This window comes from Coprobacillus sp. (genome assembly GCF_984815275.1).
Genome location: NZ_CFJNYH010000031.1, coordinates 1 through 43,635, shown reverse-complemented (window position 1 = coordinate 43,635; position 43,635 = coordinate 1). Strand labels below are relative to the sequence as shown.

45 protein-coding genes, 1 pseudogene and 1 other annotated feature are annotated in these 43,635 nt (G+C 31.5%); of the genes and pseudogenes, 39 read left to right on the top strand and 7 right to left on the bottom strand.

Annotated elements, in window-relative coordinates:
* The 6 genes and pseudogenes from AC5M21_RS11600 to AC5M21_RS11575 form a co-directional block, all read left to right on the top strand.
* Positions 1-180, top strand: a pseudogene (locus AC5M21_RS11600) (hypothetical protein); the annotation flags it as partial.
* A gap of 195 nt (positions 181-375) precedes the next feature.
* The gene (locus AC5M21_RS11595) at positions 376-1,923 is read left to right on the top strand and encodes an alpha-glucoside-specific PTS transporter subunit IIBC (protein ID WP_008788095.1); all 1,548 of its coding nucleotides are present in this window, start codon (positions 376-378) and stop codon (positions 1,921-1,923) included.
* 18 nt (positions 1,924-1,941) lie between these two features.
* Positions 1,942-2,436: a hypothetical protein gene (locus tag AC5M21_RS11590; protein ID WP_008788096.1), complete on the top strand. Its 495-nt coding sequence runs from the start codon at positions 1,942-1,944 to the stop codon at positions 2,434-2,436.
* Positions 2,437-2,456: 20 nt separating this feature from the next.
* Entirely contained in the window at positions 2,457-3,791 is a 1,335-nt protein-coding gene (locus AC5M21_RS11585; protein WP_008788097.1) for a 6-phospho-alpha-glucosidase, read from the top strand.
* Between the two features lies 1 nt (position 3,792).
* Positions 3,793-4,269 (top strand): PTS sugar transporter subunit IIA, encoded by a 477-nt coding sequence (locus tag AC5M21_RS11580; protein ID WP_008788098.1) that lies wholly within the window; start codon positions 3,793-3,795, stop codon positions 4,267-4,269.
* A gap of 111 nt (positions 4,270-4,380) precedes the next feature.
* Positions 4,381-5,115 (top strand): GDSL-type esterase/lipase family protein, encoded by a 735-nt coding sequence (locus tag AC5M21_RS11575; RefSeq protein ID WP_017144126.1) that lies wholly within the window; start codon positions 4,381-4,383, stop codon positions 5,113-5,115.
* A 5-nt stretch (positions 5,116-5,120) separates the two neighbouring features.
* Here AC5M21_RS11575 and AC5M21_RS11570 read toward each other — a convergent pair whose 3' ends face one another.
* A complete protein-coding gene (locus AC5M21_RS11570) occupies positions 5,121-6,284 on the bottom strand; it encodes a helix-turn-helix domain-containing protein (RefSeq protein WP_008788100.1) in 1,164 nt (387 codons plus the stop codon).
* A gap of 212 nt (positions 6,285-6,496) precedes the next feature.
* On the opposite strand from AC5M21_RS11570, the gene AC5M21_RS11565 reads away from it, so the two are divergent.
* From AC5M21_RS11565 to AC5M21_RS11555, 3 genes are all read left to right on the top strand, one after another.
* Positions 6,497-7,990, top strand: coding sequence for a hypothetical protein (locus AC5M21_RS11565; RefSeq protein ID WP_008788101.1), 1,494 nt, complete (start codon positions 6,497-6,499; stop codon positions 7,988-7,990).
* A 350-nt stretch (positions 7,991-8,340) separates the two neighbouring features.
* Entirely contained in the window at positions 8,341-9,432 is a 1,092-nt protein-coding gene (locus AC5M21_RS11560) for a DUF871 domain-containing protein (protein WP_008788102.1), read from the top strand.
* Positions 9,429-10,328, top strand: coding sequence for an ROK family protein (locus tag AC5M21_RS11555; RefSeq protein WP_008788103.1), 900 nt, complete (start codon positions 9,429-9,431; stop codon positions 10,326-10,328). The genes AC5M21_RS11560 and AC5M21_RS11555 overlap by 4 nt, the downstream gene beginning before the upstream one ends.
* A 205-nt stretch (positions 10,329-10,533) precedes the next feature.
* Here AC5M21_RS11555 and AC5M21_RS11550 read toward each other — a convergent pair whose 3' ends face one another.
* A complete protein-coding gene (locus AC5M21_RS11550; protein ID WP_008788104.1) occupies positions 10,534-11,685 on the bottom strand; it encodes a helix-turn-helix domain-containing protein in 1,152 nt (383 codons plus the stop codon).
* Positions 11,686-11,835: 150 nt separating this feature from the next.
* Between AC5M21_RS11550 and AC5M21_RS11545 the strand changes: the two genes are divergently transcribed.
* The 9 genes from AC5M21_RS11545 (at position 11,836) to AC5M21_RS11505 (ending at position 20,030) form a co-directional block, all read left to right on the top strand.
* Complete coding sequence (locus tag AC5M21_RS11545) at positions 11,836-13,149, top strand: PTS sugar transporter subunit IIC (protein WP_008788105.1); 1,314 nt, start codon at positions 11,836-11,838, stop codon at positions 13,147-13,149.
* Between the two features lie 43 nt (positions 13,150-13,192).
* A complete protein-coding gene (locus AC5M21_RS11540; protein ID WP_236916379.1) occupies positions 13,193-14,254 on the top strand; it encodes a GDSL-type esterase/lipase family protein in 1,062 nt (353 codons plus the stop codon).
* Entirely contained in the window at positions 14,245-15,225 is a 981-nt protein-coding gene (locus AC5M21_RS11535; protein WP_008788107.1) for an alpha/beta hydrolase, read from the top strand. The genes AC5M21_RS11540 and AC5M21_RS11535 overlap by 10 nt, the downstream gene beginning before the upstream one ends.
* On the top strand, positions 15,219-16,616 hold the full coding sequence (locus tag AC5M21_RS11530) for a 6-phospho-beta-glucosidase (protein ID WP_008788108.1): 1,398 nt from the start codon (positions 15,219-15,221) through the stop codon (positions 16,614-16,616). The genes AC5M21_RS11535 and AC5M21_RS11530 overlap by 7 nt, the downstream gene beginning before the upstream one ends.
* On the top strand, positions 16,613-17,512 hold the full coding sequence (locus AC5M21_RS11525) for an ROK family protein (protein WP_008788109.1): 900 nt from the start codon (positions 16,613-16,615) through the stop codon (positions 17,510-17,512). The genes AC5M21_RS11530 and AC5M21_RS11525 overlap by 4 nt, the downstream gene beginning before the upstream one ends.
* A gap of 225 nt (positions 17,513-17,737) precedes the next feature.
* The gene (locus AC5M21_RS11520; RefSeq protein WP_008788110.1) at positions 17,738-18,505 is read left to right on the top strand and encodes a MurR/RpiR family transcriptional regulator; all 768 of its coding nucleotides are present in this window, start codon (positions 17,738-17,740) and stop codon (positions 18,503-18,505) included.
* Positions 18,495-19,253, top strand: a complete 759-nt coding sequence (locus AC5M21_RS11515) for a MurR/RpiR family transcriptional regulator (protein ID WP_008788111.1) — start codon at positions 18,495-18,497, stop codon at positions 19,251-19,253. Before AC5M21_RS11520 ends, AC5M21_RS11515 begins: the two co-directional genes overlap by 11 nt.
* Before the next feature lie 80 nt (positions 19,254-19,333).
* Entirely contained in the window at positions 19,334-19,711 is a 378-nt protein-coding gene (locus AC5M21_RS11510; RefSeq protein ID WP_008788112.1) for a RidA family protein, read from the top strand.
* Positions 19,680-20,030: a hypothetical protein gene (locus tag AC5M21_RS11505; protein ID WP_017144127.1), complete on the top strand. Its 351-nt coding sequence runs from the start codon at positions 19,680-19,682 to the stop codon at positions 20,028-20,030. Before AC5M21_RS11510 ends, AC5M21_RS11505 begins: the two co-directional genes overlap by 32 nt.
* A 102-nt stretch (positions 20,031-20,132) precedes the next feature.
* On the opposite strand, the gene AC5M21_RS11500 is transcribed toward AC5M21_RS11505, so the two are convergent.
* The gene (locus tag AC5M21_RS11500) at positions 20,133-20,972 is read right to left on the bottom strand and encodes an undecaprenyl-diphosphate phosphatase (RefSeq protein ID WP_008788114.1); all 840 of its coding nucleotides are present in this window, start codon (positions 20,970-20,972) and stop codon (positions 20,133-20,135) included.
* Positions 20,973-21,194: 222 nt separating this feature from the next.
* On the opposite strand from AC5M21_RS11500, the gene AC5M21_RS11495 reads away from it, so the two are divergent.
* The 5 genes from AC5M21_RS11495 (at position 21,195) to AC5M21_RS11475 (ending at position 24,086) form a co-directional block, all read left to right on the top strand.
* Positions 21,195-21,761: a hypothetical protein gene (locus tag AC5M21_RS11495; protein WP_017144128.1), complete on the top strand. Its 567-nt coding sequence runs from the start codon at positions 21,195-21,197 to the stop codon at positions 21,759-21,761.
* Between the two features lie 89 nt (positions 21,762-21,850).
* Positions 21,851-22,315 carry a helix-turn-helix transcriptional regulator gene (locus tag AC5M21_RS11490; RefSeq protein WP_008788116.1) on the top strand — a complete coding sequence of 155 codons (465 nt, stop codon included), beginning with the start codon at positions 21,851-21,853 and terminating at the stop codon, positions 22,313-22,315.
* The gene (locus AC5M21_RS11485) at positions 22,312-22,632 is read left to right on the top strand and encodes a hypothetical protein (protein WP_008788117.1); all 321 of its coding nucleotides are present in this window, start codon (positions 22,312-22,314) and stop codon (positions 22,630-22,632) included. Before AC5M21_RS11490 ends, AC5M21_RS11485 begins: the two co-directional genes overlap by 4 nt.
* A gap of 149 nt (positions 22,633-22,781) precedes the next feature.
* Positions 22,782-23,528 carry an alpha/beta fold hydrolase gene (locus AC5M21_RS11480; protein ID WP_008788118.1) on the top strand — a complete coding sequence of 249 codons (747 nt, stop codon included), beginning with the start codon at positions 22,782-22,784 and terminating at the stop codon, positions 23,526-23,528.
* 21 nt (positions 23,529-23,549) lie between these two features.
* Positions 23,550-24,086 (top strand): CDP-alcohol phosphatidyltransferase family protein, encoded by a 537-nt coding sequence (locus tag AC5M21_RS11475; RefSeq protein ID WP_008788119.1) that lies wholly within the window; start codon positions 23,550-23,552, stop codon positions 24,084-24,086.
* 46 nt (positions 24,087-24,132) lie between these two features.
* On the opposite strand, the gene trpS is transcribed toward AC5M21_RS11475, so the two are convergent.
* Positions 24,133-25,122: a tryptophan--tRNA ligase gene (trpS, locus tag AC5M21_RS11470; RefSeq protein ID WP_008788120.1), complete on the bottom strand. Its 990-nt coding sequence runs from the start codon at positions 25,120-25,122 to the stop codon at positions 24,133-24,135.
* A 37-nt stretch (positions 25,123-25,159) separates the two neighbouring features.
* Positions 25,160-25,360 (bottom strand) — a binding site (T-box leader).
* A 103-nt stretch (positions 25,361-25,463) separates the two neighbouring features.
* Here trpS and spx point away from each other — a divergent pair.
* From spx to AC5M21_RS11430, 8 genes are all read left to right on the top strand, one after another.
* Positions 25,464-25,925, top strand: coding sequence for a transcriptional regulator Spx (gene spx / locus AC5M21_RS11465; RefSeq protein ID WP_008788121.1), 462 nt, complete (start codon positions 25,464-25,466; stop codon positions 25,923-25,925).
* A gap of 143 nt (positions 25,926-26,068) precedes the next feature.
* Positions 26,069-27,985, top strand: a complete 1,917-nt coding sequence (locus AC5M21_RS11460) for a BglG family transcription antiterminator (protein WP_008788122.1) — start codon at positions 26,069-26,071, stop codon at positions 27,983-27,985.
* Entirely contained in the window at positions 27,985-28,587 is a 603-nt protein-coding gene (locus tag AC5M21_RS11455) for an RDD family protein (RefSeq protein ID WP_008788123.1), read from the top strand. The genes AC5M21_RS11460 and AC5M21_RS11455 overlap by 1 nt, the downstream gene beginning before the upstream one ends.
* 89 nt (positions 28,588-28,676) lie before the next feature.
* Positions 28,677-30,041: a PTS sugar transporter subunit IIC gene (locus AC5M21_RS11450; RefSeq protein WP_008788124.1), complete on the top strand. Its 1,365-nt coding sequence runs from the start codon at positions 28,677-28,679 to the stop codon at positions 30,039-30,041.
* Positions 30,042-30,293: 252 nt separating this feature from the next.
* A complete protein-coding gene (locus tag AC5M21_RS11445; RefSeq protein ID WP_008788125.1) occupies positions 30,294-30,647 on the top strand; it encodes a PTS sugar transporter subunit IIB in 354 nt (117 codons plus the stop codon).
* A complete protein-coding gene (locus AC5M21_RS11440; RefSeq protein ID WP_008788126.1) occupies positions 30,625-31,146 on the top strand; it encodes a GrdB-related putative oxidoreductase in 522 nt (173 codons plus the stop codon). The genes AC5M21_RS11445 and AC5M21_RS11440 overlap by 23 nt, the downstream gene beginning before the upstream one ends.
* Positions 31,147-31,238: 92 nt before the next feature.
* Entirely contained in the window at positions 31,239-32,291 is a 1,053-nt protein-coding gene (locus tag AC5M21_RS11435) for a M42 family metallopeptidase (RefSeq protein WP_008788127.1), read from the top strand.
* 10 nt (positions 32,292-32,301) lie between these two features.
* Positions 32,302-33,393 (top strand): M42 family metallopeptidase, encoded by a 1,092-nt coding sequence (locus AC5M21_RS11430; protein WP_008788128.1) that lies wholly within the window; start codon positions 32,302-32,304, stop codon positions 33,391-33,393.
* Positions 33,394-34,075: 682 nt separating this feature from the next.
* Here the strand turns inward: AC5M21_RS11430 and AC5M21_RS11425 are convergent.
* A complete protein-coding gene (locus AC5M21_RS11425; protein WP_008788129.1) occupies positions 34,076-34,984 on the bottom strand; it encodes a dipeptidase in 909 nt (302 codons plus the stop codon).
* A complete protein-coding gene (locus tag AC5M21_RS11420; RefSeq protein WP_008788130.1) occupies positions 34,981-36,723 on the bottom strand; it encodes a M3 family oligoendopeptidase in 1,743 nt (580 codons plus the stop codon). Before AC5M21_RS11420 ends, AC5M21_RS11425 begins: the two co-directional genes overlap by 4 nt.
* Before the next feature lie 181 nt (positions 36,724-36,904).
* Between AC5M21_RS11420 and AC5M21_RS11415 the strand changes: the two genes are divergently transcribed.
* From AC5M21_RS11415 to AC5M21_RS11390, 6 genes are read left to right on the top strand one after another with little or no spacing between them, the layout of a single operon-like run.
* Positions 36,905-37,234, top strand: coding sequence for a PTS sugar transporter subunit IIA (locus tag AC5M21_RS11415; RefSeq protein WP_008788131.1), 330 nt, complete (start codon positions 36,905-36,907; stop codon positions 37,232-37,234).
* 13 nt (positions 37,235-37,247) lie between these two features.
* Positions 37,248-37,571 (top strand): PTS sugar transporter subunit IIB, encoded by a 324-nt coding sequence (locus AC5M21_RS11410; RefSeq protein ID WP_008788132.1) that lies wholly within the window; start codon positions 37,248-37,250, stop codon positions 37,569-37,571.
* 44 nt (positions 37,572-37,615) lie between these two features.
* The gene (locus AC5M21_RS11405; protein WP_008788133.1) at positions 37,616-38,572 is read left to right on the top strand and encodes a glycosylasparaginase; all 957 of its coding nucleotides are present in this window, start codon (positions 37,616-37,618) and stop codon (positions 38,570-38,572) included.
* Position 38,573: 1 nt separating this feature from the next.
* On the top strand, positions 38,574-39,680 hold the full coding sequence (locus AC5M21_RS11400; protein WP_008788134.1) for a Sapep family Mn(2+)-dependent dipeptidase: 1,107 nt from the start codon (positions 38,574-38,576) through the stop codon (positions 39,678-39,680).
* 11 nt (positions 39,681-39,691) lie between these two features.
* Positions 39,692-40,432 carry a copper homeostasis protein CutC gene (locus tag AC5M21_RS11395; RefSeq protein ID WP_008788135.1) on the top strand — a complete coding sequence of 247 codons (741 nt, stop codon included), beginning with the start codon at positions 39,692-39,694 and terminating at the stop codon, positions 40,430-40,432.
* Positions 40,429-41,304: a YitT family protein gene (locus AC5M21_RS11390; RefSeq protein ID WP_008788136.1), complete on the top strand. Its 876-nt coding sequence runs from the start codon at positions 40,429-40,431 to the stop codon at positions 41,302-41,304. Before AC5M21_RS11395 ends, AC5M21_RS11390 begins: the two co-directional genes overlap by 4 nt.
* Before the next feature lie 13 nt (positions 41,305-41,317).
* Here the strand turns inward: AC5M21_RS11390 and AC5M21_RS11385 are convergent, their stop codons facing one another.
* The gene (locus tag AC5M21_RS11385; RefSeq protein WP_008788137.1) at positions 41,318-41,890 is read right to left on the bottom strand and encodes a CYTH domain-containing protein; all 573 of its coding nucleotides are present in this window, start codon (positions 41,888-41,890) and stop codon (positions 41,318-41,320) included.
* Positions 41,891-41,968: 78 nt separating this feature from the next.
* Here AC5M21_RS11385 and AC5M21_RS11380 point away from each other — a divergent pair, with 78 nt between their 5' ends.
* Both AC5M21_RS11380 and AC5M21_RS11375 read left to right on the top strand, forming a co-directional pair.
* Positions 41,969-42,745: an NAD kinase gene (locus AC5M21_RS11380; RefSeq protein WP_008788138.1), complete on the top strand. Its 777-nt coding sequence runs from the start codon at positions 41,969-41,971 to the stop codon at positions 42,743-42,745.
* Positions 42,746-42,758: 13 nt separating this feature from the next.
* Complete coding sequence (locus AC5M21_RS11375; protein ID WP_237713663.1) at positions 42,759-43,571, top strand: RluA family pseudouridine synthase; 813 nt, start codon at positions 42,759-42,761, stop codon at positions 43,569-43,571.
* Positions 43,572-43,635: the final 64 nt, after the last annotated feature.

Below are 43,635 nucleotides of genomic sequence, written 5' to 3'. Positions count from 1 at the left end.
GGTAAAAGAGAAGAAAACTTGAAAAGAGCATGTCAGTTAGTTAAGAAGAAATACAAAGTAGACAACTTAGAATGGTTAAAAACATGCACATCTCAACAATTAGATTATTTATTTGATATGATTATTGATGATATAAATTATGATGAATTTAAAAAAATGATTTGTCATTATAATCAATAAATAATATTTCTATTATTTGTATATAACGAAAAGTGTTGATAAAATCAACGCTTTTTTTGTGTGTGAAATTTCACGGATAATGTGATAAATCATTAAGAATGCGCCTTGTCCCTAAGTCGTTGTAAAGTATTGAAACTTATTTTGTAAGGGGTTACTATAAACGTGCAAGAGATATCACAAGGGAGGAAAAACGATATGATGCAGAAAATTCAAAGGTTCGGTGGAGCGATGTTTACACCAGTCTTACTCTTTGCCTTTGCAGGGATAATGATTGGTGTTGGAACATTGTTTACAACTGAAGCTATTATGGGTAGTCTTGCAAGTACAGAGAGTTTATGGTATCAGTGCTGGAACATCATCTTGCAAGGTGGATGGACAGTTTTTAATCAATTACCATTAATATTCGTTGTCGGATTACCAATTGGGTTAGCTAAAAAACAACAAGCTAGATGTTGTATGGAAGCTTTAGTGCTTTACTTAACTTTCCAATATTTCTTAAGTACAATCTTAAGCCAATGGGGAACAACATTCGGAGTTGATTTTGCAGCTGAAGCTGGAGGAACAAGTGGTTTAACAATGGTAGCCAATATTAAAACTCTAGATATGGGAATGATTGGAGCATTAATGATTTCAGGAATTGTTATTTTCTTACACAATCGTTACTTTGATACAGAGTTACCAGAGTGGATGGGAACATTCAGTGGTTCATCATTTGTTGTGATTGTGGGATTCTTTGCTTTATTGCCAGTTGCTTTCTTATCAGCAAGTTTATGGCCTATGGTTCAATCTGGAATGAGGGCATTCCAAGGATTTATCACTGGAGCTGGAGCTATGGGTGTATGGATATTTATATTTATGGAACGTATTCTCATTCCATTTGGATTACATCACTTACTTTATTTCCCATTCTTTTATGATTCAGCTGTTGTTAATGGAGGAGTCTTCTCAACATGGGCTACACAATTACCAGAATTAGCAGCAAGCACTGAATCATTAAAAACATTAGCACCATATGCTTGGCCAACATTAACAGGATTGTCAAAAATATTTGGATGTCCTGGTATCGCTTTAGCATTCTATTTTACAGCTAAAGATAGTAAGAAAAAGAAAATTGCTGGATTGCTCGTTCCTATCACTTTAACAGCAATATTCTGTGGAGTTACAGAACCTATTGAGTTCACATTCTTATTTATTGCACCAGTCTTATTTGTTGTTCATGCAGTCCTTGCAGCAACTCTCGCAACTGTTGCATATATGTTTGGAGTTGTTGGGGCGATGTCAGGTGGATTAATTGAAATATCAGCATTAAACTTTATTCCATTAATGGCAGCACATTGGCCAACATACTTAACATTACTAGTGGTAGGTTTGGTATTTACAGGTATTTATTTCGTAGTCTTCAGATTCTTAATCTTAAAATTCAATTTTGCGACACCAGGTCGAGAAGAAGATGAAGAAATTACATTCCATAATAAAGCTGACTTTAAAGAAAAACAAGCGGCTCCTAAAGGAAGTTTGGCTTTTATGATTTTAGATGCTTTAGGTGGAAAAGACAACATTGTTGATGTCACTAATTGTGCAACTCGTCTACGTGTTAATGTAAAAGATGAAAGTTTAGTCAAAACAGATTCATATTTTAAAGGCATTGGGACACATGGTATCAAAGCAACCAAAACAAATATTCAGGTTATTGTGGGATTAAAAGTTCCAAGCGTTAGAGAAGAATTTGAAGGGTTCTTATAAAGAAAGAGGGTAGTTAAAATGGCTCGAAAGAAAAAAATAGATCTAAAACTTAAGAAATTAAATCGTTATTTCATGATTACAAAAGTGTTCTTAGCATTGACTCCTTTAATATGTTATTTATATATTTCGCTGAAAGCCTCAATGAATGCGATGAGTTTTCAAGAAGTTCTTAGTCAAGATCCAAGTATCACAGTGATTTTCTTAATTGCTATGTTAAATCCTTATATTGCTTACCTAGTTCAATTAATTCAAAAGAATTTAATCAAAGGAAATATAAAATTTGCAATTATAAATATGGCATTACTGTTGATAGCACAAGCCTTAACAATGAATTTATTCTATTTCACTATGTTGTTATATGTTTTCTATCGAGCTATTCAATACTATGATATTCCAGTTTTGAAATCAATAAAATCATCAACAATCAAGCAAGCTCTCTATAATGGTGGAGGAAGTTTACTTGTTATGTTGATAAGCTGTATTAGCTTATTTGCAACTATAAGATTAATGTAAAAAAATGGAGGAGAAAGAAAATGGAAGAAAAAAAATATTCAATTACAATTGCTGGTGGAGGAAGTACATTTACACCAGGGATTTGCTTATTATTATTAGAACACATGGATCGTTTCCCAATTAGAAAGATTCAATTCTATGATAACTTTAAAGAAAGACAAGAAACAATCGCAAAAGCTTGTGAAATTTATTTAAAAGAAAATGCACCTGAAGTAGAATTTGGTTACACAACAGATCCAGAAACTGCATTTACTGATGTAGACTTTGTGATGTGTCATATCCGTGTTGGGTTATATGCAATGCGTGAAAAAGATGAGAAAATCCCATTAAAATATGGTGTTGTTGGACAAGAAACTTGTGGGCCAGGAGGTCTTGCTTATGGTATGCGTTCAATTGGTGGAGTTATTGAAATTCTAGATTATATGGAAAAATATTCTCCTAATGCTTGGATGTTAAATTATTCAAATCCTGCTGCTATTGTTGCAGAAGCAACGAGAAGATTACGTCCTGATTCTAAAATCTTAAATATTTGTGATATGCCAATTGATTTAGAAGAGAAAATGGCTTCAATGATTGGTTTAAGTTCAAGAAAAGAATTAGATGTTGGATACTATGGTTTAAATCACTTTGGTTGGTGGCATTCAATTAAAGATCAAAATGGAAATGATTTGATGCCAGAAATTAAAAAACATGTGGCTGCCAATGGATTTGCTGATGCATTATCTAAAACAAATCAACATGTTGAACAAAGTTGGATAGAAACATTTTCTAAAGCAAAAGATGTTTATGCATTAGATCCAGATACAATTCCAAACACTTATTTAAAATATTACTTATATCCTGATTATGTTGTTGAACATTCAGATCCAAATCATACACGTGCTAATGAAGTTATGGAACATCGTGAAAAGAATATCTTTACGATTTGCCAAAATATTATTGATAAAGGAACAGCAAAAGATGGTGGATTTGAACCAGATGCTCATGCTGAATATATTGTTGATTTAGCTTGTGCACTTGCTACAAATACAAAAGAAAAATTCTTATTGATTGTTCCTAATGAAGGAGCAGTTGAAAACTTTGATAGAACTGCAATGGTTGAAATTCCTTGTTATGTTGGTATTAATGGATATGAAAGAGTTGTTCAAGGTGCTATTCCTCAATTCCAAAAAGGTTTAATGGAACAACAGGTTTCTGTAGAAAAATTAGTTGTTGAAGCATGGATTGAAGGTTCTTATCAAAAGATGTGGCAAGCAATGACTTTATCAAAAATTGTTCCAAGTGCTAAAGTTGCTAAACAAATTTTAGATGAAATGATAGAAGCAAATAAAGATTTCTGGCCTGAGTTAAAATAATATGGGATTCTTTAAGAAAAAAACAAAAGCACTTTATGCAATGGCCAATGGTCAAAGTATTGCTATAGAAGATGTACCTGATGAAGTTTTTGCAACAAAGATGATGGGTGATGGTATTGCTATTCAGCCTAAAGAGGGGAAAATCTACGCACCATGTAATGGAAAAGTCACAATGGTTATGGATAATACAAAGCATGCTGTTGGAATTGAAAATGAGGATGGAATGGAAATTCTTATTCATGTTGGTTTAGATACTGTCAATCTCGAAGGCGAGGGGTTCGACACCTTTATTCAAGTAGGCGATGAAGTTAAAATTGGGGATTTATTGATTTCATATGATAAAGCTGGATTTGAGCAAAAAGGGATTAATGATATTACAATGCTTGTGATTGTAGATCCTAAAGATTATAAAATAACTGAATATTGTAGTCATCAAGATGTTACTATTCAGACATCAGCTATTATAAAATATAAATGAGCAAACATATGTTTTGCTCATTTTATCTTAAAATTCTGTTATTTATCTTAAAATCAAGGTATAAAAAAATATTTTCTTTCTTTAGAATCATTATAGATGGAGGGAGAAAAAATGAATAAGAAAAAAACTTGGATAGTAGGAATTGTGTGTATGTTGATTCCAATTCTTCTTATAACTATAGTTTTTATTTTTGTATTTCAAGGAGTCGCAACTATGGGAGAGAATGAAATCATACACAAAACAAAGAACTATGAAGAGATATCTGTAACTTCAATGAAAGAAACAACTGTCTTTTTTGGTGATTCTATCACAGAATTATGTCCTGTTGAAGATTTATATTCCATATACACTAAACAGACTGGTATACCTGTTATTAATCGTGGAATCAGTGCTGAAACAACTTCAACGATGCTGACAAGAATTGATAAGACTGTACTTGTTATGGAACCTAAAAATCTTGTTATGTTAATGGGAATTAATGATATTTCTCAAAAAGTCGATAATCAACAGATAGTTAATAATATTCACAAGATGATCACTTTGACAAAACAAAAAAGTCCTCATACACATATCATTTTACAGGCTGTTTATCCTGTTAATAAAAGTGAAAGAGAATCTTTATATGATCAATTTCAATTAAAGGATAGAGATAATGAAACAATTAACTCATTAAATAAAATGCTTGAGGAACTTGCTACAAAAGAAAATATTACTTTTGTCAATGTCAATTCTTATTTGATGAATGAGAATGGAGAATTAAAGAATGAATTTACATTTGATGGGTTGCATCCTAATATGCAGGGATATCTTGCTATCAGAGATGCTATTATGCAAACTTTGAGATAGTGAGATCAATGATCTTTGAGATGTGATTGCTGATATTGTTTAGGAGTCATAAGTTTATATTTTTTAAAGATTTGAATAAAATTACTTTGTGAACTATAATTTAATAAGCAACTAATTTCAATATGACTTTTATTTGTAAATAGTAGTAAACGGGCAGCTTCGTCTGCCTTTTTTCTTTGAATATAATTGGTAACTGTCTCACCAACTTCTTTTTTGAATGCAACAGAGAGATAACTCTCTGACAATCCTTTATGTTCTACTAAATTATGTAAAGAAAGTTTATCATATAAATGTGTATCAATATAATGTATACATTTATAAATGTGGAGTGAGTAATGTTCTTTCTTAGCGTTATTCATTTGCTGATAGAAATCATAAATAGATTGCTGAAAAAGAACAATGAGATCATGAGCATTATGAATAGAGGATAATTTATTAAGAATGGAATCAGATAAAGAAAATGCTAATTCACTAGAAACTCCTTCTTGTATATTTATACGTGTTAATAGAGTTATGAAGCTGATGAACTTATAATTTAAATCCTGTAAGATATTTTGGGTTAATCTTTGAGATTCAAAAACATCTATTTCTGATAATAATGATTTTACTTTATAAAAATGACCGTCTTGATATGCTTTTAATAAAAGTTGTTCAAAGTGATAATAATCAGGAGTTTCTTGTGTTATACGACGATGTGTTAAAATATCGTCTTTTTTCTGTATCTGTTTTTTGTTGATATAGTCAATATGGATATCTTGTAAGGACAGGTATTGATGTGTACATATTTCATAAAGCATTTTTATAAAACTTTGAAATGTCATGAGATGGAGCGAAGCGATGTGCGAACGAATCATTGACTCAGGAATAATCTGTGTCCAACTATCAGGGAGCAGTTGTTGTGAATTTTGTAAATCATTGAGTATACAGGAACATACAATCATATATGTTTGTTTTTCAAAGGTAACTTGTAAACGTGCATAAGCAACACGATGATCATAGACAAGAATATGAGCATGATGATGTGTCATTGAAAAAACATCATGCAGAAACTCTCTTAAATCTATCATTGTAATTTGAGGATGAATAAGCTGTAACTGTTCATCAAAAATGGCACAAGGGATATGCTGAGTGTTATATAATTCATCAATAATTGAGATAAGTGCATCCATTTTAAACTCCTTAATTAATAATAAAATAATGATATAGACAAAAAAATATAAATATAAATGAAATTATAGTTATTATATACTAAATGCATTAAAAGGGCAATGAAAACACTTACATGATGAGAGAGGAGGCTTTATTAATTGAAATAATGATATGAAAATAAATTTTCAATTTACTGTTTAAAACAATATCCACAAGGAAAGGGGAAAGAAATATGGTGTTAAATAAGAGAAAGAAAATAATTATTGGAGGCGCTACAGCAGCTGTTTTGATTGTAAGTAGTGTTACAGGTGGTGGTATGGTTTTGAATGCATTGCAAAGGGGGACTGGTCAATTGAATGATGGGGCAGTTGCCTTAGAACAAGGAGCAGAAAAAATTGTTAATGGTGCCTCAACATTAAAAGATGGCAGTCAAGGTTTATATACAGGAATTGAGCAATATACTCAAGGTGTCAGTGCATTAGGTGAAGGGACTGGGCAGCTTCATGAAGGGATGAAAAAGTATACAGGAGCAGTATCATTATTGAAACAGGGTGCAGATGGATTATACAATGGCGTGTATGGATACACAACTGCAGTCAATGGGATGCATCAAGGGATTCAAGTTCTTGATCAAGGTGCATCTGTTTTAGAGCAGGGAATATCTGGTTTGTCTAATGGAGCAGGGAAATTGAGTGATGGGACAGAAACATTGAATGATGGTATGAAGATGCTGGATGAGAATTCAAAAGCACTTTTGGCAGCACCTGATATGATAGTTGATGGTTTAACACAATTAAAACAAGGATTGAATGTTGTTCCTAGCGAAACAGATATTCAAAAATTGATGCAAGGCTCTACAACTGTGAAAACAACTATCAATGGAATGAGCCAAGTTGCAACTGGAATAGATACTACTGTTTTAACATTACAAACAACAATTAATGGTTTAAAACAAACAGCATATAGTTCACAGGAATTAAATCAGTTTGCACAGTTATTGGTTACTGATCCAGGTACAGCTTTGTCTTTGCCTAATGCTCAAGGTATGATTCAAGCAATGGCAGGTGCATATGTCACAACCAGTACAGCATTAGATGGAGCTTCTACAACTATCACAGGTATGAAAAACTATACAAGTCAGTTATCCACTGGTCTGTCGCAATTGAATCAAAATTATCAATATATTGATGCAGGTGTCCAAGCATTAGCAGTATTACCAACAGCTGCTAAAGCCTTAGAACAGGGAATGAATGGGATGATAGGAGTTATCCAAAAAGAAAAAGATGGTATTGTGACATATGTACAAGGAGTGAAAACTGCTTATCAAGGAACAATGGCATTAAATAGTGGAGCAAAGGAATTAAAAAATGGAAGTGAAACATTGGATAATGGAGCTAAAAAACTAACCTTAGGAATTCATGAACTTTATAATGGTTCAAGTCAATTAAGTCAAGTTGGAGGTTCTCTTAAAGAAGGATCATTAACATTAATGCAAAGCTTAGGACAATTACATCAAACAAGTACACCTTTATTAATGGGAATGAATACACTTTATGTAGGTATTCAAAAACTAGATGAAATCAAAGCAGGTCTTTTAAAAGGAGCATTAGCGATTAAAGATGGGAACTCTGGAGTTAATGATGCTATGAATGGTCTTTATGAAGGGATTAAGACTTTGAAAAAAGGAACAAATCAATTATATTCTACTGTTGGTGGAAAAGAATAGATATTTTAATGGATATGTGTTTTCGTATACAAATACAATCATTGATGCAAGAAAGATTCACAAGTGAATGAAACAACAAAGCACTTGGTAAAAGTTTAGATCAACTTGTTGAGATATCTTAACAAAAATCAATTATATCTTTTAATATAAATAGTTGAATGTTTATTTCATTCAACTATTTTCTTTAATAGATGATTCTTTTTAATACATCAAAAATAACAGCTGTTTATGAAATGGCTTAATACTTATCTTTTCTAATTATCTTAAAATTATAATATAAATATGAAGATAATGATAAAAGTCTATGAGAGAGTCTGTTAAACTCTTTTTATAAGAAGGAGGTATTTATTATGATAGGTATCGCTTTGTATCCAGATAAGACAACATTTAAAGAAGATGTTGCATACTTAAAACGAGCTCAAAGATACGGTTATCAAAAAGTATTTATGAGTATGTTACAAATTGATATTCAAGATCCTAAGAAATCTATTCGTAGATTAAAGGAAAGTATGGCTTTTGCGAATGAATTAGGAATGCTTGTGATGCTTGATATTCATCCAATGGTTTTTGATTATCTAAAAATGAAAGAAGATGATTTATCTTACTTTCATGATATAGGTGTTAAGATTTTAAGATTAGATAGTGGATATAATGGAAGAACAGAAGCCATGATGACACATAACCCTTATGGAATCACAATTGATGTGAATATGAGCAATGACACTCATTATTTCAATCTTATCCAAGATTATCTTCCACAATATCAAAATTTAAGTGCTTCATTTAACTTTTATCCACAACGTTACACAGGTTTATCATTGGAAACATTTCAAAGCTGTTTAAGACATTTTAAAAATGCGCATATCCAAACTGCTGCCTTTATCACATCACAAACTGCACAAGTGACACCATGGGCTATATCAGATGGACTTTGTACTTTAGAAGATCATCGAGATCTTCCAATTGATATACAGGCTAGACATATGAAGATGTTGAAATGTGTAGATGATATCATTATAGGAAATGCATTTGCAAGCGAAGAAGAATTAAAGATAGTACAAAAAGTTATGTCAACATCAGTAGATTATCTTCATGTTACTTTTAATGAAGATGCAAGTGAGCAAGAAAAACAAATGGTCTGTACAATTCATGATTATCGTGGTGATGCTTCTGAATACATGATTCGTTCATCACATCATAAACAAAAATATGCCAAAGAATCAATTTTGGCACATCAGCATATCAGAAATATTCAAAGAGGAGATATATTGGTATTAAATGATAATTATGGTCAATACAAAGCAGAGATTCAAATTGCGTTAAAAGATAGAGCTGGTGATCCAAGAATTAATGTTGTTGGAAGAATCAAAGAGGATGAGATGTTGTTGCTGGAACAGTTAAAACCATTTCAAACATTTGAATTAAAAGAGGCATTATTATGAAATATTATGCAGGTATAGATATTGGTGGAACTCATATAAAAATGGGAATCATTAATGAAGAAGGGAAAGTATGTCTGAGTAAGAATGAAGAAACAGCTAAAGAAAGAGAAGCTCTTATGCAGCAGGTGAAAGACTTTCTATTGAAACATTCAGATTATTCTATCCAGGCAGTTGGTATTAGTACGCCTGGGATTGTGAGAACTGATGGATATATGCAAACCAGTGGAGCAATCAAATGTTTTTTCCATCGCAATATGAAAAAAGAATTTGAAGAATATTTAAACTTACCTGTTGTTATTGAAAATGATGGGAAAGCAGCTGCTTGTGCAGAAAAATGGCAGGGAGCAGCAAAGGATATTGATAATTTCGTATGTTTGACATTAGGAACAGCGATTGGTGGTGCTATCTATATTCATGGAAAACTTTATCGTGGATTTGGTGGTTTAGCTGGAGAATTTGGAATTTCTTTAGCAGGACATCAAAAAGGTCACTATGATGAACAGTCATTTTCTTACCATGCAGCTACAGTTGCAGGACTCTGTCGTCATTATAGTTACCGTGTTCATGAACGTGTTTTAGATGCACAGGAAATTATGATTCGAGCAAAGCAGGGTGATACAATTGCTGAAGAATGTTTAAAAGAGTTTTATCATAGTGTGGCTGTATTACTCATGAATATTGCTGTGACGATTGCACCAGAAGTGATTCTTATTGGAGGTGGAATTAGTTCAAATGGTGATGTTATGAAAAATATTATTGCAGATTATCAGCAAATCTGTCAGGATTATCATGTTTTAAGCCTGGTTAATATGCCACGTATTCAAACATGTTATCTTCATAATCAGGCAGGAATGATAGGGGCAGTGGCACCATTCATGAAAGATGTAAGAATGTGAGTATTGCTTATATAACTTTGAAAACACACCATATTTTGTTATGAATGAATAGCCTTGTCTTTCCTGGTTGTTTTATGAAACTTGTAAGAGTGATATTTTCAAGATAGACAATAAATCAAGAATATCAAATGGTGATGAGAAATATAATGTTTATATTTTAGACTAACTACAAATCTTATTATTTTAGTTTCATTCATTTGAACAACTATAAATATTTAAAATTCATATCACGATAAGCTTTGGGGGTTTGACCTGTGACATGTTTAAAGCGCTGAGTAAAATGACTTTGACTTGTAAAATTCAGTAAAGTACTTATTTCCTGGTAACTATGATCTGTAAATAGGAGAAGATGTTTTGCTTCTTCTATTTTTTTATTTAAAAGATATTGTGAAAAAGTTAATCCTAATTCCAGTGTAAAACGAGAGGAAATATAAACCGAAGAGTGTCCTGTTGTATCCTCTAAATCTCGTAGTGTAATTTTTTCATAAATATGTGTATCAATATAACGAATACATTGATTGATAAGGGATGAACATTGCTTAGATGTGTGATGAATCAGTTCAATAAATTCATAACTGGCATATTTTATATATTTTAAGCATTCTTGAGATGATCTCATATTGGGAAGGTTTTGAATCAGTGAGTCTGAAAGACTAAAGGCACTATCTAATGGAACGCCTTCATCAATCGCAAGACGTGTTAAAAGAGCTACAAGAGAAATAAATTTGATTTTAATTGTATCTAATGAATTATCAGCAAGATGAACAGTATAGGTTTTATCAATTGTCTTAAAAATCCAATCAATTTTATCTTTACGTCCCCGTTTTACATAATCGAGAAAACGCAGCTCAAATTGATAAGAGTCACGTGTTGCATCTTCACTGCGACGTTCATAAAGATTCTTTTCAAAGATTTCTTTAGGCGTCAGCTTATCATGATTAATGCGTAGATATTTGATTGGAATCTGATTTTCATTTAATGAATGTGTTGTGAGTAAAGTATAAATATTTTGACAAAAAGATGTAAAACTTTCTGTTGATTCACTTGAAATACGATAAGTTAATTCTTTCATATATTGATCTTTAATCTGTGAACCTAAGACAAAACAGGGACCAATGAGAATACGATATGTTTCTTGATTTATAGGGTAAAGAAAAGAGGCACCAAGAAACTGATAATTATTAGTGATATGTAAGGGAAATTCATCATTGATATAAAGATATTGCAAGTCTTGACGATAATGAAATAATGGGGAGTATTCAGGAAAAATGAGTTGATCATCTTTCACGATAGAAAAAGGAATATAAGTTCTTTGATAAAAACAATCAAAGATATTTTGTAATGTTTGTAAATTCATAGAAACCTCCTTAAATATCTAATATAAATATTAAAATAATGATATATTGCATGTGAGAACTATTATATAATGAACATGCAATAAAGTAAAGCGTTTACAATATATGGCCATATCGATGTGACTTTACAATTGAAGAAAGGATTGAAAAAGATGAACAAATTAGAACAAATCATTAATGATAAATTAATGCCATTAGCTGAGAAATTAACAAAGAACAAAATCTTAGGGGCATTAATGGAAGGTTTTATAAGAACAAGTCCTATTACTTTAGGAATTGCATTGATTACAATTGTAGGAAATTTCCCTGTGCCAGGGTGGACACAGTATTTAGAAAGTATTGGAATTATGCAGCATGTCAATGCCATTACCAATGGCGCAACTGGTGTTTTAACGTTGTATGTCATTTATTCATTAGCTATGGCTTATGCAAGTCGTATTGGAACAAATGAAAAGAATTCTGCAATTATCTCTTTAGCTTTCTTTATTATGATTATGCCTCAAACAATGACAACTTCTGCTATGCAGGATGGAAAATTGGTTGAATCAACAATCAATGCCTTAAAATTGGATTATTTAGGAGGACAAGGTTTATTTATTGGAATGATTATTGCTTTGGTTGTGACAAGATTATATGCTTACTTATCTTCTAAGAACTTATCATTCAAATTACCAGATACAGTTCCACCAATGGTTTCTCAATCATTATCCCCTGTCTTTGTTGTAACAATTATCTTTGTCTTAGCGTTTATTATTCGTGTTGGATTCAGTTATACATCTGCAGGAGATATGATTAATTTCTTTATTCAGGTTCTTAATGCACCATTGATGTCATTAACGGCCAGTCCATTATCTATTATTATCATTATGGGATTGCTTGCTATTCTATGGTTCTTTGGTATTCACAATGCAGTGTTACAAGGACCTTTAGGAGTTATTAGTTTGACAATGGTCATGGGAAATATTACTGCTTATCAAAATGGTCAAGAGTTACCTTATTTATTACCATCAGTCATTTATGGCGGTATGATGGCATCAGGATTCTTAGGTCTTATTATTATGAAAATGTTTAAAGGAAAATCAGCAAAATTTAAACAATTAGCAAAATTATCTTTTATTCCCTCAATATTCAACATTACAGAACCAATTATGTTTGGTATGCCAATTATCTTAAATCCAATGTTCTTCATTCCACAATGCTTTACACAAATTATTTGTGGCTTTGTGACATGGGGATTAGTTGCAACAGTCTTACCTATTAACTTAAATCCTACAATGGCATTATTACCTTGGACAACACCAATCTTTATTAAAATGCCTTTATCAGGAGGTTTAAATTATACAATCTTAATGGTCATCTGTTTTGCAATTACATTCTTAATGTGGTATCCATTCTTAAAAGTCGCTGACAAAAGAGAATATGAATTAGAGCAGATAACTGCTGCTCAAAAATTAGAAAATGAATAATTGGATCACATGGTGGGCAAGAGCACAACGAGGTGTTGGCTTCATGCCAGAAAAATGTCCACCACAAATTCAAATTGATATTCATGACATGCCAAGGTGTATAGCACTACGTTTCACATTTGGGACATGTTATGATTGTCAGCCAGTAATCATTAAGAATGTTTATTGTTATTGTGATAAGAGTCAAAAGATACCTGTTACTTTTAAAGGGCAAACAAGGTATCAATTGCAACCTCAGCAGATGTTAACTACAGATGAAATCAGTAGCCTTGATTTTACTGGAGATGTTCATCTGGTTTATGAGATTGAAACCAATGATGATTATCTCTGTGCATCAGGCTTTGGATTAGAGTCATATGACAATATGACATCTTCTTCTCCACTGATTTATCTTTTAAGAAGTATTGATATTTCTGGGTCAGCGCTTAAAGGATGTATTGTTGCTTTTGGAGATTCTATTACAGAACAGGGACACTGGACAACATCACTTTCTCAAATGTTAAAAGAGCGAGGATATGCTTTATTACAGTTAGGGATTGGTGGAAATCGTCTATTGCGTGAACTAGAGAATGTCAATATTACAAAAGAATATCATGAAGATATTCATTTAAAACATAAAATTTACACTCAAATTCCTCTTGATAAACAATGTTTTGGAAAACCAGGAATCAAAAGATTTTATGAAGATGTATTGACTTGTCATTCATGTCAGGCATTAATTTTGGCTATTGGTGTCAATGATCTTTATCAGCCAGGAACATTCTGTGCAAATATTCAGGAATTTCCAGCCTTTGAAGATATGCTGCATGGTTATCAGTATATTCAAACATTATTTCCAAGTGAAAAAACATTGGTATTGGGGATGACATCTTTTATGGCAGCTGAAGCATCTTCTATAGCAAAAGAGAAATTTCGTCAGCAGATCAATGATTGGTTGGCTAAAAACTATGTACATTATCTTTCTTTTGATGAATGGCTATTAAATGAATTTCAGCAAATCAAGAATGAATATCATAATGGTGATTATCTGCATCCTAATGAGGAAGCAGGTAAAATTATGGCACAAAATATAATGAAGAAATTGGAGGTATTGATATGTGGATAATCATAATAACAATTTTATTATTCTTTGTTTATATCTTCGTATTGACACCTTATCCATTTGTCTGGCTCCTACGTTTTAAGAAAGAAGAACAAACAGAAAAGGGGCCAAAAAATATCAATGAAATCAAGACTGGGTTGATAATCAAGACCAACCTCCCTTATCCTTCTGCCTATCCCCAGTCTACCTTTGATTTCTATTATGATCCTCTGACACCTGTAAGACATGTGATTGTCTGGGTTCATGGGGGATCATTCATTTCTGGAACAAGTGCCGGTATGAAAAATTTTGGACCAATGTTAGCAAAACAAGGATATGCTGTATGTGCAATGAATTATGCTTATGCACCACGATATTCATTTCCAGTCCAAATTCGTCAAGTGGATGAAATGTTATGTTATGCAAAAACGTTTATGTTAGAGAACTATCAGATTAATTTAGAGGGTGCTTTTTTAGGTGGCGATTCAGCTGGAGCAAATATTTCAGCTTGTTATGCAACAATGGATGCCAATGAAACATTAGCAAGTCAAAGCAAAGTAAAACTTCATAATTCTTTACCTATTCAAGGATTGCTATTATTCTGTGGACCTTATGATTTCACAGAAGATTTACAAAAAGAAGAATTTAGACAGTTAAAAACATTTTTAAAATATATTGGGTGGTCATATCTTGGACATAAATCATGGATGAAAAGACAGGAAAAAGTTCTGGCATCACCACTTATCAATATTAACAGTCATTTTCCTCCAGCCTATATCTGTGATGGGAAAAAATTCTCATTTATGTGGCAAGGGAAAAAATTAGTCAAAGTTTTAGAAGAAAAGGGGATTGATGTGAAAAGTCGTTTTTATGATGATATGCCACATGAATTTCAATTCAATTTTGTCAAATATCCAGAAGAATCTAAGCAGGTTTTTAAAGAGAGTGTTGCTTTCTTGGATAGGATGACAGGAAAGGAAAAGAAAGAATGTTAAAGGAAAATTTTTTATGGGGTGGAGCCTTAGCTGCCAATCAGTGTGAAGGCGCCTATAATGAAGACGGGAAAGGTCTTTCAATTATGGATATTATCACAGCTGGAGATAAAGATCATCCTCGTCAAATGACAATGGATATCAAGGAAGATTGTTATTATCCAAATCATGAAGCCATTGATTTTTATCATCGTTATGAAGAAGATACAGATTTATTTGCGCAAATGGGATTCAAATGTTTAAGGGTTTCGATTGCCTGGAGTCGTATTTTTCCTCATGGTGATGAAGAGGAACCAAATCAGAAAGGTTTAGCATTTTATGACCGTTTGTTTGAAACTCTTCATCAAAAAGGAATAGAACCAGTTGTGACCATTTCCCATTATGAAATGCCACTAGAGCTTGTTAAAAAATATGGTGGCTGGCGTAATCGGAAATTAATTGATTTTTATGTTCATTATGCCAAAACATTATTTGAACGTTATCAGGGTGTTGTGAAATATTGGATGACATTTAATGAAATCAATAGTACAATTCATATTCCTGCCATTGCTGGTGTGATTATTAAGGCAGATGAAGATGAAAAAAGTATTGCTTATCAGGCTTTGCATCATCAATTTGTTGCAAGTGCCAAGGCTGTTAGACTTGCACATTCTATTGATTCTCAAAACCAGGTGGGGTGTATGGTAATGACAACTGTGGGTTATCCGCAAACACCACATCCATTAGATGTTGCAGCTGCACAAAACTATTTACGAGATGGGACATTGTTTTTCTGTGATGTCCATGTGCGTGGACATTATCCAGCTTATTTTAAGAGTTATGGTGTGAAGATTAATGTGACGAAAGAAGATCAGGAAATTTTGTCACAGGGATGTGTCGATTATATTGGGTTCTCTTACTATTCATCACAAGTTGTTTCACGTAATAATAATGGTGAAGAAACTCAGGGAAATATTGTCAAAGGCCTTAAAAATCCTTATTTAAAAGCCAGTGAATGGGGCTGGCAAATTGATCCTCAAGGTTTGTCTTTCTTAATGAAGGAACTGTATGAGCGTTATGAAAAGCCATTATTTATTGTTGAAAATGGTCTAGGATATGATGATCAGTTAACAGAAGATGGATGTATTCATGATGATTATCGTATTGATTATTTACGTCAGCATTTAGATATGATGAAGAAAACAGTTGAAGCTGAACATATTGATTTGATGGGTTATACAGCGTGGGGACCTATCGATATTGTAAGTGCAGGAACTGGTGAGATGAAGAAACGTTATGGCTTTATCTATGTTGATAAAGATAATCAGGGGAATGGAACTTTAAAGCGTATCAAGAAAGATTCTTATTATTGGTATCAAAAAGTCATTGCAACGAATGGAGAAGATTTATCATGAAGTATTTAAGTATAGATGCAGGTGGAACCTTTATTAAATATGCATGGTTAGATGAAAAAGCTAATATATTATCACAAGGGAAAAAACCAACACCACGGACAACGAAAGAAGATTTTCTAGCAGTCATTAAGGAAATATGGGGTCATGAAAGTGATGAAAAAGGTGGTATCTGTTTATCGTTACCAGGAACAATCAATACCAAAACAGGTTTCGTACATCAGGGTGGTTCTTTGACTTATCATCATCAGTTAAATATTAAAAAGTATTATGAAGATGAATTGCATACTCAAGTGGAAGTTGAAAATGATGCCAGATGTGCAGCCCTTGCTGAAATGACAAGTGGACATATGCAAGGTATTCAAAATGGAATTGTCTTAACATTTGGAACAGGTGTTGGTGGATGTTTTATTATCAATGGTGATATTTATAAAGGAACACATTTACTTTCTGGAGAAGTATCGATGTTAATATGTAAAGATTTAAAAACATATGGTCATGATGCAGTGTTTGGAAATATAGCAGGTATTCCTGGATTTGTGAAACGCGTTTGTGATATGAAAGGTATTGAACCAAGTGATGGGAAAACAGTTTTTGAATGGATTGAACAAGGTGATCAAAAAGCTGTCGAAATGTTTGAGAAGTACTGTTATGATGTCGTTATTCAATTAATGAATTTACAATTAATCATTGATCCACAGCGTGTCTGTTTAGGTGGTGGTGTGTCTGAAAATCCTATCTTTGTTAGTGGGATTCAAAGAGCTTTGCAAAATTTCTATGATTCATTACCATATCCAATTCCTCCTTTAGAAATAATCTCTTGTGCTCATCATAATGACGCTAATCTCATTGGTGCTTATTATCATTTTCAAAAACAACACTCAAAAGCAAGAAGCTGAGCAAAAGAGTTCTTACTTGAGGGTATAGCATAAATAAATGAAAAGAAGGAGTCAAATTCCTATGTGTTTAGAAATTTTATTTCTTCTTTCATTTTTAAAACTTTAAACATTTCCACCTTATTGAGCAAGAATCAGCGAAAGTATCTTGCTTTTTCTTTTGATGAAAAATGACATATATATGTACAAATCTTTATGATATAATGGAAATAAGTGGGAGGAATGACAATGCGCTTAGAAGAGTTAATTAATAAAAATTATAATCGCTTAAATGAGAATGATCTCTATATCTGGCAATACATTAGTGCTCATCGTAAAGAATGTGAAAAATTATCCATTGATGACTTAGCTAATCATTGTCATGTTTCTAGAACAACAATCTTACGTTTTTCACAAAGACTTGGGTTAAAAGGATATACTGAGCTTAAGGTTTATCTACGTATTGATAATCAAACATATCAGCATAAGCAGACAGGGCTAGAATTGGTTTATCAGACATATCACAATTTTATGGATAAAATTAAAGAGAAAGATATCACCCATGTTATTGAAATTATTGATCAGGCAGAAAATGCATATGTTTATGGAAGTGGGAGTATTCAAAATAATGTTGCTGCAGAAATTAAGAGATCATTTTTAGAAGTTGGAAAACTCTTTTTTACAATTCGTTCTATGAATGAGACTTATGCATTTGAAGAAATGATGACAAGCCGTGATATGATTATCATGGTTTCATATTCTGGAGAAAACAAACAAATTATAGAATTTGCTAAAAAACTCAAAGCAAAAAGTGTTCCTATTATTGCGATTACTGCAACTCAAGATAATACATTATCACATATTGCAAATGAATCATTTTATGTTGAAGTTCCTAATTTATTAAATCCTTTAGGACCAAGACATGAAGGTTTAGTTAATTATTTTATTTTAATAGATTTTATACTTGTAAAGTATTTAGATTATCATGAAAGGAAGATGACAAGTGATGTTAGATGAGATGGTAAATAGTCATTATGATCAATTGAACGAAAATGACTTATATATTTGGCAATATATTTATCATCATAAAAGTGATTGCCAAAAAATGTCTATTCAAGAACTTGCTCGAACATGTAATGTTTCTCATACAAGTATTATTCGTTTCTGTAAAAAGATAGGTTTAGATGGATATAGTGAATTAAAGATTCATTTGAAATGGAGTATGAAAAAACAATTTGATTTTGATAGTCAAATTATGCATAAAGTTGCTGATGAATTAAAAGAAACACTGGATATTATGGAGAATAAGGATTTGGATCAAGTTCTTAAACTGATTGATGAAGCACGACGTATTTATATTTATAGTACGGGTGAAGTGCAATTTCATGCTGCCCAGGAATTTAATCGTGAATTTGCTTATCGTCATAAAATTATGCATGTTATTGAAGGAAGAAGTGAACTTGATACAGTACTAAATAATGCTTCAAAAGATGACTTGTTTATTTTAATTTCTTTATCAGGAGATAATGAAACAATTGTCACCTTGTCAAAAGTATTAGAAAAAATGCATATCTCAACTATTGGAATTGCAATGGACAATCAAAATCTTTTATCTTTGCATGTAGATGAATTTATTGGATTTAAGACAAGTTATTTTCATACTGGATTTCAAGATAAAAGCTATTGTTGTACTGGGCACTTTTTCTTGATTGTGAATATGTTATTTTTACGATATTTAGAGTATTGTTCTCTTAAGGGGGAATAAGACTATTAATTTGCCAAAAGGAGTATAGTCGAGGATATAAATATTTGTTATAATAAGAATATGTTAAGGAGGAATATATAATGAAAGAAGCCGTAAAAACAGATAAAGCACCAGGTGCTATTGGACCATATAGTCAAGGTATTGATATGGGAAATATGATTTTCTTTTCTGGGCAAATCCCTTTAAATCCAACAACTGGAGAAATGCCTGTAGGAATTGAAGCACAAACAAGACAATCATTGGATAATGTCAAAGGATTATTAGAAAGTCAAGGTTTGGATTTTTCTAATGTTGTGAAAACAACTGTTTTCTTAGATAATATGGATGATTTTGTAACTGTAAATGGAATTTATGCTGAATATTTTGTGGAACCATATCCTGCAAGAAGTGCTGTAGAGGTTGCTAAACTTCCAAAAGGAGCTCTTATTGAAGTTGAAGTTATCGCAGTTAAGTCATAGAATTGCTATTTTAATAGAAAATTATAATGGATATATCCGCATATATTATGCTGATGGGCATTATGAAATTATTCTGAAAAGTTCTCGCGATTTAGAACGAATGAGTCGTAAGAATCATAAATATAAAAATCCAATTGTATTTGAATCTTCTTTGTTGTTTCCAACACATAATCAAAAAGATTATCAATGCAAATGGATTAATTTAGATTATTTAGCAGAAAAAGATATTTCATATATTCATTTATTAGAAGAAAAAGGACTTAAAACAAAGTCCCAAGAAATGTTTCAAAAACATAAACAAGATTATTTTTTACTATAAAATATATTTAAAAAAGTTACAACATTATTTATTGCATGTATGAGGGGTTAAAATGAACTCCTTTTCTTTATAACTAAAAAGATGACCTTAAAGTCATCTTTCTTAAAGAACAATGAGTGCAAATAACCCCATGACAAAACAGTAAATAGAAAAATAATTCATTTTACGTTTGTTTAAGAATGAGAATAATAATTGTAATGCTAGGTATGTGACAATACCACTTACAATAAAAGCAATCAAATAAGGTAACCATAGAGTTGCTAGTGTTGGACTGGCTACAAAATCCTTGATCTTTAGAATAATTGCCCCTAAACTGACAGGCATAAACATAAAGAAAGAAAAGTCTCTTGCTGTTTTTTGTTCCAAGCCTCCAAGCATTCCACCAGTAATGGTAGATCCACTCCTTGAAATACCAGGAAGTAAAGCAATCAGTTGGAAACAACCCATACGTAATGCATCCCATAGGTTCAATTTCTTTTTTGTGCGTTTTCCTTTATAACCATATTTATGAATAAGCATTAAGAAAACAGCAGTAATTAATAAGGTTCCACCAACCAGTTTTACATTAGAAAAAGCAGTTTCAATATAATCATTAAACAATACACCACCAATAGCAGCGGGAATTGTTGCAACAATCAACAGCATGCAATATCTAAAATCTGGAAGCAGTTCATCACGTTTTTCTGCTTTGAACATATAACCAAAAAAAGACATAAATAATCTAGCTATATCTTTTCGATAATAGAACATAATAGCTAATAGAGAACCAGTATTGACAAGCACCTCAAAAGTGATATCAGTGGTAGGAAAATTCCATCCAAAATGTTCAAAGATATTTTTAAAAATAACCAAATGTCCACTGCTTGAGATAGGAATTGGTTCACTAAACCCTTGAATAGCTCCTAAAATAGCATAAACAATTATATTTTGTAAGACTTCCATATTGATTCCCCCTTATTCCTATCTATAGTATATATAGAAAATAAACATCTAACCATAATTGATTCTTACATTTTTAAGTTAATGACTTTCAAAATTGTAAGTTATTTCCTATTTTTATCATATACATATATTATATATGAATTTATTAAAAAAATATAGAAAGAATTATAATAACGCATTTTTAAGGAATACTAGAATAAAATGAAATATAGGGGGTTGTTTATGTTTTTAGTGAATATGGTGTATGACGATGAAGAACTGTTAGAACCCTATGAGTGGCAGGATGATGACTGTTATGAAGAATTCCACTATTTGCCGATTTATCGTGTGAGTCAAGAACAATTACATGATTTTATTTATTGTCAAATGGTTTTAGAAGGAATAGAAGATAGTATTTTTGTTGTAGGTGATGGTCAATATAGTGTAGTCATAGAGACAAGGGATCAAAATATTCGTCGAAGAGGAACAGTTCTATTATCACAAAGAACAATTATTAATGAAATTATTAAGACAGTGGGTTATACTCATTTTGAATATCGTATTCTTGAAGAAGCATACGAAAAGGAATTTGGATTAACAAGGCAAGAAAGAATGAGAAAGATTTGTATTGAAGAGGTAATTGATGAAATCTTTGTTGTTCACTATGAACTGTTTTTAGAATTATGTGAACAATTAAATATCCATGAAGAAGGTCCAAGTGAACAATATTTAGCTTTAAAGCATAAGATTGAAAAAGGATATTCTTCTTTACATGAATTATTGTATCGTGAATTGATACAAAAGCGTTAAATGTGAAAAGAATTGGACATATTGCTAAAGAGATTTGCTAGGCAATTATGTCTTTTTTCTTTATAATATAGATATGTTGGAGGTTAATTATGTTAGGTGAGAAATTAATGCGATTAAGAAAAAAACATGGATATAGTCAACAAGAGGTAGCTGATTTGATTTCAGTGACAAGACAGACTATTTCTAATTGGGAAAGTGATCAAGGAATTCCAACTTTAGATAAAGCGAGAATGCTTGCTAATCTCTATAATGTGAGTTTAGATGATTTAACTGAGAATGATGTAGAGGTTATTATTAAGGAGAAAGCAAAGAAAGATCTGCATGCTTTGTTTTCTTTGGTTGGACAAACATGTATATTAGAATGTAGTGATGGTTCGTTATTGTTTGATACAACAACGACTCCTAAGGCTAAAATTATTGATATGAATGAGGATTGGATTAAAATTCAATATCAAAGAAAGAGTGCAGGTTCATTGTTTAAAAAGGAAACTGTGACAAAACTAGTTGATTTGGCAACAGTGAATGGTTTTGAAGTTGTGGAGGAAAAGATATGATAGAGATTTTATTGATTATTATTCTTTTGGTTTGTTTAAACATTTTACGTGTTGTGAAAGCACCCACAACGACAAAAAAGGATGTGAAAGAAGTCATTTTAATACAAGAACGCTTGAAGGATTTTGTTCATCAAAGATGTGAAATAGTTTTACAAGAGCCATCATGGATGATTGATATTGCTTATAGTACAATAGGGGTTATTCAAGATTATGATGATGAATGGCTGATGATTGTCATTCAAAAATCTAAAAAGGAAATAAAGAAAGTCATAAGAATATCACAAATTAAAGATATCAAAGAAATTAAAGAGAAATAGCTATAGTATTGCTGTTTCTCTTTTTGATTGTTATAATAGAAAAAAGGAGTTGATTATATGGGTATATGGATGTTATTGCACTAAGCAAGGCTTAAGTGTAATAAGTCTTGCTAATCATAACAGTTAAAGAAAAGATTAGGAGGACAATGATGTCATATTTTAAATATCAATCAAAAAATATTTTTTATCAGGTTATAGGGGAAGGAGAACCATTATTATTCCTTCATGGAGATACAGCATCATCAAAGATGTTTGAGATGATTTTACCTTTATATCAAGATTGTTTTCAATGCATTTTGATAGATTTTTTAGGGAATGGACAATCAGATAGAGTGAAAGAATTCCCAATTCAATTATGGGAAGATCAAGCTTTGCAGACAATTGCTCTATTGGAACATTTATCTTATGATAGAGTTCATCTTTTAGGAACAAGTGGAGGGGCATATGTTGCACTTCATGTTGTTATGAAAAAACCAGAACTTATTGGAAAGGTGATTGCTGATAGTTTTGATGGAAGAACTTTAAGAGAAGGTTTTGCTGATGATTTGCTGGCTGAAAGGAATTTCTCTATAAAAGATGCAGATGCTAAACTTTTTTATGAATGGTGTCAGGGTGAAGATTGGTTGTCGGTTGTGGAGGCGAATACAAGATCACTTGTTTCATTAGCACAATCACAAGAACCGCTTTTTCATGATTCATTTGAGAGTATAAAAAATCCACTTTTACTGATTGGGAGTCTTAATGATGAAATGCTAGGACAAAATCTCAAAGATGAATTTGATGATATCCTCAAAGATGTTATGCATGGGAGTTCATATTTGTTTAAAGATGGTCAACATCCAACTGTTCTTAGTCGTGCTGAAGAGGTTGCACAAATTGTGAAAGACTTTATATGATAAGAAAGAGTAGGTGAGAGTATGGCGAAGATTCCTCATATCATAACAAGCTTAAGAATTTTATTATCAGGCATGTTGTTAGGAATTGAACCTTTCTCACCATTCTTTTTACTTATTTATTTTTTGTGTGGATTAAGTGATATTTGTGATGGTTATCTAGCAAGGCGATTACATGTTGCAAGTGATTTTGGAACATTGCTGGATAGTCTTGCAGACCTATTTTTTATATGTATATCAATGTTTATTTTTGTTCCACTTTTCAAGTGGCAAGAATGGATGATAGATATTCTTGTTATGATATCGATAGGTCGGATGATAACAATTGTAATTGGTTTTTATCGATATCGACAATTTGTTTTTCATCATACTGTTCTTAATAAAATAACAGGGTTATATTTATGGAGTTTTCCAATACTATGTTTATGTCTTGGATTAAATGTTTATATGATTATTGCAAGTGTTTTAGCAACGTTATCAATGATTGAGGATATGATTATGATGATGAAATGTAAAACATTGATAAGAGATAGAAAAGGTTTATGGGAACGAGAAAAGTAAATCATGGATATAGGATATAAAAAGAGGAATCGTTTTTTACGATTCCTTATTTCTTCTTGATAGTAATTCCTATTTTTCTTTCTACTTTTGCAAGTTTTTTTCTTGCAATAGGTCTTGCTTTGTTGGCTCCAGCTTCTAGAACATCATCCAAATAGCTTCCTGTTGTAATTTCTTTATAACGTGCTTGAATTTTCTCAAGTTCTGCTCCTACAATCTCAGCTAAATCAGTTTTAAATTCACCATATCCTTTACCATCATATTGTTTTTCAATATCATCAATTGAACGTTCAGATATAATTGAGTAAATCTCTAGCAAGTTAGAAATACCAGGTTTGTTTTCAGGATCATAATGGATATACCCATCACTATCTGTAACAGCTGATTTAATTTTCTTTTTTGAAACATTTATATCATCTAGAATATAAATTGTACCTTTACCAGCTTCATCCGATTTAGACATTTTCTTTGTTGGATTTTGTAAATCCATTATTCTTCCACCAACTTTTGCAATTAATGGCTCTGGAAGTTTAAAAGTTTCACTATAACGTGAATTGAATTTCTCAGCAACATCTCTACATAGTTCTACGTGTTGTTTTTGATCTTCCCCAACTGGCACATAATCAGGGTCATACATCAGGATATCTGCATTCATAAGTGAAGGATAATTGAAAATACCTGCACCAATAACTTCGTTTTTAGATGCTTTATCCTTATATTGTGTCATCCGAGATAATTCTCCCATAGATACCATGCATCCTAAATACCAACCAAGTTGTGCATGTTCTAAAACATCTGATTGCAAAAAGAGAGTCACTTTTTCTGGATCTAACCCTGCTGCAATATAAAGAGCAATCAAATCTTTTGTATTTTGTCTGAGTTCCTTTGGTTCTTGATAAATTGTCATAGAGTGTAAATTTGCAATAAAGATAAACATCTCATACTCGTCTTGATAAGAAACAAATGGTTTTATAGCACCAATATAATTTCCTAAAGTCACACGACCTGTTGGTTTAATTCCACTTAACATTCTTTTCATTATTTAGTTCCTCCTTAACATAAAAAAACATCCTTACAAAAAGGACGTTTGAACGCGGTACCACCTTTATTCATATCATTTGATATGCACTTTCATCTTAACGCGATTAACGATAAATGACTGATGCCATCTATAACTCCAGAATCCCAATTCATTTATGTTCATGACTTGTTTGCACCAACCACAAGTTCTCTTTCAACATGTTACATAAATTACTCCATTCCTTCTTTGTCTTTATTGTCATTATAGAAGTCTTTGAATTAAAAATCAAGAGATTATCAAAAAAGAATTTCATAAATAAACAAAATGATGTATAATATGAAATGCAAGGAGTTGATACTATGATTAGAATATATACAGCACCAAGTTGTGCATCATGTCGTAAAGTAAAGGCTTGGTTAAAAGAACACCAAATCCCTTATGTAGAAAAAAACATCTTTTCAACCCTTTTAAGAGAAACAGAATTAAGAGAACTTTTAGAAAGAAGTGAGAATGGTACAGATGATATTATTTCTAAAAGATCTAAAATTATAAAAGAAAATCAAGTTGATTTAGATGATATGTCAGTCAACCAATTGATTCATTTTATTCAAGAGAATCCGTCAATATTGAAACGACCAATCATCATTGATGAAAGACGTTTCCAAGTTGGGTATAATGCCGAAGAAATAAGAGCATTTATTCCACGAGAATTAAGAAGGTTGCAAGAGTGTGACAATAGTGATTTCTGTCCACAATTTACAGATATCAAAACTGAATATTATAAAAATCAACAGGCAGACTGTCCTGAAAGATGCGAATAACTGGGCGGAGTATACTCTGCCTGTTTTTTATTTAGGAAATGAAATGATGAAAGTGTTAATCACTTCCTAATACTTAGGAAATAAAGATATAAGAGTATCAGAAAAAATAATGTTATAATTTGCAAGAAAGAGAGGGATATTGTATGCTCAATAAAAGACAAGAGAGGATTATCTCTATATTTTATGAAAATAAAGAATGGATTACAGGTAAAGAACTTGCTAGACTGCTAGGAGTCTCAGATCGTACAATTCGTTCAGATATTGATGCAATAAATAAAAATTTCCAAGAGGAACTCATTCAATCGAATATTCGTATGGGCTACTTCTTAAATATAGATAAATATAATCAGATATATATTGAAACACCAAAAGATATTCCTCAAACTCCAGCTCAAAGATGTACATATTTAATTCAACAGTTATTAATTCATGAAGAAGGTATTAATCTCACTTTCTTACAAGAAGATATATATGTAAGTGGGTATTCAATTGAAAATGATATCAAGAAAGTACGTAAAACATTGGAAAAATATTCTCATCTGAAATTAGTTCGTTCTAAGAATTATATATATTTAAAGGGCGATGAAATAGAGAAGAGAAAATTATATAAAGAACTGCTATCAAATGAAACACAAGGGAATTTTTTAAACTTAAATAAATTGGCAATGTTTTATAAAGACTTTGATTTAGTTAAAGCAACGGATATTCTTGTAAATGTACTTAAAAATCATCAATATGTTATTAAAGAAACAATGTTTCCAATGTTAATATTACATGTTGGTATAAGTATCGAAAGAATGTTAAACTGTCAGTTTTATACAACAGAAAGAAAAAATCAGGCTTTGTTACAAAGTATTGAATATAAAATTGCAAGTGAGTATTTTGAAAGACTTATGGAATTCATTCCTATTGAGATACATGAAGATGAAATATGTTTATTGGCATTATTATTTTCTAATAAGAGTGGACAATATCAACCTAAACATCTTTTTATTGATGAGAATCATATTGATATAGATGAATTACTACAAAATGTTGTTACACCAATTGAAAAGAAATTGCATGTTCAATTTCATGAAGATGAAGATTTTATGGCAGGATTAAAAATGCATTTACAAGGATTGATTGAGAGATATCAACAAAATATAAATGCTGATAATCTCTTTATTCATGATATTAAAAGGAATTATCCTCTTGTTTTTGAAATGGGGGTATCAGTTGGAAATGCTTTAGAAGAGTGTTTGAATATTCATATTAATGAATCAGAAATGGGTTTCATTGCTTTGCATTTTGGTGCTGCTTATGAACGACTAAATAGAAATAGTAAATTTAAGGTTGTGATGATCATTCCTTATGATCAAAATTTTTCAACATTAGGGCAAAAAAAAGTAGAATCAACTTTTAGTGAGCGATTAGAAATTGTTGAGACATTACCATTGTTTGAAGAGGCAAAAGTTCTTGCTTTAAATCCAGATTTATTAATTACTATGACACCACTTTCACATGAATTAGATATTCTCACTATTCAAGTGAGTATGTTTATTAACAATGAGGACGAATCAATCATCTTCCAAGCTTTGTCTAAATTAGAGAAGAAAAGATTTCAAATAGTCTTTAATCAAAAAATATCACAACTTATCAATCCACAATACTTCTATGTTGATTTAGATAAACGAAGTTCACAAGAAGTTATTGAATATTTATGTGATGAATTGTATAGCGGAGGTGTTGTGAATAAATTCTTTAAAAAAGGTGTTTTAAAAAGAGAAGAAATGTCACCCACATCTTTTGCTTATTCATTTGCTACACCACATTCTTTTGGAGATTATGTCAATACACCTACAGTATCAGTAGCACTGTTAAAGAATCCGATTGATTGGGGTTCATTTAAAGTTAAATTGGTTATCTTATTAGCTATCAATGAAGGTGATCATGAAGTTTTAAAGATGTTTTTTGATTGGTTAAGTCAGGCGATTGGAGAGGCTGGTCATTTTTCTGATTTACTAGAATCTAGAGACTATAATGAGTTTATTTGTAAAATCACAAAGGAGAAAAAATAATGAAAAAACCAAAAATCAATTATGCTGCTTTCCAGAATAAAAAAATGATTCAATCTCAACCAACCACTGTAAATAACTTTAAAAGACTGTTTGCATATATTATTGATTGGTATGCTGCCAGTATGTTGGCTGGTATTCCAGTTGTGCTAATATATTCTATCTTTTTTCAAGACCTAGAAATTACACAAAATATTACAGAACTTCCTTATCCATATAGCATATTAGCAGGAATTATGGCAATTATTATCTATTTGGCTTATTTTATTTTTGTACCTTTAAAAATTTATCCTGGTCAAACTTTTGCTAAAAAGATTATGAACATTCAAGTTGTGAAAGAGGATGATAGTTATGTTGATTTTATAACTCTTTTGAAACGTGAGGCAATTGGTGTCATGATAGTTGAAGGATATATTGCAGCAAGTTCAAGTTATTTTCATCAAATGATTAATATTTTCATAGGGAAAGACTTAAATGATATATATGTTTATGTTTTTGGTATCATAACAGCCCTATCAATGCTTTGGGCTTGTGCTTCACCAAAACGTAAAATGTTCCATGATTATATTGCAGGAACAAAATTATCAATTGTTGTAGAAGATTAAATATTTCCTATATACTAGGAAGATTTTTTAGAAAAATTAGATAAATTTAGTTGCTATAATGGAGATAGATTTTAAAAGGAGGAAAATTTATGTTTAACAAACTAGAAAGCGTATTAATGCCAATTGCTGATAAACTTGGTAAAAATAGAGTATTAATCGCTATCCGTGATGGATTCTTAATCACAACTCCATTATTGATTGTTGGGTCAATCTTCTTGTTAATCGCTAACTTCCCAATACCAGGCTGGGATGAAATGATGGCAAGTGTATTTGGGGAAAACTGGGGAACATGGTTCACAAATGTATCAAGGGCAACTTTTAATATGACTGGGCTACTGACTTGTGTAGGTACTGGTTATGCATTCGCTAGAGAATTAAAAGGTGATAAAATTCAGGGGGCAGTCGTGTCATTGGTTGCTTTTGTTATTCTAACAAACACAAGTATAGCATCTATTCCAGGTGTTAGTTTACTAGAAGGCAGTGATGCTGCTGAAAATGGTATTAATGGTTTAGCATTTAGATATATCGGAGCAGATGGTATCTTTATGGGACTTGTGTGTGCTCTTAGTTCAGTTTTAATCTTTACATGGGTTTATAAAAAGGGTTGGACAATTAAGATGCCTAAAGGTGTACCACCAGCTGTCTGTGATTCATTTGCAGCATTAGTACCAAGTGCATTCGTTATGACAATCTTCTTCTTGGTACGTATTCTATTTGGAATGACTTCATTTGGTACAGCTCATCAATTTGTGTTAGAGATTTTACAAACACCATTGAAAGGTATGGGAGATACTTTAGCAGCAAATGCTATTTACTCATTTGCATGTACTTTCTTATGGTTCTTTGGAATTAATGGACCAGCAGTTGCTAACTCTGTATACTTTATTGGAAATGTTTTAACTATTGAGCAGCAGGTTGCATTTGAAGCAGGACAGGCATTGCCTCATATTTTTACAAATCCTTTCTCTAATTTCTTCTGCAATTTTGGTGGTGGTGGTTCAACTTTATCATTAGTCATTGTTATGTTAGGGTTCTGTAAATCTCAACGTATTAAACAATTAGGAAGATTAAGTATTGTTCCAGGTATTTTTGGAATTAATGAACCAATTATCTTTGGATTACCAGTTGTATTAAATCCAATTATTGCCATTCCATTTATTTTAGTACCAATGATGAACTTAATATTATCTTACTGTGCAACACTTTGGCATATTATACCAAAAACAACTGGAGTTAATTTACCATGGACAACACCAATTGGTTTTTCTGGATGGCTATCAACAGGAGATCCAATTGCAGCATTATGGCAATTCTTGTTATTGGCTTTAGGGTGTGTTGTATATTTCCCATTTATTAAAGCTCTAGATAAACAATATCTCAAAGAAGAATTAGAAGCCGAAGATGATGTTGAAGAAGATATCTCATTTGATGATTTAGATCTTTCGGATTTATAAAAATGAAAGCTATAGTTTGGCTATAGCTTTTTGGTCTTCTGATAATAAATTATGTTATAATGATTAAAAAAGGAGTAAGGTTATATGTAATATGGGTTTTAGATATACGATACCAATGGTGACTCTTCCAATGGGTAGCTGTGTCTATGTTAATATGAGTAAGAAACAATTAAGAATTTTTTCCTAATATTAGGAAAAGAATTTGAAAGATAAAAATAATATTTTAACTATAATAAAGGAGAACAAGGAACTATGAAGAAGATATATTTGTTATGTAGTCAGGGAATGTCCACAAGTATATTGGCAAGTATGATGCAGGATTGTGCCAATAAACACAAATTACCAGTTGAAATTGTGGCTTATCCTCATGGTAAATTACCAAGTGTTATTGAAAAATGGGCACTACCAGATGCTATTCTTCTAGGACCTCAAGTTAAGTATTTGTTAGAAGAAACAAGACAAAGATTCAGTCATTTAAATATTCCTATTATAATGATTTCACAAGAAGATTATGGAATGTTAAACAGTGACAAAGTCTTAAAGAAAGCACTTCTGGCAATGCAGGAAAATAAGGAGAAGAAAAATGAAAGTATTGATGATATTTGATCAAACACAGTCTGGGTTAGGAGGAAAAGAGAGTGCTGATTTAGCATTAGGTGGAAAGATGATGCCAATTGGTTCATGCAATATGTTTGAAAAACAGTTAAAGGATGCTGGTGGTAAGATTGTTGGAACTTTATATTGTGGAAATGGAACATTTATGAAAGACCCAGAAACTGTTTCTAAAAAGTTTGCAGCTATGGCTAAGAAAATTCAGCCAGATGTAGTCATTTGTGGACCATGTTTTAATTATGCTGAATATGGAGTCATGGCAGCAAAAACAGCTTTAACGATTCATGAACATACAGATATACCAGTATTTGCTATGATGTCAAAAGAATGTGAAAAAGCTATTTCTGATTATAAAGATAAAGTCTATATTCTTAAGATGCCTAAAAAAGGTGGGACAGGTTTAAATCAAGCATTAGCAAATATGATTACATTTACAAAAATGTTAGTCAATAAAGAAGATGTAATGGCGTTTGTTAAAGAACATGTTTATTAAAGGCATGTTCTTTTTTTCCGTTTAATAGGAAAGAAACTTACATAAGTTATTGTCTGTTAAGAATTATAATAATAATGAAAGGTAGGTATGTTATGGATACTTTAAAATTAATGGAAGAATTAACACAAGTCATTGGAATTGCTGGAGATGAAAGATATGTCTCTGAATTATTAAAATCATATTTACAACCCTATTGTGATGAACTGATTTATGATCATTTAGGAAGTTTATTTGCAATTAAAAAAAGTCAAAAAGAAAATGCAAAAAAGGTCATGGTATGTGGCCATATGGATGAAGTGGGTTTAATGATTACTGAAGTCACTACAAATGGCCTATTAAAATTTATAAAAATTGGGAGCATTGATAATCAAGTTCTTCTCTCACATCGTGTTCGTGTTTTAAAACAAGATGGACAAGAAGTGCCAGGAACAATTGGTTGTTCATTAAAAGATGTAGAAGTGTGTGATGATAAAAAGATGTTTATTGATGTTGGAGCGACTTCAAAACAAGATGTTGAAGCAATGGGGGTGAGTATTGGTGATAGTGCAGTATTAGATGGTCCTTTTACAGTTTTGAACCAAAATCGTATTCTTTCTAAGGCATGGGATAATCGTTATGGATGTGTTATGGCTGTTGAGGTTTTAGAAGCTTTAAAAGATGTTGAATTGGATTATGATTTATATATAGGTGCCACTGTTCAAGAAGAAGTGGGAATGCGTGGAGCGACAACAGCAACTGGCTTGATTCGTCCAGATATGGGTATTGTTATGGATTGTTCATTTGCAGATGATTATCAGGGAAAAGATAATGAAATTGGTAAACTAGGTGCAGGTATATTGATTCGTTATTATGATAAAGGAATGATGCCTAATCGTGCTCTTTTAAATGAACTTGTAGAAACTTGTCAAAAAAATAATATTCCTTATCAATATTTCTATAATATGGGTCAAACCGATTCGGCATGGATACATAAATTGTTTTCTGGTTGCCCAACACTAAGTGCATGTATTTGTGCAAGAGGTGGTCACACAAGTCAGTCAATGATAGATTTAAGGGACTATATGAATGCGAAAAAGGCAATCATTCATATTCTCACTTCTCTTGATGAGTCAAAAATTCAAATGTTTAAAGAAGAAAATAGATAGAGGTAAATATATGGCTAAAGAACCTTATGGAAATATCAATTTAGATTTAATTAGGGAAATGAGCGAAGCTCATGGCATATCAGGATGTGAAAAAGAAGTTAGTCGAGTTATGAAAAAATATATGGCACCAATATGTGATGAAATTACATATGATCATTTGGGTTCGATTATTGGTCTTAAGAAAGGACATTTGGGTCCAAAGATTATGATTGCAGGTCATATGGACGAAGTTGGTTTTTTGGTTAGAGATATTGATGAGAATGGATTTATACATATGTTGCCAGTTGGAGGCTGGTGGGGTCATGTTTTGCCTGCTCAAACCCTTTATGTGACAACAGCAACTGGAAAGAGATATCATGGAGTTGTAGGGAGCAGTGCTCCACATGGTTTACCAAAGGAAGTCAAAGAAAAGGTTATGAAACCAATTGATTTATTTCTTGATTTAGGTGTGGATAATCGTCAAGAAGTATTAGATTTAGGTATTCAAATAGGTGATATGATAACTCCTGATACACAATTTGAAGTGATGAATAATCCAAATTATTTAATGGGAAAAGCTTGGGATGATCGTTTATGTGCAGCAGCTGCTATTGAAGTTTTAGAACGTATTCAAAATGATGATATTACAGCAGACGTCTATGCTGTAGGAACAGTACAAGAAGAAGTGGGTTTAAGAGGTGCGAGGACAGCCGCCAATTTGATTCATCCTGATATTGCAATTGCATTAGATGTCACAACTGCAATGGATACACCAGCTGATCAAGGAACAATTCAGCTTGGAAAAGGTGTTGTTTTAAGCATTATGGATGCTGGAATTATTGGACATAAAGCATTATTAAAAGAAATGGAAGCAATTTGTCATGATTTAAACTTAGATATCAATTATGATATGATGACAGTAGGTGGTACAGATGCTGATAATATCCATAAAGCGTATGATGGGATCATTTGTATGACATTGAGTATACCAACTCGTTATATGCATTCTCATCGTTTAATTATTCATCGTAAAGATTATGTTCAAACTGTTGAAGCCATTGCAGAATTGTGTCGCAGATTAGATTGGGATAAATATAGAGCGTTGGATCAACAATTTAGATAAATTAAATGTTAAGAGTAAAATAATAATTAAAAAGGAAGTCATAAGACTATTGAACATAATAGTTATATGACTTTTTTGTTTTCATGCAATATTCTTAGTTAAAAATAATAGAATGGAATAAAAATGATAGTTGTTAAAAAGCAATAGTAAGTTCTAAGCAGTAAGAGTTTATCACATTGTTTTTATTGAGCTTATGTGCCAATTTATAAACAGTTTTCTTAAAGCATCTTGAAATCTTTGTATTGCATATGTTGCTCATAGTGTTTCATTAGCATAAATCATTTCAGCAACTTGATAAATGTGTTTTTTATTTCTTCATGTCATTCAAGCAATCTGTTAGCGATCATCTCCTTTAACATTTCTTCCTCTTTTAAAACTAAAATTTCCTTCAGTCTTTCAATAGTCTCAATCTTTAAATAATGTTAAAATCTTTATCAATCTGTCTACCAGATAATTTCTATTGTTTGTAAGTCGCACTGTTTTCAACTATAACTCTTCTTTTGTTTCATGATGATTTATGATCTTATGTGTTGTTAGTTTTAAGCAAGTATAATGAAACTATTTTCTGACACATCCAAATTTTTAATAAAAAAAACTGTCATTAAAGTGAACTTTATTATTTGTATGTTCAAATAATAAACACATGACAGTCTTTTTTATATGAGAAAGGGAGGTTCTCATTTCAATATTTCAAATAAGGTAATATATAGTGATAAGCATTATCAAAGCAGATGGCTTTGACCTCGTTTTCACTGTAACCTCTATCGTATAATTTTTTGACAACATTTTGTGCATTGGCAATACTTTCTAAACCTTCAACCATACAAGGAGCATCATCTATATAATCCATAAAATCAAATCCTAAAGCAATATGTCTAATACCTACTTTGTTTTTAAGATAATCGATGATATTTATGAATTCATCTAGAGTTTGTTTCGTTTCATCTCTTGTAACAAACCAGCGAACTGGAATAGCCCCGATGAGCCCATTTTGAGAATACAAGACTTCTAAACAAGGATCACTTAAATGGCGATAATGATTGAAAAGACCTTTCACATTACTATGAGTTGCAACAATAGGTTTGTTAGAAATTCTGGCAATATCATAAAAGTTCCATTCACAGCAGTGTGAAACATCAATTGCCATATTGATATCATTCATTGCTATAATACATTCTTTACCTAAATCGGTTAAAGGTTTATTTCCAGCTTTTGCTCCGCATGCTAATGCATTATCATCATTCCAACATAAAGCAGCTAGTCTTACATGATGCTGATATAACCATTGAATCTTCCTTGTCACATCACTTTGGATACCGCATAAGCCTTCTAATGCGATAAAACATTGTATATCTTTAGAATTATCATATGAAAAATAAAGACTTTGTTCAATTTGTTGTTCAAGATAAAGAACTTGTGCTTGCATTTCTTTATATGTTTGTTGTCCTGTAAAACAACAAACAAGAGCTGTCATTTTTATTTCTCCAGCTTTCATTTTAGGATAATGATAATTATCTAAACGTTGAGGATCATCATATCGATGCTCATAAATATCAGTTCCAATATCATCATGGAGATTGCAGATTTTCATTTTGTTTCCTCCAATAAATCTAAAAATTGTTGCATTTGTTGTTGAATAGAGGCTAGTGATTGTTGCCAGAAATCTTTCTTTGTTAAATCAATTCCAGCTATTGCAGCAGTTTCTTCAACACTATGTGTTGTTGATGCACGTAGAAGATTTTGATAATTTGTAAAGAATGTTTGATCTGTTTGATACATAGTATAAAGACCTCTTGAAAATAAGGCACCAAATGTATATGGAAAATTATAATAAGCTATATCTGGAATATAATAATGCACTTTTGTAATCCAGCGATAAGGATGGAGGTATTTCTCATCAAGACCTTTACCTAAAGCTTTTTTTAAAGCCTGCAGCATTAATTGATTCAGATCTTCAGCAAATAAAAATCCTTTTTCAATATTCTTAAATACTGATTTTTCAAAAGTATATCTTGCATAAATATCACAAATGACTTGGCATAATGCAGAAAGTTGAATATCTAATATGATTGGTTTGTTATTTTGATCAGCTTTTTGATAGAATGAATTATAAATAATATTTTCATTAAACATTGAAGCTGTTTCAGCAAGTGGCATGCAGTATTTACGATTTAATGGGCGTTGATTTTCAATCATATGACCATGATAAGCATGACCTAATTCATGTGCCACTGTTACAACATCACTTAATGTTGAATTGTAATTAGTCATTAGTCGACTTTGTTTTATCCAAGCTAAATTTTCACAAAAAGCTCCTCCTTGTTTACCTTTAGTACTTGGATAGTCAATCCATTTCTCTGCGAATGCCTGCAATGTCATTTGATATAAAGAATTATCGACTTCTTTAAAGTATTGTAAAATGATATTTTCACATTCTTCAATCGTGAAGGAATAATGACATTCACCAATAGTTGCATAAATATCATACCATGGCATACCATTGTGATGACCTAATTTCTTAGCTTTGGTATAAAGAAACTCTTGAAAAATTGGCAAATACTCTTCAACAGATGACATCATAGCCTCCAATGTTTCTATTTGCATATCACTTTCTTTTAACATTTTATCTAAAGGATCTTTGTAGCCTTCTTGTTTTGATATATATAATTGTTGTTGTTTGATATTGTTAAGAGCAAATGAGAGTGGCTGTTCAATTGTTTTATAACAAGCTAATTCATTTAGAAATGCTTCTTTCCTTGTGCTTTGTTTTGGATGATGGCAGAGATTTTTAATTTGTGTTAATGTCATATCTTTACCTAAACATGTATGATGTGCTGTTGATGTTAAATGATAATACATATCACTCATAGATTTAAGTGTATAAGGATAAAGACTTGAAAGAATTTCTTGTTGTGAATTTTCTAATGTATATTTCTGTTTTTCACTTAATCTATGTAAATAATATTGATAATCTAAAATCATTTCATCATTAGAATCAATTGTGAGAGAACCAAGATGTCTTTGAATGGTTTCTATGAGTTGTATATTTGATGATTGTAATGTTGAGATTTTTTGTAATTCAGATATAGCTTTTTTGTTTTGTGAATCTATTGCTTGTATGAGTTGGGAATAGATTTTTAAACGATATCCATAGTCATATTCTTTTTCTAATAGTTGTAAACCTGTTTTGACTGATAACTCACTAGTACTCATTGTTTGTATATAATTAGACATATCAGAATGTAATTTTTTATATATAGCAAAATCATTTCTATATGAGATATCTTGGTAATCTTTATATAATGCATCTAATGACCATTTATAATTCATAGATATTCCTCCTTTGCAAATATAAGTATAAATCAAAAGATATTTATATTATTGAAATCTTCTTCCTAATCATTAGGAAATAACATAAGTATATTTTTCCTAAGTGCTAGGAAAAACAGTTAAAAGAAGAAATCAGTAAACAAGTGTACAATAAGTATGGATTTGATAAGGGGTGAAAGGAATGGATGAATCAGTAAAGAAATGTTTCTTAATGATTTCAATTGTTGGAGAAGCGAAAGCAAGTTATATGAAGTCGATTAAAGAAGCAAGACATAATGATTTTGAAAAGGCAAAAGAGTTGATTTGTCAAGGTGATGATATGTTTTCACAAATTTATAGTATTCAAAATCAATTGACTCAAGAAGAAGTGAATGGGATTTTAAATGATTATCATCTTTTACTTATTCATGCACAAGATCAAGTCATGTCAGTAGAGCAGGTTAAGGTTTTTGCTCAAGAGATGAATGTTTGTTATCAGAGAATATTTGATCTAGAAAAAAAGATATTATAGGAGGAATAATGAAATGAAAAAAATTTATTTATTTTGTAGTAATGGGATGTCAACAAGTTTGTTGGCACAAAATATGCAAGATGTTGCTAATGCACATAATTTACCATTTGAAGTGAAGGCTTTTCCAATTGGAACATTAGGAGAAATTATTGAATCAAAAAATCCTGATTGCATTTTATTGGGACCTCAAGTAAAATATTTATTACAAGATACAGTTGATCGTTATGGTCAAAACGGAAAACCTATTACAGTCATTGATTCAAGTGATTATGGTTTGATGGATGGTGAAAAAGTATTAAAAACAGCAATTAGAGAAATGAAGAAAGCAAAAAAATAAAACTGGGATATTCTCAGTTTTGTTTGTTAAAGGAGGTTAAAAACATGTGGGGTATTATCGCAACTTGGCGTATGGCTGTAGAAGGTATTAGTGAAGCAAGTGAACTTTTAGAAAATCATGGTGATGCTGGAGCAGCAATTGAAACTGCAATTAGGGCAGTAGAGGATTTTGAATATTATAAGTCAGTAGGTTATGGTGGACTTCCTAATGAAAATATGGAAGTGGAATTAGATGCTGCTTTTATGGATGGAGATACTTTTGATATTGGAGCAGTTGCTGCTATTAAGGACTTTGCTAATCCAGTTTCTATTGCAAAACGATTATCAAAAGAAAAAGTGAATTGTTTATTGGTTGGTGAAGGAGCAGAAAAATTTGCTCATCAAGAAGGTTTTGAAAGAAAGAATATGCTTACAAAACGTGCAAAGATTCATTATAAAAATCGTGTTAAAGAAGTTCAAAATCAAACAATTAAGCCTTATGCAGGACATGATACAGTTGGTATGGTTTGTTTAGATATGAATGGAAAGATGACATCAGCAACATCTACAAGTGGATTATTTATGAAGAAAAAAGGGCGTGTTGGAGATTCTCCAATTGTTGGCTCTGGATTTTATGTAGATTCTCATGTTGGTGGAGCAAGTGCAACAGGATTAGGTGAAGACTTAATGAAGGGGTGTATTTCTTATGAAATTGTTCGTTTAATGAAAGAAGGAATGCATCCCCAAGCAGCTTGTGAAAAAGCAGTTAATGATTTAGAAAAAACATTAATAGAAAGAAGAGGGAGTGCTGGAGATCTTTCATTAATTGCTATGAATAATAAAGGAGAGTGGGGCGTTGCTACCAATATTGAAGGCTTTTCTTTTGCAGTCGCAACAGCTTTACAAAAACCTATTGTTTATTTAACAAAGCGTGTTGATGGGAAATGCCAGCATGAAGAAGCAAGTCAAGAATGGTTAGACAACTATATGAAAACAAGAATGGCTCCCTTAGAAGAAAAATAATATGGAAGAGAAAATTATTAAACAGGTTGAAGATATCTCTTTAGCGATGATTGAAGATATTAAAACAATTGTACGTTATCCAAGTGTAAAGTCTTTAGCTTCAAAGGATGCACCATTTGGGAAAGATATTGCTATAACTTTAGAAGAGACTTTGAAGTTGGCTGAAAGATTAGGGTTTCAAACAAAAAACTTAAATCATTATATTGGCTGGGCTCAGTATGGCGAAGGTGAAGATTATATAGGAGTTATTGGTCATTTAGATGTTGTTGAGGAGGGTGAAGGATGGAAACATCCACCTTTTAGTGGCTATGAAGAAAATGGCATTATATATTCAAGAGGTATTTTAGATAATAAAGGACCAATATTAAGTTGTTTATATGCTTTATATGCGTTAAAATTATTACAGATAGAATTAAAGAAACCAGTTCGTATTATTTTTGGTTGTGACGAAGAATCAGGATTTGAGGATTTAGAATACTATCTTCATTATGAAAAACCACCTGTTATGGGATGGACACCTGATTGTAAATATCCTGTTGTTTATGGCGAACGTGGGAGAGCAGTTATTGAAATTGCAACTGATGAAAAGAATTTGGATGAATTCTTAGCTTTTGTGAATACTTATTTTATGAATGCAAAACCTAATGGTGAAAGATTAGGTGTGGATTACCAAGATGAGGAATTTGGAATGAATGAGATGCGTAATTATCAATTGAAACATGAAAATCATCAAATGATATTTTCAGTGACTTTTTCTTATCCAGCAAGTGTTTCTCTTACAGAGATGATTCAAACCATTCAAAACAAAGCCAAAGATTTTCAAGTGACTTGTGTTCATCATTATCAACCAGTTCGTTTTGATAAAGAATGCCCAATGGTGAAATGTTTACAACAAGCATATGAAAGAATAACCAATGAAGATGGGACTCCTGTGACAACAACAGGCGGAACTTATGCAAAATTAATGCCTCATATTGTTCCCTTTGGACCTAGTTTTCCTGGCCAAAAAGGAATTGGTCATCAACCAAATGAATGGATGAGAGTTGAGGATATTATAACAAATGCAAAAATATACGCTCTTGGTATCTATTATCTTGCAAACATATAGGAGGTCAAGACATGGAAAGAATGATTGAAATTTGTTGTGGTAGTTATGAAGATGCATTAAATGCATATCGTGGCGGAGCATCACGGATTGAACTCAATAGTGGTCTTTATTTAGGTGGTTTAACACCAAGTTTAGGAACTCTTATTTTAACTAAGAAGAATACTGAGTTAAAGGTTATTACAATGTTACGACCAAGAGGTGCTGGATTTCATTATACAGATGATGAATTTGAGGTCATGAAGAATGATGCAGTCTTAATGATGGAACATGGGGCTGATGGCATTGCGTTTGGCTGTTTAGATGAAAATGGTCATGTTAATGTTAAACAGACTCAGCAAATTATTAATATCATTAAAGAATTTGATGGTGAAGTTGTTTTTCATCGTGCTTTTGATTGCGTTAAGGATCCTTATCAAACTATTGAGAAATTAATTGATATGGGAGTTCAACGTATTTTAACAAGTGGTTTAAAACCAAAAGCAATGGAAGGCAAAGAATTGATTAAAGATTTACAAATGAAATATGGTGATCAAATTGAAATCTTGGCAGGAAGTGGAATCAATGCTTGTAATGCATTAGAGTTGATGAATTATACTGGAATTACACAAGTTCATAGTTCTTGTAAAGATTGGGTCAATGATCCTACAACTCAATGTTATGATGTTACTTTTGGATATGCTGATGAGCCTCATGAAATGGATTATGATGTGGTTAGTCAAGAATTAGTGGAGAAGATTGTGAATAGTTTATGATAAGAAATCTAAGAAAAAATAAACGAATAAAATTATTAATTACATTTGTTTGTGTTATTGTTGCTGCTTTTTTACAAGCATATGTTATTCAAGTTTTTATTCAACCAGCTGATCTTCTTTCAAGTGGATTTACTGGTGTTGCTTTATTAATTGAAAAAATTACATCTACATATTTAGGGTTCTCTTTTTCAACTTCTTTAGGAATGATTTTGTTAAATGTCCCAGTAGCAATGATTTGTTATAAAAGTATTAGCCCAAAATTTACATTCTTTTCTTTATTAGAAGTATTCTTAGCGAGTTTCTTTTTAAGAGTTATTCATTTTTCTCCCATCTTTGATGATGTTTTGCTAAATATTGCTTTTGGTGGTTTTGCATATGGTTTATTGACAGTCGTTGCTTTAAGAGGAAATGCTTCAACTGGAGGAACTGATTTTATTGCTTTGTATGTTTCTAATAAGAAAGGAAAAGCAATTTGGGAATATGTTTTCTTATTTAATACAGTTATTTTAATTATTTTTGGTTTTATGTTTGGATGGGAACATGCGGGATATTCAATTCTTTTTCAGTTTATTTCTACACGTACAATTGATTCATTCTATCATCGTTATGAACGTGTTACTTTACAAGTCACAACAACGCATGCTCAAAAAGTTATTAATGCTTATGTACAACAGTATCGTCATGGTATTTCATGTGTTGATGCAATGGGGGGATATAGTCAAAAACCAATGAATCTTTTACATACAGTAGTATCTAGTTATGAAGTTCAGGATATTATTGATCTGATGCGAGAAGTTGATCCTAAAGTCATTGTTAATGTTTTAAAAACAGAGAATTTCTTTGGAGGTTTTTACCAAGCGCCTATAGATTAAAAAAGTTGAAGTCTTAAAGCTTCAACTTTTCTAATTGCATATAAACTCTTTGTATTTTACTAGGACAGTTTGATGTGTATTCGATTCCAAATGGTTTAATGATATCTAAAAACTTTGCATAACCTTCTCTTTGATCATGAACTTCAAATTCTAATTCATAGTCAATTTGCTGTAGATATGTGTTTTCATCTAATGATAACATCCCTTCTTTTAATTCGATATCATAGCGATGGGTTGTCAGTGAAAATTGTTGTTGTAATGTAGATGGATCTATGCCTTCTTTTCTTAAAATATTTATTACTTCATTATCAAGATAGTGTTGATTGAAAAAAGCATCTTTTTCTTTTTCAGATAATTTAATATTGCTTTCTAAGTGATGTCTATCAAGAGGTCTTTTGAGAGTCATTTCATAGTTATTATTTTTTTCTCTAATTCTTAACATATATTTCTTTTGTTTTAAGAGCGGATGTGTAAAATAATAGTTTGTTTGGATATACTCATGGTAATGAGGATAATGATTAAGCAATGTTTGAAATGTTTTTTGATCAAGTAACACTTTGTATTCTATTTCTATATGTTCTTTCATATTTATCACCAGACTCATTGTATCTTTTATTGATTAAAATTTCAATTAATATATAATAAAGAAAAGTGGGTGATTATTATGCATAAATATGCAATTATAAATAAACAGGATATATTATCTGAAAATTTAGCAGAGTCTTTAAAAAGCCATTTAAATGAATTTATGAGTTATGATGAAAAAAATCCTGAACTTGTGATTACAGTTGGAGGTGATGGAACAGTGTTGCACAGTGTCCATCAATATCGACATCAACTTGATACAGTTGCATTTGTAGGTATTCATACTGGAACATTAGGATTTTTAACAGATTATCAAAAAGAAGAGTATTTAGATTTAATAGCTGATATAAAAATGGGTGATTATCATATTTATAATCGTCATCTTTTAGATGTAATGACAAATAAAGATACTTATATTGCATTAAATGAATTGCGATTAGAGAATAATATGCGTTCTCAAGTTCTTGATGTATATATCAATGATGAGTTTTTAGAAACCTTTAGAGGAAATGGTTTATGTGTTTCAACAGCTTCTGGATCAACTGCATATAATAAATCTTTAGGTGGGGCTGTTGTCTGTTCTGGTGCTGGGATTATGCAGTTAAGTGAAATTGCTGGAATTCATCATAATGCTTATCGTTCTCTTGGTTCATCATTAATTCTGGATAAAAATGATACAATTCATTTTGAATCTCAGAATTTCCAAAATGCTGTATTAGGTATTGATCATCTTGTTTTTGACTTAAGAGATGTTGAGTATGTAGATGTGAAGATTGCTGCACAATACGCAAGATTTGCACAATTTAAACGTGTAAGTCTGATGGAAAGATTAAAAAGGGCTTTCTTAGATGTATAAAAGAGAGTTGATAGTGACTAAGGAAAATCATCAATTACGTATTGATGATTTTGCATATCAGCATCATATAAGTAGAAAAGCTTTGAAGGTTATTAAACAATGTGGAGATATTCTTGTAAACGGGGAACATCAAACTGTACGATATGTATTAAATGAAGGTGATTATGTTGTCTTCATATATCCACCAGAAGATAATCAGATTATTCCAGAGAATGTACCTTTATATATTGTTTATGAAGATGATTTTTTATTGATCGTTGATAAACCAAAAGGGATGGCATGTTTTCCAACCCGATCACATCCTTGTCAAACTTTAGCCAATGCACTAAGTTATTATTACCATTCAATTGAATTAGATTCTACTGTTCATTTTGTGAATCGTTTAGATAAAGATACTGCTGGATTGATGATGATTGCTAAATATCGAGAAATTCATGATATGATGTGTCAAAATATTCAGCATATTTATCGCCGTTATCAGGCACATGTTGAGGGTCAGGTTGAACAGGGTGTCATTGATTTACCTATTCATAAAGATGGTCAAAATATGCGTAGAATTATTGATGAAAATGGGAAAGATTCACGGACTTATTATCGTTGTTTAGAATATTCTGATGGGATTTCAAGAGTAGAATGTATTTTAGAGACAGGGCGTACTCATCAGATTAGAGTACATATGGCTGCTATTGGTCATCCCTTAATTGGAGATCTTTTATATGGTGGAAAACCTGGGACTTTTGATTTAGAAAGTATAATGATTGCTTTTGTGCATCCCATAACAAAACAAATAAAGGTTATAAAGAAAATGAGATTATCTTGTAAATAGAGAATCTCATTTTTCTCAAAATCAAAAGTTATTCACATATTTCATTTCTTTGAAGAAAATTCAA

Excerpts from the sequence above, each read along its gene's own strand:
- AC5M21_RS11500 (WP_008788114.1), bottom strand. The coding sequence starts at position 20,972 with ATGGAAGTCTTACAAAATATAATTGTTTATGCTATTTTAGGAGCTATT.
- AC5M21_RS11400 (WP_008788134.1), top strand. The coding sequence starts at position 38,574 with ATGGAAGAGAAAATTATTAAACAGGTTGAAGATATCTCTTTAGCGATG.
- AC5M21_RS11415 (WP_008788131.1), top strand. The coding sequence starts at position 36,905 with ATGGATGAATCAGTAAAGAAATGTTTCTTAATGATTTCAATTGTTGGA.
- AC5M21_RS11585 (WP_008788097.1), top strand. The coding sequence starts at position 2,457 with ATGGAAGAAAAAAAATATTCAATTACAATTGCTGGTGGAGGAAGTACA.
- AC5M21_RS11535 (WP_008788107.1), top strand. The coding sequence starts at position 14,245 with ATGTGGATAATCATAATAACAATTTTATTATTCTTTGTTTATATCTTC.
- AC5M21_RS11480 (WP_008788118.1), top strand. The coding sequence starts at position 22,782 with ATGTCATATTTTAAATATCAATCAAAAAATATTTTTTATCAGGTTATA.
- AC5M21_RS11525 (WP_008788109.1), top strand. The coding sequence starts at position 16,613 with ATGAAGTATTTAAGTATAGATGCAGGTGGAACCTTTATTAAATATGCA.
- AC5M21_RS11540 (WP_236916379.1), top strand. The coding sequence starts at position 13,193 with ATGCCAGAAAAATGTCCACCACAAATTCAAATTGATATTCATGACATG.
- AC5M21_RS11495 (WP_017144128.1), top strand. The coding sequence starts at position 21,195 with ATGTTTTTAGTGAATATGGTGTATGACGATGAAGAACTGTTAGAACCC.
- AC5M21_RS11575 (WP_017144126.1), top strand. The coding sequence starts at position 4,381 with ATGAATAAGAAAAAAACTTGGATAGTAGGAATTGTGTGTATGTTGATT.
- AC5M21_RS11515 (WP_008788111.1), top strand. The coding sequence starts at position 18,495 with ATGTTAGATGAGATGGTAAATAGTCATTATGATCAATTGAACGAAAAT.
- AC5M21_RS11440 (WP_008788126.1), top strand. The coding sequence starts at position 30,625 with ATGAAAGTATTGATGATATTTGATCAAACACAGTCTGGGTTAGGAGGA.
- AC5M21_RS11395 (WP_008788135.1), top strand. The coding sequence starts at position 39,692 with ATGGAAAGAATGATTGAAATTTGTTGTGGTAGTTATGAAGATGCATTA.
- AC5M21_RS11430 (WP_008788128.1), top strand. The coding sequence starts at position 32,302 with ATGGCTAAAGAACCTTATGGAAATATCAATTTAGATTTAATTAGGGAA.
- AC5M21_RS11435 (WP_008788127.1), top strand. The coding sequence starts at position 31,239 with ATGGATACTTTAAAATTAATGGAAGAATTAACACAAGTCATTGGAATT.
- AC5M21_RS11390 (WP_008788136.1), top strand. The coding sequence starts at position 40,429 with ATGATAAGAAATCTAAGAAAAAATAAACGAATAAAATTATTAATTACA.
- AC5M21_RS11490 (WP_008788116.1), top strand. The coding sequence starts at position 21,851 with ATGTTAGGTGAGAAATTAATGCGATTAAGAAAAAAACATGGATATAGT.
- AC5M21_RS11590 (WP_008788096.1), top strand. The coding sequence starts at position 1,942 with ATGGCTCGAAAGAAAAAAATAGATCTAAAACTTAAGAAATTAAATCGT.
- AC5M21_RS11455 (WP_008788123.1), top strand. The coding sequence starts at position 27,985 with ATGAAAAAACCAAAAATCAATTATGCTGCTTTCCAGAATAAAAAAATG.
- AC5M21_RS11565 (WP_008788101.1), top strand. The coding sequence starts at position 6,497 with ATGGTGTTAAATAAGAGAAAGAAAATAATTATTGGAGGCGCTACAGCA.
- AC5M21_RS11545 (WP_008788105.1), top strand. The coding sequence starts at position 11,836 with ATGAACAAATTAGAACAAATCATTAATGATAAATTAATGCCATTAGCT.
- AC5M21_RS11510 (WP_008788112.1), top strand. The coding sequence starts at position 19,334 with ATGAAAGAAGCCGTAAAAACAGATAAAGCACCAGGTGCTATTGGACCA.
- AC5M21_RS11560 (WP_008788102.1), top strand. The coding sequence starts at position 8,341 with ATGATAGGTATCGCTTTGTATCCAGATAAGACAACATTTAAAGAAGAT.
- AC5M21_RS11485 (WP_008788117.1), top strand. The coding sequence starts at position 22,312 with ATGATAGAGATTTTATTGATTATTATTCTTTTGGTTTGTTTAAACATT.
- AC5M21_RS11475 (WP_008788119.1), top strand. The coding sequence starts at position 23,550 with ATGGCGAAGATTCCTCATATCATAACAAGCTTAAGAATTTTATTATCA.
- spx (WP_008788121.1), top strand. The coding sequence starts at position 25,464 with ATGATTAGAATATATACAGCACCAAGTTGTGCATCATGTCGTAAAGTA.
- AC5M21_RS11555 (WP_008788103.1), top strand. The coding sequence starts at position 9,429 with ATGAAATATTATGCAGGTATAGATATTGGTGGAACTCATATAAAAATG.
- AC5M21_RS11530 (WP_008788108.1), top strand. The coding sequence starts at position 15,219 with ATGTTAAAGGAAAATTTTTTATGGGGTGGAGCCTTAGCTGCCAATCAG.
- AC5M21_RS11460 (WP_008788122.1), top strand. The coding sequence starts at position 26,069 with ATGCTCAATAAAAGACAAGAGAGGATTATCTCTATATTTTATGAAAAT.
- AC5M21_RS11445 (WP_008788125.1), top strand. The coding sequence starts at position 30,294 with ATGAAGAAGATATATTTGTTATGTAGTCAGGGAATGTCCACAAGTATA.
- AC5M21_RS11450 (WP_008788124.1), top strand. The coding sequence starts at position 28,677 with ATGTTTAACAAACTAGAAAGCGTATTAATGCCAATTGCTGATAAACTT.
- AC5M21_RS11580 (WP_008788098.1), top strand. The coding sequence starts at position 3,793 with ATGGGATTCTTTAAGAAAAAAACAAAAGCACTTTATGCAATGGCCAAT.
- AC5M21_RS11420 (WP_008788130.1), bottom strand. The coding sequence starts at position 36,723 with ATGAATTATAAATGGTCATTAGATGCATTATATAAAGATTACCAAGAT.
- AC5M21_RS11520 (WP_008788110.1), top strand. The coding sequence starts at position 17,738 with ATGCGCTTAGAAGAGTTAATTAATAAAAATTATAATCGCTTAAATGAG.
- AC5M21_RS11410 (WP_008788132.1), top strand. The coding sequence starts at position 37,248 with ATGAAAAAAATTTATTTATTTTGTAGTAATGGGATGTCAACAAGTTTG.
- AC5M21_RS11550 (WP_008788104.1), bottom strand. The coding sequence starts at position 11,685 with ATGAATTTACAAACATTACAAAATATCTTTGATTGTTTTTATCAAAGA.
- AC5M21_RS11405 (WP_008788133.1), top strand. The coding sequence starts at position 37,616 with ATGTGGGGTATTATCGCAACTTGGCGTATGGCTGTAGAAGGTATTAGT.
- AC5M21_RS11425 (WP_008788129.1), bottom strand. The coding sequence starts at position 34,984 with ATGAAAATCTGCAATCTCCATGATGATATTGGAACTGATATTTATGAG.
- AC5M21_RS11385 (WP_008788137.1), bottom strand. The coding sequence starts at position 41,890 with ATGAAAGAACATATAGAAATAGAATACAAAGTGTTACTTGATCAAAAA.
- AC5M21_RS11380 (WP_008788138.1), top strand. The coding sequence starts at position 41,969 with ATGCATAAATATGCAATTATAAATAAACAGGATATATTATCTGAAAAT.
- AC5M21_RS11595 (WP_008788095.1), top strand. The coding sequence starts at position 376 with ATGATGCAGAAAATTCAAAGGTTCGGTGGAGCGATGTTTACACCAGTC.
- AC5M21_RS11570 (WP_008788100.1), bottom strand. The coding sequence starts at position 6,284 with ATGGATGCACTTATCTCAATTATTGATGAATTATATAACACTCAGCAT.
- trpS (WP_008788120.1), bottom strand. The coding sequence starts at position 25,122 with ATGAAAAGAATGTTAAGTGGAATTAAACCAACAGGTCGTGTGACTTTA.